This is a genomic window from Streptomyces sp. NPDC015127 (assembly GCF_043080095.1).
Lineage (GTDB): Bacteria > Actinomycetota > Actinomycetes > Streptomycetales > Streptomycetaceae > Streptomyces.
The window spans coordinates 226,318-283,988 of sequence record NZ_JBIBVE010000007.1; the positions used below are offsets into that span (position 1 = coordinate 226,318).

At 70.7% G+C, this 57,671-nt stretch carries 51 protein-coding genes (2 of these 51 only partly in view); 19 read left to right on the forward strand and 32 right to left on the reverse strand.

Annotation, left to right across the window (positions count from 1 at the left end; translation table 11 throughout):
- The 5 genes from ltnD to ACF08N_RS16180 all read right to left on the reverse strand — a co-directional run.
- A protein-coding gene (ltnD, locus tag ACF08N_RS16160; protein ID WP_392325241.1) for an L-threonate dehydrogenase crosses the window boundary here: on the reverse strand, window positions 1-765 show its 5' portion. The gene continues 153 nt to the left of window position 1, outside the view; only the first 765 of its 918 coding nucleotides appear in the window; it begins with the start codon at window positions 763-765; its stop codon lies beyond the left edge, outside the window.
- A 308-nt stretch (window positions 766-1,073) separates the two neighbouring features.
- Window positions 1,074-2,255, reverse strand: coding sequence for a NosD domain-containing protein (locus tag ACF08N_RS16165; RefSeq protein WP_392325242.1), 1,182 nt, complete (start codon window positions 2,253-2,255; stop codon window positions 1,074-1,076).
- Between the two features lie 314 nt (window positions 2,256-2,569).
- Window positions 2,570-3,457 (reverse strand): carbohydrate ABC transporter permease, encoded by an 888-nt coding sequence (locus ACF08N_RS16170; protein WP_392325243.1) that lies wholly within the window; start codon window positions 3,455-3,457, stop codon window positions 2,570-2,572.
- Window positions 3,454-4,326, reverse strand: a complete 873-nt coding sequence (locus ACF08N_RS16175) for a carbohydrate ABC transporter permease (RefSeq protein ID WP_392325244.1) — start codon at window positions 4,324-4,326, stop codon at window positions 3,454-3,456. Before ACF08N_RS16175 ends, ACF08N_RS16170 begins: the two co-directional genes overlap by 4 nt.
- 78 nt (window positions 4,327-4,404) lie before the next feature.
- Window positions 4,405-5,733 carry an ABC transporter substrate-binding protein gene (locus ACF08N_RS16180; protein WP_392325245.1) on the reverse strand — a complete coding sequence of 443 codons (1,329 nt, stop codon included), beginning with the start codon at window positions 5,731-5,733 and terminating at the stop codon, window positions 4,405-4,407.
- 362 nt (window positions 5,734-6,095) lie between these two features.
- Here ACF08N_RS16180 and ACF08N_RS16185 point away from each other — a divergent pair, with 362 nt between their 5' ends.
- The 4 genes from ACF08N_RS16185 (at window position 6,096) to ACF08N_RS16200 (ending at window position 11,394) form a co-directional block, all read left to right on the forward strand.
- Window positions 6,096-7,118, forward strand: coding sequence for a LacI family DNA-binding transcriptional regulator (locus ACF08N_RS16185; RefSeq protein ID WP_392325246.1), 1,023 nt, complete (start codon window positions 6,096-6,098; stop codon window positions 7,116-7,118).
- A gap of 320 nt (window positions 7,119-7,438) precedes the next feature.
- The gene (locus ACF08N_RS16190) at window positions 7,439-8,512 is read left to right on the forward strand and encodes a LacI family DNA-binding transcriptional regulator (RefSeq protein WP_392325247.1); all 1,074 of its coding nucleotides are present in this window, start codon (window positions 7,439-7,441) and stop codon (window positions 8,510-8,512) included.
- A 13-nt stretch (window positions 8,513-8,525) separates the two neighbouring features.
- The gene (locus ACF08N_RS16195; protein ID WP_392325248.1) at window positions 8,526-9,902 is read left to right on the forward strand and encodes a glycoside hydrolase family 172 protein; all 1,377 of its coding nucleotides are present in this window, start codon (window positions 8,526-8,528) and stop codon (window positions 9,900-9,902) included.
- Complete coding sequence (locus ACF08N_RS16200; RefSeq protein WP_392325249.1) at window positions 9,895-11,394, forward strand: glycoside hydrolase family 32 protein; 1,500 nt, start codon at window positions 9,895-9,897, stop codon at window positions 11,392-11,394. The genes ACF08N_RS16195 and ACF08N_RS16200 overlap by 8 nt, the downstream gene beginning before the upstream one ends.
- A 148-nt stretch (window positions 11,395-11,542) precedes the next feature.
- Here the strand turns inward: ACF08N_RS16200 and ACF08N_RS16205 are convergent, their stop codons facing one another.
- The 4 genes from ACF08N_RS16205 to ACF08N_RS16220 form a co-directional block, all read right to left on the reverse strand.
- On the reverse strand, window positions 11,543-11,896 hold the full coding sequence (locus ACF08N_RS16205) for a hypothetical protein (protein ID WP_392325250.1): 354 nt from the start codon (window positions 11,894-11,896) through the stop codon (window positions 11,543-11,545).
- Between the two features lie 117 nt (window positions 11,897-12,013).
- Window positions 12,014-12,586, reverse strand: a complete 573-nt coding sequence (locus tag ACF08N_RS16210; protein WP_392325251.1) for a dienelactone hydrolase family protein — start codon at window positions 12,584-12,586, stop codon at window positions 12,014-12,016.
- 155 nt (window positions 12,587-12,741) lie between these two features.
- Entirely contained in the window at window positions 12,742-12,996 is a 255-nt protein-coding gene (locus tag ACF08N_RS16215; RefSeq protein WP_392325252.1) for a WhiB family transcriptional regulator, read from the reverse strand.
- Between the two features lie 469 nt (window positions 12,997-13,465).
- Window positions 13,466-15,097 (reverse strand): amidohydrolase, encoded by a 1,632-nt coding sequence (locus ACF08N_RS16220; protein ID WP_392325253.1) that lies wholly within the window; start codon window positions 15,095-15,097, stop codon window positions 13,466-13,468.
- Between the two features lie 353 nt (window positions 15,098-15,450).
- On the opposite strand from ACF08N_RS16220, the gene ACF08N_RS16225 reads away from it, so the two are divergent.
- Window positions 15,451-18,825: a pyruvate carboxylase gene (locus ACF08N_RS16225; RefSeq protein WP_392325391.1), complete on the forward strand. Its 3,375-nt coding sequence runs from the start codon at window positions 15,451-15,453 to the stop codon at window positions 18,823-18,825.
- A 140-nt stretch (window positions 18,826-18,965) separates the two neighbouring features.
- Window positions 18,966-20,042, forward strand: a complete 1,077-nt coding sequence (locus ACF08N_RS16230) for a hypothetical protein (protein ID WP_392325254.1) — start codon at window positions 18,966-18,968, stop codon at window positions 20,040-20,042.
- 37 nt (window positions 20,043-20,079) lie between these two features.
- Here the strand turns inward: ACF08N_RS16230 and ACF08N_RS16235 are convergent, their stop codons facing one another.
- Window positions 20,080-20,706: a CAP domain-containing protein gene (locus ACF08N_RS16235; protein ID WP_392325255.1), complete on the reverse strand. Its 627-nt coding sequence runs from the start codon at window positions 20,704-20,706 to the stop codon at window positions 20,080-20,082.
- 268 nt (window positions 20,707-20,974) lie between these two features.
- On the opposite strand from ACF08N_RS16235, the gene ACF08N_RS16240 reads away from it, so the two are divergent.
- Window positions 20,975-21,169 (forward strand): hypothetical protein, encoded by a 195-nt coding sequence (locus tag ACF08N_RS16240; protein WP_392325256.1) that lies wholly within the window; start codon window positions 20,975-20,977, stop codon window positions 21,167-21,169.
- A 73-nt stretch (window positions 21,170-21,242) separates the two neighbouring features.
- On the opposite strand, the gene ACF08N_RS16245 is transcribed toward ACF08N_RS16240, so the two are convergent.
- The 3 genes from ACF08N_RS16245 to ACF08N_RS16255 all read right to left on the reverse strand — a co-directional run bounded on the left by ACF08N_RS16245 (window position 21,243) and on the right by ACF08N_RS16255 (window position 24,115).
- Window positions 21,243-22,001 carry an ABC transporter permease gene (locus ACF08N_RS16245; protein ID WP_392325257.1) on the reverse strand — a complete coding sequence of 253 codons (759 nt, stop codon included), beginning with the start codon at window positions 21,999-22,001 and terminating at the stop codon, window positions 21,243-21,245.
- Window positions 22,002-22,018: 17 nt separating this feature from the next.
- Window positions 22,019-22,870, reverse strand: a complete 852-nt coding sequence (locus tag ACF08N_RS16250; RefSeq protein WP_392325258.1) for an ABC transporter ATP-binding protein — start codon at window positions 22,868-22,870, stop codon at window positions 22,019-22,021.
- Between the two features lie 183 nt (window positions 22,871-23,053).
- On the reverse strand, window positions 23,054-24,115 hold the full coding sequence (locus ACF08N_RS16255) for a polyprenyl synthetase family protein (protein ID WP_392325259.1): 1,062 nt from the start codon (window positions 24,113-24,115) through the stop codon (window positions 23,054-23,056).
- 344 nt (window positions 24,116-24,459) lie between these two features.
- Between ACF08N_RS16255 and ACF08N_RS16260 the strand changes: the two genes are divergently transcribed.
- Window positions 24,460-24,729, forward strand: a complete 270-nt coding sequence (locus tag ACF08N_RS16260; protein ID WP_392325260.1) for a hypothetical protein — start codon at window positions 24,460-24,462, stop codon at window positions 24,727-24,729.
- A 58-nt stretch (window positions 24,730-24,787) separates the two neighbouring features.
- On the opposite strand, the gene ACF08N_RS16265 is transcribed toward ACF08N_RS16260, so the two are convergent.
- On the reverse strand, window positions 24,788-25,117 hold the full coding sequence (locus ACF08N_RS16265) for a DUF427 domain-containing protein (RefSeq protein WP_392325261.1): 330 nt from the start codon (window positions 25,115-25,117) through the stop codon (window positions 24,788-24,790).
- 306 nt (window positions 25,118-25,423) lie between these two features.
- Between ACF08N_RS16265 and ACF08N_RS16270 the strand changes: the two genes are divergently transcribed.
- The 3 genes from ACF08N_RS16270 to ACF08N_RS16280 all read left to right on the forward strand — a co-directional run bounded on the left by ACF08N_RS16270 (window position 25,424) and on the right by ACF08N_RS16280 (window position 29,071).
- Window positions 25,424-26,569 carry an amidinotransferase gene (locus ACF08N_RS16270; protein WP_392325262.1) on the forward strand — a complete coding sequence of 382 codons (1,146 nt, stop codon included), beginning with the start codon at window positions 25,424-25,426 and terminating at the stop codon, window positions 26,567-26,569.
- 637 nt (window positions 26,570-27,206) lie between these two features.
- Window positions 27,207-28,037, forward strand: coding sequence for a PP2C family protein-serine/threonine phosphatase (locus ACF08N_RS16275; protein WP_392325263.1), 831 nt, complete (start codon window positions 27,207-27,209; stop codon window positions 28,035-28,037).
- A gap of 53 nt (window positions 28,038-28,090) precedes the next feature.
- The gene (locus ACF08N_RS16280) at window positions 28,091-29,071 is read left to right on the forward strand and encodes an MASE1 domain-containing protein (protein WP_392325264.1); all 981 of its coding nucleotides are present in this window, start codon (window positions 28,091-28,093) and stop codon (window positions 29,069-29,071) included.
- 65 nt (window positions 29,072-29,136) lie between these two features.
- Here the strand turns inward: ACF08N_RS16280 and ACF08N_RS16285 are convergent, their stop codons facing one another.
- Both ACF08N_RS16285 and ACF08N_RS16290 read right to left on the reverse strand, forming a co-directional pair.
- On the reverse strand, window positions 29,137-30,261 hold the full coding sequence (locus tag ACF08N_RS16285) for a hypothetical protein (protein WP_392325265.1): 1,125 nt from the start codon (window positions 30,259-30,261) through the stop codon (window positions 29,137-29,139).
- On the reverse strand, window positions 30,258-30,854 hold the full coding sequence (locus tag ACF08N_RS16290; protein ID WP_392325266.1) for an ankyrin repeat domain-containing protein: 597 nt from the start codon (window positions 30,852-30,854) through the stop codon (window positions 30,258-30,260). The genes ACF08N_RS16285 and ACF08N_RS16290 overlap by 4 nt, the downstream gene beginning before the upstream one ends.
- Before the next feature lie 487 nt (window positions 30,855-31,341).
- Here ACF08N_RS16290 and ACF08N_RS16295 point away from each other — a divergent pair, with 487 nt between their 5' ends.
- Entirely contained in the window at window positions 31,342-33,420 is a 2,079-nt protein-coding gene (locus ACF08N_RS16295; protein ID WP_392325267.1) for a SpoIIE family protein phosphatase, read from the forward strand.
- A 43-nt stretch (window positions 33,421-33,463) separates the two neighbouring features.
- On the opposite strand, the gene ACF08N_RS16300 is transcribed toward ACF08N_RS16295, so the two are convergent.
- The gene (locus tag ACF08N_RS16300; protein ID WP_392325268.1) at window positions 33,464-35,134 is read right to left on the reverse strand and encodes an IclR family transcriptional regulator C-terminal domain-containing protein; all 1,671 of its coding nucleotides are present in this window, start codon (window positions 35,132-35,134) and stop codon (window positions 33,464-33,466) included.
- A gap of 225 nt (window positions 35,135-35,359) precedes the next feature.
- On the opposite strand from ACF08N_RS16300, the gene ACF08N_RS16305 reads away from it, so the two are divergent.
- Window positions 35,360-36,550, forward strand: a complete 1,191-nt coding sequence (locus ACF08N_RS16305; protein WP_392325269.1) for a 4-hydroxybenzoate 3-monooxygenase — start codon at window positions 35,360-35,362, stop codon at window positions 36,548-36,550.
- Window positions 36,551-36,656: 106 nt separating this feature from the next.
- On the opposite strand, the gene ACF08N_RS16310 is transcribed toward ACF08N_RS16305, so the two are convergent.
- Both ACF08N_RS16310 and ACF08N_RS16315 read right to left on the reverse strand, forming a co-directional pair.
- A complete protein-coding gene (locus ACF08N_RS16310) occupies window positions 36,657-38,030 on the reverse strand; it encodes an MFS transporter (RefSeq protein WP_392325270.1) in 1,374 nt (457 codons plus the stop codon).
- Between the two features lie 321 nt (window positions 38,031-38,351).
- Window positions 38,352-38,585: a hypothetical protein gene (locus ACF08N_RS16315; protein ID WP_392325271.1), complete on the reverse strand. Its 234-nt coding sequence runs from the start codon at window positions 38,583-38,585 to the stop codon at window positions 38,352-38,354.
- Between the two features lie 404 nt (window positions 38,586-38,989).
- Here ACF08N_RS16315 and ACF08N_RS16320 point away from each other — a divergent pair, with 404 nt between their 5' ends.
- Window positions 38,990-42,211 carry a glycoside hydrolase N-terminal domain-containing protein gene (locus ACF08N_RS16320; RefSeq protein ID WP_392325272.1) on the forward strand — a complete coding sequence of 1,074 codons (3,222 nt, stop codon included), beginning with the start codon at window positions 38,990-38,992 and terminating at the stop codon, window positions 42,209-42,211.
- Window positions 42,212-42,804: 593 nt separating this feature from the next.
- Here the strand turns inward: ACF08N_RS16320 and ACF08N_RS16325 are convergent.
- The 5 genes from ACF08N_RS16325 to ACF08N_RS16345 all read right to left on the reverse strand — a co-directional run bounded on the left by ACF08N_RS16325 (window position 42,805) and on the right by ACF08N_RS16345 (window position 46,081).
- Window positions 42,805-43,023 (reverse strand): hypothetical protein, encoded by a 219-nt coding sequence (locus ACF08N_RS16325; RefSeq protein WP_392325273.1) that lies wholly within the window; start codon window positions 43,021-43,023, stop codon window positions 42,805-42,807.
- A gap of 50 nt (window positions 43,024-43,073) precedes the next feature.
- Complete coding sequence (locus tag ACF08N_RS16330; protein ID WP_392325274.1) at window positions 43,074-43,781, reverse strand: hypothetical protein; 708 nt, start codon at window positions 43,779-43,781, stop codon at window positions 43,074-43,076.
- Window positions 43,782-43,809: 28 nt separating this feature from the next.
- Window positions 43,810-44,601 carry an SDR family NAD(P)-dependent oxidoreductase gene (locus ACF08N_RS16335; protein ID WP_392325275.1) on the reverse strand — a complete coding sequence of 264 codons (792 nt, stop codon included), beginning with the start codon at window positions 44,599-44,601 and terminating at the stop codon, window positions 43,810-43,812.
- A gap of 395 nt (window positions 44,602-44,996) precedes the next feature.
- A complete protein-coding gene (locus ACF08N_RS16340; RefSeq protein ID WP_392325276.1) occupies window positions 44,997-45,527 on the reverse strand; it encodes a GNAT family N-acetyltransferase in 531 nt (176 codons plus the stop codon).
- Window positions 45,528-45,625: 98 nt separating this feature from the next.
- Window positions 45,626-46,081 carry a nuclear transport factor 2 family protein gene (locus ACF08N_RS16345; RefSeq protein ID WP_392325277.1) on the reverse strand — a complete coding sequence of 152 codons (456 nt, stop codon included), beginning with the start codon at window positions 46,079-46,081 and terminating at the stop codon, window positions 45,626-45,628.
- A 93-nt stretch (window positions 46,082-46,174) separates the two neighbouring features.
- On the opposite strand from ACF08N_RS16345, the gene ACF08N_RS16350 reads away from it, so the two are divergent.
- Window positions 46,175-46,744, forward strand: a complete 570-nt coding sequence (locus ACF08N_RS16350) for a PadR family transcriptional regulator (RefSeq protein WP_392325278.1) — start codon at window positions 46,175-46,177, stop codon at window positions 46,742-46,744.
- Window positions 46,731-47,549, forward strand: coding sequence for an SGNH/GDSL hydrolase family protein (locus ACF08N_RS16355; protein ID WP_392325279.1), 819 nt, complete (start codon window positions 46,731-46,733; stop codon window positions 47,547-47,549). Before ACF08N_RS16350 ends, ACF08N_RS16355 begins: the two co-directional genes overlap by 14 nt.
- A gap of 291 nt (window positions 47,550-47,840) precedes the next feature.
- On the opposite strand, the gene ACF08N_RS16360 is transcribed toward ACF08N_RS16355, so the two are convergent.
- On the reverse strand, window positions 47,841-48,254 hold the full coding sequence (locus ACF08N_RS16360) for a hypothetical protein (RefSeq protein ID WP_392325280.1): 414 nt from the start codon (window positions 48,252-48,254) through the stop codon (window positions 47,841-47,843).
- 91 nt (window positions 48,255-48,345) lie between these two features.
- Between ACF08N_RS16360 and ACF08N_RS16365 the strand changes: the two genes are divergently transcribed.
- Together ACF08N_RS16365 and ACF08N_RS16370 are read left to right on the forward strand one after the other, a co-directional pair.
- Window positions 48,346-48,615, forward strand: coding sequence for a hypothetical protein (locus tag ACF08N_RS16365; RefSeq protein WP_392325281.1), 270 nt, complete (start codon window positions 48,346-48,348; stop codon window positions 48,613-48,615).
- A gap of 154 nt (window positions 48,616-48,769) precedes the next feature.
- Entirely contained in the window at window positions 48,770-49,714 is a 945-nt protein-coding gene (locus tag ACF08N_RS16370) for a hypothetical protein (RefSeq protein WP_392325282.1), read from the forward strand.
- Between the two features lie 24 nt (window positions 49,715-49,738).
- Here the strand turns inward: ACF08N_RS16370 and ACF08N_RS16375 are convergent, their stop codons facing one another.
- The 6 genes from ACF08N_RS16375 to ACF08N_RS16400 form a co-directional block, all read right to left on the reverse strand.
- A complete protein-coding gene (locus ACF08N_RS16375; RefSeq protein ID WP_392325283.1) occupies window positions 49,739-50,305 on the reverse strand; it encodes a hypothetical protein in 567 nt (188 codons plus the stop codon).
- Window positions 50,306-50,492: 187 nt separating this feature from the next.
- Window positions 50,493-50,915 (reverse strand): acyl-CoA thioesterase, encoded by a 423-nt coding sequence (locus ACF08N_RS16380; protein WP_392325284.1) that lies wholly within the window; start codon window positions 50,913-50,915, stop codon window positions 50,493-50,495.
- A 190-nt stretch (window positions 50,916-51,105) separates the two neighbouring features.
- Window positions 51,106-51,825 carry a potassium channel family protein gene (locus ACF08N_RS16385; RefSeq protein ID WP_392325285.1) on the reverse strand — a complete coding sequence of 240 codons (720 nt, stop codon included), beginning with the start codon at window positions 51,823-51,825 and terminating at the stop codon, window positions 51,106-51,108.
- A complete protein-coding gene (locus ACF08N_RS16390) occupies window positions 51,818-53,149 on the reverse strand; it encodes a TrkH family potassium uptake protein (RefSeq protein ID WP_392325286.1) in 1,332 nt (443 codons plus the stop codon). The genes ACF08N_RS16385 and ACF08N_RS16390 overlap by 8 nt, the downstream gene beginning before the upstream one ends.
- 305 nt (window positions 53,150-53,454) lie before the next feature.
- Complete coding sequence (locus ACF08N_RS16395) at window positions 53,455-54,021, reverse strand: hypothetical protein (protein WP_392325287.1); 567 nt, start codon at window positions 54,019-54,021, stop codon at window positions 53,455-53,457.
- Between the two features lie 135 nt (window positions 54,022-54,156).
- Entirely contained in the window at window positions 54,157-54,567 is a 411-nt protein-coding gene (locus ACF08N_RS16400; RefSeq protein ID WP_392325288.1) for a Fur family transcriptional regulator, read from the reverse strand.
- A 646-nt stretch (window positions 54,568-55,213) separates the two neighbouring features.
- Here ACF08N_RS16400 and katG point away from each other — a divergent pair.
- Window positions 55,214-57,445, forward strand: coding sequence for a catalase/peroxidase HPI (katG, locus tag ACF08N_RS16405; protein WP_392325289.1), 2,232 nt, complete (start codon window positions 55,214-55,216; stop codon window positions 57,443-57,445).
- Between the two features lie 58 nt (window positions 57,446-57,503).
- Here katG and ACF08N_RS16410 read toward each other — a convergent pair whose 3' ends face one another.
- Window positions 57,504-57,671: the final stretch of a membrane-associated oxidoreductase gene (locus tag ACF08N_RS16410; RefSeq protein ID WP_392325290.1), read on the reverse strand. The gene runs 1,299 nt beyond the window's last position; the window shows 168 of its 1,467 coding nt (coding positions 1,300-1,467); the start codon falls outside the window, past its right edge — the gene reads right to left on this strand; it ends in the stop codon at window positions 57,504-57,506.

Below are 57,671 nucleotides of genomic sequence, written 5' to 3' on the forward strand. Positions count from 1 at the left end.
GTCGAGCACGAGCCCGAGGTCCTTGACGAAGATGTCGACCGCGGAGAGGGGCGTGTAGTCACCGGCGAGCACGTGCGCCATGCGGTTCTCGAACATCCACGAGTTGCCGGCGCTGTGCGTGATCACCTCGTAGAGCGCCTCGGCGGGGACGCCGGCCCTGATGCCCAGGGCCATCGCCTCGGCTGCCGCGGCGATGTGCACGCCCGCGAGCAGCTGGTTCACGATCTTGACCTTCGAGCCGAGTCCGGCGCTCTCGCCCAGGCGGTAGACGGTGCTGCTCATGGCGTCGAGCACCGGGTCCGCGACCGCGTACGCCGCGGCGGAGCCCGACGTCATCATGGTGAGCTCGCCGGCCGCCGCACGAGCGGCGCCCCCGGAGATGGGAGCGTCCAGGTAGAGCACCCCCCGCTCGGCGAGACGGCTCTCGATCTCGGCGGACCATCCCGGGTCGACCGTGGAGCACATGACGAACACGGCGCCCGGGCGGAGCCGTTCGGCCGCGCCGCCGGTGCCGAACAGCACCGACTCGACCTGTGCGGCGTTGACCACCACGCCGACCAGGACGTCCACGGCGGCCGCCAGGTCGCCGGGGGAGGCGTACGCCGACCCGCCGTCGCGGGCGAAGTCCGCGGCCACCTCCGGTCGCAGGTCGTGGACTCCCACGTCGTAGCCCGCCTTCCGCAGGCTGCGGGCCATGCCGAGACCCATGGCTCCGAGTCCCACCACGCCCACGCGCAGTTGTGTCGGCCTGTCCTGGTCGTTCATGCCTCAATCCTCGTTTCGACGCCTGGTCCCGGGGCGCGGTCCGGCTCGTGATCCGTTCAGCGATCAGGTCATATGATGACCTGAGGACACCGGGATCGCCTACTGTGACGTCCGTCACATCGAGGTGGTGGGCGTCAGTCCGCGGCGTCCGGTGCGCGAAAGGCGACGCGGTACGCCGGCACCGCGCGCGAGCCGCACGGTGACATCCGCGGAACGCCCCACTGCCCGGCCTTCCCATGTCTCGGGAGGGCCGGGCAGCGGCGACGGGGGCGGATCCCAAGGGCGGGCCCCGGGGGGCGGACCTCCTCTTACGGGGTGGCCACCATGGAGTGGTTGGTCGTGTAGGGCTCGAGCTGTGCGTTGGTGGCGCTGTAGAGCACCTTGGTGGCCGTGGTGGCGGCGTCGAGGACGACCTTGGCCGGCAGGTTGCTGGTGATGTGGTTCGACGACAGGTAGTTGTTGTCGCCGCTCTTGACCAGCACGATCGTCGGGTCGGCGCCCGCCGGCGTGATGCTCTGCGCCGGTACGGAGAACGAGAACTGATTGGACGTCAGGGTGTTCTTGCTCCCCGCTATGTGCACGAGGCCGAACTTGTCGTCGAAGCGCGTGCTCGTGCCGTCACCGTGGACGCGCCGGAAGTGGTTGGCGGCGATCAGGTTCTCCGAGCTGCCGTTCAGCAGGGCGATCATGCTGGGGAAGTTGCTGAGCAGCTTGTTCGCGGTGACGGAGGCGCGGTTCACGTTGTCGAACGTGATGTTGCAGGCCCACAGGATCGTGTTGCCGGAGATCTGCGGTCCCTCCGCGTTCTCGGCGAAGATCGAGTAGCCGCCCCAGGCGCTGATCAGGAAGTTGTTGGTGATCTTGGCGACCTGTGAGGCGCCGGTCAGTTCGATGCAGGACCCGCACTCCGCAATGAAGTTGTTGGTGATGTTGGGTGCGTCCGCGCCCCGGACGATGATCGCGTGCTCGAGGTAGACGAAGCCCATGCCCTCGATCCGGATCGCGTCGTTGTCCGACTGGAACGAGATCCCGATCTTGGAATTCCCCGGCGTGTAGGGCTTGGCCGAGGAGACCCCGTCGAGGCAGAAGTCCTGGAAGACGACGCTGTTCAGCCGGCCCACCGTGCCGGGAGCGCCGGACCGGCTGACCAGGAACGCCTCCCGGTGGCCGTCGTTGTTCCTGACCCGGATGTGACTGGCGCCGGGCAGTGTCTCGACCCAGGACCCGGTCGGCGACTCGTCGCGGATGGCCTCGGACAGGAACCCGTGGCCGGAGCCCTTGATCTGAAGGAAGCTCACATCGATGACGACCCGCGTCAGGAGGTCGTAGTGACCGGGCGGGATGTAGATGACGGCGCCGGGCCTGGTCGTCTGGGTCGACTGCTTCGCCTTGATGTCGGCGATGATCTGGTTGATGACCGCGCCGATGTCCACGTAGGGGGAGACCGTCGCCCCGCCCCACGTCGTGACGTCGTAGACAGTGTCTGCCATGACTTTCCTTCCTGAACGGTCAGGTGGGAGTTCCTCGGAGAGTCCGCCGAGTCAGAGAACGCCGACGATGGAGTGGTAGGGCGGGTGCGGGAGAGGCGGTGTGGCGGGCGCGCCCGTGGCGGCCTGTGCCGGGCTCTGCCGTGCGGTGTTCACGAACACCGCCGAGGCCACTGCCGCGGTGAGTCCTGTCAGAACGCTGCGGCGTGAGACGGGTTGTTTCCCTCGGTTCATTGCGGCTCCTGGACGAAGGGATTCAGTGATCCGTGCGCCCCGGATGGGGCGCACGACGGTGCGGAGCGGCTCCGCTCACCGGCTCAGCGGATCGCCCCGGCGGTCATGCCGGAGATGACCTGACGCTGGAAGACCGCGTAGATGACCAGCTGGGGGAGGAGCACGAGGGTGGCGGACGCCATCATGGCGCCGTAGTTGACGCTGTAGACGCCCTGGAACTGGGAGATGCCCAGCGAGATCGTCGTCAGCTCCGGATTGTTGATCAATGTCACGGCGAAGGGGAACTCGTTCCAGACGTAGATGACGTTGAGGATCGCGAGCGTGGCGACCACCGGGCGCATGAGCGGGAACACGACGCGCCATGCCATCGACCACAGCCCCACCCCGTCGATGACCGCCGCCTGTTCGATCTCCTCGGGGAACTCGCGGAGGAATCCCGTCAGGAGAAGGATGTTGAAGGGGATCGAGACGGCGATGTAGGGCAGGATCAGCGCCGCATGCGTGCCGAACAGGCCCAGCGCGATGTCCAGCCGGTAGACCGGGAAGAGAAGGATGTACACCGGTACGGCGAGGCCGGCGAGGAGGTAGTACCTCATCGTGTTCTGGACGCCGCGCTTTCCGCTGCGGAACACCATCCGGGTCAGTGCGAAGGCGGCCATGTAGGACACCGCCAGTCCGATGGTCACGGAGAAGACCGCCAGGATCAGCGTGTTCTTGTACATGACCATCAGGTCGAGCGTTTCCAGCGCCTGCCGGTAGTTGGCCAGGCTGAGATCCGACAGCGAGAACGGGTGCGCCAGGATGTTCTCGTTCGTCTGGAACGACAGCAGCATGATCCACAGAAGCGGGAGCAGGATCACGAAGGTGATGAGGTACGCGATGGACGAGGCGATGATGCGCCCCCGGCGCGGACGCCGCGACGGCCGGACCTCGGCGTGTGCCCGGGCGTACCGGTTGCTCTTCGTCTTCACGCCGCAGCCCTCCTCTTGACGCCGAACAGGGTGACGACCGCGGCGGCGGCGCCGATGAGGAAGACCACGACAGCCAGCGCCATCCCGTAGCTGTACTGCAGCGTGGTGAAGGTGACGTGGTACATGTAACTCACCATCACTTCGGACAGATGCACCGGACCGCCTCCGGTCAGCGCATAGACCAGCTCGAAGATCTTGAAGACGCCGGTCACGACCAGGGCCGTACAGATACCGAACGACTCCCGCAGCATCGGTACGGTGATGTACCGCAGCTGCTGGAAGCGCGACGCCCCGTCGAGGGTGCTCGCCTCCATCACATCGCGCGGCAGCATGCGGATGGCGGCGTACAGGATGGTGACGACGAAGCCGATCTGCTGCCACAGGTAGACGAACGCGATCGCGTAGGGGCTCAGGGTGGTCCCGCCGATCCACTGCGGCTGGACGGCGATTCCGATCGCCTGCAGCGCCGCGTTCAGCAGGCCGATCTCGGGATCGAGGATGAATATCCAGATCAGACCGACGAGAATCGGTGCCACGATCGCGGGCGCGAAGACGAGCGGTCGCAGGATCGCGCTGCCCTTGACGTTTCCGCTGAGCAGGACCGCCAGCAGGAAGGCCAGAGGGACCAGGAGGGTCACGGCGACCCCGAGGATGATGCCGGTGTTCTGGACCGAGGTCCTGAACACCGTGTCGTGTGCCATCTCGCGGTAGTTGTCGAGCCCGGTGAACCGGGCCGGCGAGACGCCGTCGTAGCTGGTGAAGCTGTAAGAGACCGAGTACAGGATCGGATAGACCATGTATACGGTGTAGAGAAGCAGGGCCGGCGCGATCATCAGGGTGAAAGTCCGGCGTGTGGTGAGCCAGTTCATGCTGTCCTTGCCATTCGGGCCAGGCCGGCCCCGGTCGTCACCGGACGGCGTTCGCCGTCGGCTGCCTTGTGCCGTCGGCTACTTGAGCGTCCGCTGAACGAGCCGCACGGCCTCCTTGGGGCTCATCGCGCCCGACATGACCCCGTAGATGCTGTCGTACATGGCGTTCGCGGTCTCCGCCGGGACGACGAGGTCGGGCTGCGCCTTGGGGCTCGTCCATTCCGGCTTGGCGGCTTCCTCCAGGACGGCCCAGAAGACGGAGGACTTGGCCTTGTCCACGGCCGGCACGTAGGTGGTGACGGGCGGCTGGGCGTTCTCGACGAGGATCTGCTGGCCTTCGTCGCTGTAGTAGAACTGGAGGAACTTCTTGACGGCCTCGTACTTCTTCGGATCGTCCTTGACCGCGGCACTGGCGACGAGCGGCGCGGAGGGCGCGTTCATCACCAGGTTCTGGTTGCCGACGCCGTCGGAGAAGGTGGGGCCGGCCCAGAATCCGACGTGCTTGCCGATCGGGCTCTCCTGGATCTTCGCGGCGTCCCACACTCCGGAGTCGAGGAAGGCGGTCTGCCCGGCGGTGAAGGAGGCGACGGCCTGTGTGTAGGTCTGTGTCGTCATGTTGGGCGGGAAGGCGCCGGCCTCGGCGAGCTCCTCGATGTGCTGGTAGAGGCGCAGGAATTCGGGGTTGTCGTAACTCTGCTTCTTGTCCAGGATCGCCTGGTACTTCTCCTCGTACCCGAAGCGGTCGAGCATCGTGAGGAAGGCCCACACGCTGAACGAGGAGTTGTTCGCGCCCTGCGCGATCGGCACGACTCCCGCGGCCTTCAGTTTCTTCACCGCGGCGAGCAGGTCGTCGTAGGTCCGGGGGACGGGGATGCCGTGCTTGTCCAGGACGGACTTGTTGTAGTAGAAGCCGGTGACAAGCGCCTGGTAGGGGACTCCGTACTGGACATCGCCCTGCCGGAAGCCGGAGAGCATGTGGGGCGCGAACTTGGCGTCGAGATTCTTCTCGGCGAGCACCGGCTTCAGGTCGAGCAGGTCGCCGTTCTTCGCCATGGTCTGCGCGAGTGCGTTGTAGATCCAGAAGACCTCGGGCAGGGTGTCGCTCTGCGCCGCGATCGTCATCTGCTGCTGGTGCTGTTCCATCGGCCGTCCGACGATCTTGATCTTCATCGTCGGGTTCTTCGCGTTGAACGCCTGGACGAGCTCGTACGTCGCGGGGTCCTGCTGCTGGACGTTGGGGTTGTGCATCGCGAGGGTGATCAGCCCATCGGCGGCGGATCCTTGGGAGGGATCCGTTCCGCAGGCCGTCACCATGGCGGCGGCAAGGGCTGTGGCCGTGGCCGTGCTCGCCAGACGGCGGGTCCGCGGGAAGCAGAATCTGCCCGCCGCTTGTGTCATCGTTGACATGCTGCACCTTTCGCCGGCATCTTCCGATGCGCGTCTTGTGGTTTCACCGCGATGAGCTGCCCGGATCGGCTGCGGAAAGGGCCCGTCGGCGGCCGCGGGGAGGCTCATGGCGCCGGGTCGGACCGCATGGGGCAAACGTTTCGATGAAAGATACTCGGGCCGTTTCCCGTGTCAAGGTTGTGTGCCGACGAGATTTCCCCCTTGATGAGCGCATCGCCTCTACCGTTACCCGTCCTGTCGCTCGACAAGGTTCCGGTCGCCCGGTGAACAACGGCCTGCGCGGGGCCGACCGGCCGTTGACGGTGTTGCTCGCGACGTGCCATCGTTGCGTAAACGTTTCGATTACGTGCGGAGAACCCAGAGTGGCAACGATCGTCGATGTCGCGGCACTGGCGGGAGTTTCCACGTCCACCGTGTCGCATGTCCTCAACGGGACCCGTCCGGTCCGGGAGGACACGCGGGAGCGTGTGGAGGAGGCGATTCGTGCAACGGGGTACCGGCGGGACAGCGTGGCCCGCGCCATGCGCCGGTCACGGACCGACTCGATCGGCCTCGTCGTATCGGACGTCACCCAGCCCGCGTTCGCCGAGATGGTCCGGGGCGTCGAGCGCGAGGCGGCCGCCGCCGGCCACACACTGCTGCTCGCCAATTCGGGCGAGGATCCCGCGCGGGAGCTGCGGGCACTGCACGCGCTGACCGAGCGGAGAGTGGACGGGCTGATCATCGCCCCGGTCGGCCGGTCCCACAGCAAGGAGATGGCGGACATCCAGCAGCGGGGAACCCCCGTCGTCCTGATGGACCGCCTGGGCGGAATCCGCGCCGACCAGGTCGGGGTGGAGAACGCGGCGCCCATGCGCGAGGTCGTGCTCCACCTCGTCGAGCACGGGCACCGGCGCATCGCGCTGGCGGGCGGTGATGCCACCGTGTCGACCGTCGCCGAGCGGCGCCGGGGATATCTGGAGGCGCTGACCGAGGCCGGCATCGAGGCCGACGACTCGCTCGTCCTCATGGGCAGCGGTCTCGCGGCCGACGTGCGCCGGCAGGTGACGGGCATCCTCGGGATGGCGGACCGGCCCACCGCGGTGGTCGCGGTGAGCACCGAAGCGGCCATAGGGGTGCTGGAGGCGGCCGGCGCCCTGGAGTTGCGGACACCGCGTGACATCGCCTTCGCCACGTTCGACGGGTTCCCGAACGCCGACCTCTTCCGTCCCCGGCTGACCACCGTCACGCAGCCCGCGTACGAGATCGGCAGTACCGCCATGCAGCTCCTGCTGAGCCGCCTGGAGGACGACACGAAGACCAGCTACCGCTCGGTCCGGCTGGCGCCGGAGATCACCTACCGGGAGTCGTGCGGCTGCCCGGGCCGGGGCGGCGCGGTCTCCTGACCGCCGGCCACCGAGCGGGGACGCCCGTCCGTATGCCGGTGGTCCCTCGTACGTTCCTGCCGGCGGGTCTTGAGGCCGTGGCGTGCGCACCCGGCGCGGCGGGAGGCCAGTTCCCGCCGCCTGCTCGCGGCGGCTGACGTCGTTGAACGGCAGGGCAGTTGCTGCCTTCCGCCCGCGACCGCACCCACCTGCACACGGCCTGCATCACGCGGCGTCGAGCACGGAGGAATCCGTGCCTCCGACCCTTGACAGCCGTCGAGCCCGCGACCAACAATCTGCGCAAACGTTTCGCGCAAACGTTTCGATCGAAAGAGGTAGACGTGGCGACCATCGTCGATGTGGCGGAACACGCCGGAGTGTCCATCTCGACGGTCTCCCATGTCGTGAACGGCACCCGGCCGGTGGCGGAGAAGACCCGCGAGCGGGTGCTGAAGGCCATCGAGCGGACCGGCTACCGCCAGGACACACTCGCCCGGTCGCTCCGCCGCTCGCGCACCGACTCCGTCGGGCTGGTCGTCTCCGACGCCGGTCAGCCCACGTTCGCCGAGATGGTCCGGGGCGTGGAGCACGAGGCGGCCCGGGCCGGTTACACCTTGCTGCTCGCGCACTCGGGCGAGGACCCGGCTCAGGAGACGCGAGCGGTGCAGGCGCTCGCCGCTCGTCGTGTGGACGGCCTCATCGTGGCCCCGGCCGCAGGGTCGACGGGCACGGAGACCGAGGCGGTACGGCGCAGCGGGACGCCCGTGGTGATCCTCGACCGGCTCGGCGGCTCCTGGTCCGGCGACCAGGTCGGGGTGGACAACACGACCCCGATGCGCGAACTCGTGGAGCACCTGCTCGGGCACGGGTACCGCAGCATCGCCCTGGCCGCCGGAGACCTCGCGGTCTCCACCGTGGCCGAGCGCTACCGGGGCTACGCACAGGCCCTTCGCACAGCGGGCATCGAACCGGATCCCGAACTGGTCCTCACAGGCTCCGGACTGGCCGCGGAGACCCGGGTCCTGGCCCTGCGCCTGTTCGGCGGCGAGCGGAGACCGGAAGCGGTTGCCTGCGCCGGCACGGAGACAGCGGTGGGCGTCATGAGCGCCGCCGCGGAGATCGGCCTGCACATCCCGCGGGACCTCAAGCTCGCGGTCTTCGACGGCTTCCCGCAGGCCGGCCTCTTCGAGCCCCGCATCACCACCGTCGTCCAGCCGGCCTTCGACGTGGGCGCCACCGCCATGGCTCTGCTGCTGCGGCGGGTGAACGGCGAAAGCCGCGCAGAGGGCGAGGTCATCCGTCTCGATCCTCGCGTCGTCTACCGCACATCGTGCGGCTGCGGCGCCGCACAGCCTCTTGACCGACGGCGGGAAAGGCCAATGCCCTCCGCCCGGCACCAGCGACCGACATCATGAAAGGCAGTGACCCATGCTTTCTCCTCTCGGAGACCTCACCCGCCGCAAGGCGGCGCGCAGCGCTCGCACGTCGAGCTGGGACCAGCGCGGCCGCAACCAGGACTACTGGACCACCCCGGCGCACTCCAGCCGGGTCCTCGCCGACCTGGAGGGGCCGGGGCAGATCACGCACATCTGGATGACGCAGTTCTGCCGCAGGACACTCGGTCCCGGCCTCATCGACCCGCTGGAGGCGGACACCGTCGCGCCGGTCATGGAGATCCACAACGCGCTCGGCGTCAACTGGGAGGAGCCCGACCCCGACTACTACCGCAAGGTCCTGATTCGCATCACCTGGGACGACGAGGAGGAGCCGGCCGTCCTCGTGCCGCTCGGCGACTTCTTCGGCGTGGGCCACTGCATGCCCAACAGCTACCAGTCCGCGCTCTTCACCGTCTCCGCGAAGCCGGAGGAGTCACTGATCTTCGGTGGCAGCGCGGCGCTGAACTGCTGGGCGCCGATGCCGTTCAACCGGCGTGCCCGCATCGAGCTGGTCAACGAGAACGACCTGCCGATCCAGCAGTACTTCTACGTCGACTACGAGCTGTTCCCCGAGCCGCTGCCCGAGGACACCCTCTACTTCCATGCCCGTTGGAACCGCAGCAACCCGTGCAACGGCTGGGCCCCGGACATCCAGACCAACAGCCCCGAAGTGAACATCGTCGATGTGACGGGCGAGGACAACTACGTCATCCTCGACACCGAGGGCGCCGGCCACTACGTCGGCTGCAACCTCTCCGTCCACCACCGGCAGGGCAGCTGGTGGGGGGAGGGCAACGACATGATCTGGATCGACGACGACTTCCTGCCCGACGGCACCACGGTCTGGCCCCCCTCGCTGCACGGCACCGGCACCGAGGACTACTTCAACCACGCATGGGGCATGCAGAAGAACGCCTACCTCTACCACGGCGCAATCCTCCACGAGGCCGACGTCCCGGGCTACTCCGTCAACTACCGCTTCCACGTGACCGATCCGGTCCGCTTCGAGGAGCGCATCAAGGTCACCGTCGAGCACGGCCACGGCAACCACCTGAGCGACGACTGGGCCTCGACCGCGTACTGGTACCAGACCCTGCCTTCGCCGAAGGCATCGATACTCCCGCTCGAACAGCGCCTGCCCGTACGGCCCGCCGGCCTGCCCATGCCCGCCCCGGCGCCCCGCAGCGGTCCCGTCGCCGAAGAGATCGCCCAGATGCGCGAGCGGTACCGGGCCCGTTTCGAACGGCACATGGAGCACCTCGCCGAACGCACCCGTCAGCGCGGTGAGCGGTCGCTGCAGGAGTCGGAAGCCAACACCAAGCAGGCCGCGGACGTGCGGCACCGCTACAACGAGCGCGCCCGTGGCTGACTCCGTGCACACCACAGACGGCGACCGGGCCGTGCCCGCCCCCGCCCGGGACCCGCACTTTCCCGCACTCCACCTGCGGCCGCCCCGCAACTGGCTGAACGACCCCAACGGGCTGGTCCACCACGACGGTCACTACCACGTCTTCTTCCAGTACAACCCGGGAAGCGCCCGCCACGCCGACATGCATTGGGGTCACTTCCGCAGTCGCGACCTCCTCGACTGGGAACTCCTGCCCATCGCCCTGGCCCCCACTCCCGGCGGAGACGACGCGGGAGGAGTGTGGTCGGGCAACGCCGTGGAAGCCGACGGCGCACTCATCGCCTTCTACTCGGCCAGACACCCCGACCGCTGGGACCAGCCGGTCACCTGGGCCGTGTCCCGCGACGGCGGCCTGACCTTCACCAAACACAACCAGTTGCTGGTCCCCGAACCGCCCGCGGGCACCACCATGTTCCGTGACCCGTACGTGTGGCGCGACGGCGACCGCTGGCGCATGCTCGTCGGCGCCGCCCTGGCGGACGGCCGGGGAGCGGCCGTGCAGTACTCCTCCACCGACCTGACCGGTTGGACCTACCAGGGCGTCTTCCTGGCCGGCGCCCCCGAGCCGCTGCCCGGCGAAGGCACGACCGGGACTGGCTGGGAGTGCGCCCAGTACGCACACTTCGGCGACGGCCGCGGCGTGGTGCTCGTAAGCGCCTGGGACGCCGACGAGGGCGCCCTGTGCACGGTCGCCTGGCCGGGCCACGAGGACGGCGGGGCGTTCGTCGCCGATTCCCCCCAACGGCTCGACCACGGACCGGACTTCTACGCGCCGGCACTGCTGCCCGCCCCCGACGGCCGGTGGCTGATGTGGGCGTGGATCTGGGAGGCGCGCGACGAGGAACGCGTCGGTGCGCCCAGCGAGTGGACCGACGAGGTGGGATGGGCCGGGATGCTGTCCCTGCCGCGTGAGGTGACCCTCGGCCCGGGCGGGCTACTCCTGCAGCGGCCTGCCCGGGAGATCGAGCGCCTGCGCCGGGACCGCCGGGTCGGCGCCCAGGGCAAGGTCCGTGCGGAACAGCCCGTCGATCTGGGCGAGATCGGCCCCGCCTGCGACATCACCGCTCGTCTCGACGCCGGGGGAGGGCTGCGGCTGGTCACCGATACGGCAGGCGGCGAGTACCTGGACATCGGCCGCGATCCGGCGACGGGAGAGGTGGTCGTCGACCGGTCCCACGCCTCGCTGGACCCCCGGGCCAAAGGCGGCTGCTGGCGGCTGCCCGCCGAGCCGGGGCCGGTGGACCTCCGCGTCGTACTCGACCACTCGGCCGCCGAGGTGTTCACGGCCGCGGGACGGGCACTCACTGTGCGGCTCTACCCGGTCGGCGGCGTGCCCTGGCGCCTCCAGGCCACGGCGGCCGACACCGCGCCGGTTCCTTACGCGGTCGAGGCGTGGGATCTCGCCGGCCTGCGGATCCACGACAAGAGGCCGGCATCGGAGCGCGCGTCATGACCGCGTCCGTCCCTCGCCTGCGGGGCCCACCGCTTCGCGGGGAGGAGGTGTGTGACGACGCAGGAGCGGCCCCGACCGTACTGACGTATCGGCGGTGGGTGTTCGCGGCCCGGAGCGGGGTCCGGGCCGCGAACGTTCGGTGCGTGTCTCAGCGGAACTCGTGGACCAGCTGGATCTCACCGACGATGTGGGCGTTGAACTCGTCGAGCTCTTCGGCGGGAACCCACAGTTCGAGGATCGTCCGCCCGCCTGCCTGCTGGACGGGGTACCTGCGCAGGAATTCCGTGTCGACCTCGAAGCGGGTGACGAAGCCGGCTCCGCTGTGCTTCACGTTCCAGTCCCTCGCGATCCGGATCGCGTAGTCCTCGTTCAGCACCGGATAGAAGATCGGCTGCTCGGGCAGACGCGGCGGCCACGCACGCCAGTTCAGCTCCCGGACCAGGTCCAGCTCCGTGGGGCCGGTCGGGCGCCACAGGGTCGTCGTCGCTTGCGGGGTGGTCATGGGAATCGCTCTCTGGACGTCGGAGACCGCCGGAACGGGCTGGTCGGGGCACCGGACGATACCGGCGCCCACCACCCGACCGCCACGGCGTTTCCGCACCTCGGCGGCGGCCACAGCTCACCGCTCCTGGAGGAACTCCAACGTGCGCTCGAGGAGCAGCGCCGCGGCTTCGGCGTCGTAGGACGGCAACGAGCTGTCGGCGAAGTTGTGTCCGCCGCCCGGGTAGAGGTACAGCTCGGCGTCGGGGGCCTCGTCGACGAGTGCGCGGGCTGCCTCGGCATCGCCCTCGGTACGGAACACGGGGTCGGCGTCCATGGCGTGGATCCGTGCCGGGACCCCGGTGGGCCACGGCCCGAAGAAGGAGGTGGGAACGCACGCGGAGACGAATACGGCACCGCGGGCTCCGGGCCGTGTCTGGGCCAGTTTCTGTGCGCTCAGCACGCCGAGCGAGAACCCGACGAAGACGACGTCCGCCGGCAGATCCGCGACGGCCCGTGTGCCGCGCTCGAGGATCTCCTCGGTACCGATGCGCGCCACGTGCCCCATGCCGGCGTCCAGCGTGTCGAACGTCAGGCCGTCGTAGAGATCCGGGGTGTGCACGGTGTGGCCCGCACCGCGGAGTTCCTCGGCGAAGCCGACGACCCCCGGGGTCAGTCCCTGGGCGTGGTGAAAGACAACCACATCCGTCACGTCGATCGACCTCCATGACTCCGCTGCAGGAAATGATCGACGAGCTTAGATCCCCGATCTCCTGGAGCGTGCGGAAATGGCCAGCGAACTCACCGAGCCGTTCGACCGAGTGCAACCGACCACGTCGGCCCGCGCGGAGGACGGGACACCGCCGACTATGCCGCGTGCCGGTCGCGGCGGCGGGAGCGGCGCGTGAGGGAGCGGCGCTCGTCCTCGCTCAGCCCGCCCCAGACACCAGTGGCCTGGCCGTTCTCCAGGGCCCATGCGAGGCACTGCTCCCGGACCGGACACCGTGCGCAGACCTGCTTGGCGGCTTCGGCCTGTACGAGGGCCGGTCCGCCGGTGCCGACGGGGAAGAACAGGTCGGGATCCTCGTTCCTGCACTCCGCGTACTCACGCCAGTTCAGCACGTGTGTCTCCTCTCCGACTTCCGGGTCCGGGTGGCACGGCGCTCCTCCCCGCGCCTCCTGGTGCGGGTGACCGGTCGGTCGATCCGTGAAACACACGGGTGCTCCGCGGGCCCGAAGTGTGGATGCCGTTGACCGTTCGGATGCGTGTGCGTCGGCCGCGAGGGGGGTAGGTCTCAGCCCAGGGCCCCGCCGCGTTCCCCCGTCGCGGCGGGGCCGCCGCGCGTCCCCCCGAACACCTTCCCGGTGACCGGCTCTTGGCGCCGATGTGCCGCGGGACGCGCTCGACAGCGTGCCGACCCGTGCCGCCAAGGCATCTGATCATGCGCCGAGCGCCGGCACGTCGACGGCGACCCCGCGGCGGTGGTCTTCGAGGACGAGGCGCCCTGCGCCGTCATGGTCATGGACCTGATGCAGAACGGTGGACCAGGTCTGCGACGTCTACCTCGTCACCGACCCGCAGAAGCTCCGCTCAGTCGCCGAAGACGCGTCGTCCCGCGACGTAGGTGGCCTCGACGCGGAGTGAGGCGAGCTCGGGGGCCGGTGTGGTGCGGGGATCGCGGTCGACGACGACCAGGTCCGCGAGGTGGCCCGGGCGGAGGGTGCCGGTGTCGTCGAGGTGGTTGGCGTGTGCGGAGCCCGACGTGTAGGCGGCGAGGGCGGTGGCCACGTCGAGGCGCTGACGGGGGAGGAAGGGCGGCCGGTCGGCGCCGGGGAGGATCCGGTTGACGGCCACGTGGATGCCTTCCAGGGGGTTCGCGGAGCTGACGGGCCAGTCGCTGCCGGCCGCGAGCGGCGCGCGGGCGTGGTGGAGGTCGGCGAACGGGTACTGCCGTGCGGCGAGGCCGTCGCCGAGAAAGGGGATGGTGAGTTCGTCCATCTGCGGTTCGTGGGCGGCCCACAGGGGCTGGATGGTGGCGATCGCGCCGAGCTCCCCGAAGCGCGGCACGTCGGTGGGGTGGACGACTTGGAGATGGGCGAGGTGGTGGCGGTTGCGGCGCGGCCCGTTGGCCGTGCGGGCGGCCGCGACGGCGTCGAGTGCCTCGCGGACCGCGCGGTCGCCCAGCGCGTGGAAGTGGACCTGGAAGTCGAGGGCGTCGAGTTCGGTGACGTAGCCGGCGAGCTTGTCGGGATCGACGAAGCTCAGGCCGGTGTCGGCGGTGGCGCAGCCGCAGGCCTCCTTGTACGGGGCCGTCATGGCGGCGGTGCGGTTCTCGGCGATGCCGTCCTGCATGATCTTGACCGTGTCGGCGCGGAACGTGCCCGCGCGCAGGGTCCTGCGGCGTTCCACGAGGTGGGGGAGCTGGTCGGCGCCGGCGTCCCGGTCCCACCACAGGGCGCCGCTCACCCGGGCGGTCAGCAGGCCGCGTTGTGCCGCGGTGCGGTAGGTGCCGGAGACGTCGGGGTGCCCGCTGTACTCGCCGAGCAGGGCGTCCTGCCAGGCCGTGATGCCGAAGGAGTGCAGCAGCTGCTGGGCGCGCAGCAGGCCGGCCAGCAGATCGTCGTCGGTGGGGGCGGGGACGGCCCGGCCGACGAGGGCGACCGCGCCTTCCTGCAGCATGCCGGACGGGGTGCCGTCGGCCTCGCGTTCGATGCGCCCGTCGGCCGGATCGGGGGTGGTGGCGTTCACGCCGGCCCGTTCCAGGGCACGGGTGTTGACCCAGGCGCCGTGGTGGTCCCGGTTGACCAGCAGGGCGGGCCGGTCGGGCACCATCTCGTCGAGCAGCTGCCGGGTGGGCAGGCCGCCGGGGAAACTCTCCATCGACCAGCCGCCGCCGGTGATCCATCCCCGCTCGGGACGGGCCGCCGCGTACGCCGTGATCCGCCTGCGGTACTCGGCCACGTCGGTCGTACCCGTCAGATCGCAGGCGCCCAGCTCCAGGCCGCCGAACACAGCATGGACATGGGCGTCCTGGAAACCCGGCAGTAGCGCCCGACCCGCCAGGTCGACCACCTCGGTGCCCGGCCCGATCAGCGCACGCACTTCCGCACCGCCGACCGCGGCGATCCGCCCCCCGGCCACCGCCAGCGCCGTCGCGCCGCTGCGGGACGGGTCCATGGTGATGACAGGGCCCGAGAGGAAGACGAGGTCTGCACGGCTCATCAGAGCTGCTCCTTGACAGGGGGCGCGGCGCGGTACGTCACGGGCCGGGAACGGTTCGGCACGGCCCCGTCACGGCAGCGTGGCATCCGTGCCCAGTCGAGTCAACGGCGTTGACAACATTGTTGACTTCCCCGCCGGACACCGGTCGTCCGGGCGTGAGCGCCTACCTGTCGGGTCCGTCCGCCGGGGATACTGCGTACAGGGGCCCGTCGCCTCCCCAACGGGACGACGTCGTGCCCGCAGCCGTCGGTCCGTCCGAGCGACTCGGCCCCGTGTGACAAGACCCACGCTGGCGCGACAGAGGCGTCGCCGACACCATGGGGACCCTCACCGGCAGGCTGAAGGGATCGGGAATGTTCCGCAAGGTGCTGGTCGCCAACCGTGGGGAGATCGCGATTCGCGCGTTCCGCGCGGGTTACGAACTGGGCGCGCGCACGGTCGCCGTCTTTCCCCACGAGGACCGCAACTCGCTGCACCGGCTCAAGGCCGACGAGGCCTATGAGATCGGCGAGCCGGGGCACCCGGTGCGGGCCTACCTCTCCGTGCAGGAGATCGTCCGGGCCGCGCGCCTGGCCGGTGCGGACGCGGTCTACCCGGGGTACGGCTTCCTGTCGGAGAACCCCGAACTGGCTCGCGCGTGCGAGGAGGCGGGCATCACGTTCGTGGGCCCGGGCAGGGAGATCCTGGAGCTGACCGGGAACAAGGCGCGTGCCGTGGCCGCCGCCCGCGAGGCCGGTGTGCCGGTGCTCGGCTCCTCCGCGCCCTCCACCGACGTGGACGAACTGGTCGCCGCAGCCGAGGACATCGGCTTCCCGGTGTTCGTCAAGGCGGTCGCCGGAGGCGGCGGGCGCGGCATGCGACGCGTCGAGGACCCCGCGATGCTGCGGGAGTCCGTCGAGGCGGCGGCCCGCGAGGCCGAGTCCGCGTTCGGTGACCCCACCGTCTTCCTGGAGAAGGCCGTCGTCGACCCCCGGCACATCGAGGTGCAGATCCTCGCCGACGGGCAGGGCAATGTCATCCATCTGTTCGAGCGCGACTGTTCGGTGCAGCGCCGCCACCAGAAGGTGATCGAACTCGCACCCGCCCCGAACCTCGACCCGCAGCTGCGCGACCGGATCTGCGGCGACGCCGTGAGGTTCGCCCGCCACATCGGCTACCGCAACGCGGGCACCGTGGAGTTCCTGCTCGACCGCGACGGCAATCACGTCTTCATCGAGATGAACCCGCGCATCCAGGTGGAGCACACCGTGACCGAGGAGGTCACCGACGTCGACCTGGTGCAGGCCCAGCTGCGCATCGCCGCCGGCGAGACACTGGCCGACCTCGGCCTGGCGCAGGACACCGTCGTCCTGCACGGCGCCGCGCTGCAGTGCCGGATCACCACCGAGGACCCGGCCAACGGCTTCCGCCCGGACACCGGCATGATCAGCGCCTACCGTTCGCCGGGCGGCTCGGGCATCCGGCTCGACGGTGGTACCACGCACGCCGGTACGGAGGTCAGCGCGCACTTCGACTCGATGCTGGTCAAACTGACCTGTCGGGGAAGGGACTTCACGACGGCGGTCAGCCGTGCGCGGCGCGCCGTGGCGGAGTTCCGCATCAGGGGCGTGTCCACGAACATCCCGTTCCTGCAGGCCGTCCTCGACGACCCGGATTTCCGGGCCGGGCACGTCACGACCTCGTTCATCGAGCAACGGCCCCACCTGCTCACCGCGCGCCACTCCGCCGACCGCGGCACGAAGCTGCTCACCTATCTCGCCGACGTCACGGTGAACAAGCCCCACGGCAGCCGGCCCGAACTGACCGCCCCCGCCACCAAGCTGCCACCGCTGCCCGCCATCGAGCCGCCGGCCGGCTCCCGGCAGCAGCTCACCGCGCTCGGCCCGGAAGGCTTCGCACGCCGGCTGCGCGAGTCGCCCACCATCGGCGTCACCGACACCACCTTCCGCGACGCCCACCAGTCGCTGCTCGCCACCCGCGTCCGCACCAAGGATCTGCTGGCCGTCGCCCCGGTGGTGGCGCGCACCCTGCCGCAGCTGCTGTCCCTGGAGTGCTGGGGCGGCGCCACGTACGACGTCGCACTGCGCTTCCTCGCGGAAGACCCCTGGGAGCGCCTGGCCGCGCTGCGCGAAGCCGTGCCGAACATCTGCCTCCAGATGCTGCTGCGCGGCCGCAACACCGTGGGCTACACCCCGTACCCGACCGAGGTGACGGACGCCTTCGTGCAGGAGGCCGCGGCCACCGGCATCGACATCTTCCGCATCTTCGACGCGCTCAACGACGTCGGGCAGATGCGGCCCGCCATCGACGCCGTACGGGAGACCGGGTCGGCGGTCGCCGAGGTCGCGCTGTGCTACACCGCCGACCTGTCCGATCCGTCGGAGCGGTTGTACACCCTCGACTACTACCTCCGGCTCGCCGAGCAGATCGTGGCCGCGGGCGCACACGTCCTGGCCGTCAAGGACATGGCGGGCCTGCTCCGCGCCCCGGCCGCCGCGAAGCTCGTCTCGGCGTTGCGCAGGGAGTTCGACCTCCCCGTCCACATCCACACCCATGACACCGCGGGCGGCCAGCTCGCCACCTACCTCGCCGCCGTCCAGGCCGGTGCGGACGCCGTGGACGGGGCGGTGGCCTCCATGGCGGGGACCACCTCGCAGCCGTCGCTGTCGGCGATCGTGGCCGCGACCGACCACTCCGAGCGGCCCACCGGACTGGACCTCCAGGCCGTCGGCGACCTGGAGCCGTACTGGGAGAGCGTCCGCAGGATCTACGCACCCTTCGAGGCGGGCCTCGCCTCGCCCACCGGGCGCGTTTACCACCACGAGATCCCCGGCGGACAGCTCTCCAACCTCCGCACCCAGGCGATCGCACTCGGACTCGGCGACCGCTTCGAGGAGATCGAGGCGATGTACGCAGCCGCCGACACGATGCTCGGCCGGCTGGTGAAGGTCACCCCGTCGTCGAAGGTGGTCGGCGACCTCGCGCTGCACCTGGTGGGCGCCGGGGTGTCCCCGGAGGAGTTCGAGGCGGAGCCGGCCCGGTTCGACATCCCGGACTCGGTGATCGGCTTCCTGCGCGGCGAACTGGGCAACCCGCCCGGCGGCTGGCCGGAGCCGTTCCGCAGCAAGGCGCTGGAGGGCCGCGCCGCTCCCCGGCCGGTGCCGGAGCTGACCGCTGAAGACCGCATCGGCCTGGAGAAGGACCCGCGGGCGACGCTGAACCGGCTGCTGTTCCCCGGACCGGCGAAGGAGTTCGAGACTCGCCGCCAGACCTACGGCGACACCAGCGTGCTCGACAGCAAGGACTTCTTCTACGGACTGCGCCCCGGCAAGGAGTACACCGTCGACCTCGGGCCGGGCGTACGGCTGCTCATCGCGCTGGAGGCCGTCGGCGAGGCCGACGAACGGGGCATGCGCACCGTGATGGCCACCCTGAACGGCCAACTGCGGCCGATCCAGGTACGCGACACCGCGGCGGCCGCCGACGTACCGGCGACGGAGAAGGCCGACAGGACCAACCCCGGTCATGTCGCCGCGCCGTTCGCCGGCGTGGTCACCCTCGCGGTCGCCGAGGGCGACGAGGTCGAGGCCGGCGCCACGGTGGCCACGATCGAGGCGATGAAGATGGAAGCCGCGATCACCGCGCCGAAGAGCGGCAGGGTGGCACGGCTGGCCATCACCCGGATCCAGCAGGTCGAGGGCGGTGACCTTCTCGTCGAGATCGCGTGAGCCGTCCACCAGTGTCAATCACCGGTAGACGATTACCTTTTCGGGGGGGTTCACCCGGGAAACGCCTCGATGTCTCCTCGTGCACACGGCGCAGACCAGAGCATGTGTAGCTCACACCTTTCGAGACGAAGGAGCTGCTCATGGGAGCCGCCGTGGCCGAAGCCGACCTGCCCGCGCTCTATTGTCCCCTGGAATCCGCGGTCCACCGTCATGTGCGGCAGGTGGATGCGCGGGCCGTGCAGTGGATCCGGGAGAGCGGCATGTGTGCCTCCGAGCACGAGGAGGCATGGGTGGTCGCCACGCACAGCACCGACTTCTATGCCCGCTTCGCACCGGTGGCCGACGACGACCGTCTGCTCGCGACCTCGCTCTGGGTCTACTGGGGCTTCGCCTTCGACGACGCCCGGTGCGACAACGGCCCGTTGAGCAGCCGGCCCGCCCAGTTCAACGCGCTCGCCGGACTCGTCCAGCGGGCCGCCGAGTCGCCGTCGGCCGTTGACGGCGGCGAACGGTTCATCCGGCCGCTTCAGGACATCGTCGGCCGGTTCCGGTCGTTCGGTACGCCCGCACAGGTCCGCCGCTTCACCGATGCGCACCGTGCGTGGCTCTCGGGCGTCTGCTGGCAGATCGGCAACCAGGCCGCGGACCGTATGCCGGACCTCGACGAGTACCTGGCCATGAGACTGCTCGCGTCCGGCGGCGAGCCGACCTTCGCGATGCTGGAGCTGGCCACCGGACTGGAGGTACCGGACGCGGAGCTGCGCCGGCCCGTCGTCCGGGCCCTGACGGAGATGGCCATCATGGTGGCCGCGCTCGACAACGACCGGCACTCGTTGCGCAAGGAGATGTCACGCGGCCATGCCGACCAGAACATCTACAGCGTGCTCATGCGCCACCAGCAGCTCTCCCTGCCGGAGGCGGTGGAAGCGGCGACCTGCGTACGGGACCGGATCATGACGCGGTTCCTTCAGGTGCACGACCGGGTCGGGCCGCGCGCCGGCACCGAGTTGCGCAGCTACCTCCAGGGGCTGTGCCACGGGATCAGGGGCAACGCCGAGTGGGGTCTTCGGGTGCCGCGTTACCTGAGCCTGGGACACGTTCCGGACGCCATGGACGAAGCCCCGCTGGACTGGGCCGACGCCCCCGCCGACAGCAGGTGCGCGCCGCTTCCCACCGCGCCCACGCTCGCCTGGTGGTGGGACGACGACGTGTTGTGACGGTGCGTCGCCCCACCCGGTGGCCGCCGCGCCGGTCTCAGCGGGGCGCGGCCAGCAGCAGCGTCCACCACGGCCCGTTCCTGCCCGCGCCGCGGCCGACCCCGGCGTGGCGGAACTGGCATGTGAGGATCGAGCTGCGGTGCTTGGAACTGTTCATCCACGCCCGCACGGCGCCCGCCGGGTCCTCCGGTCCGGCGACGATGTTCTCGCCCGCCCGGCTGAAGTCGTAGCCCGCCGCGGTCAGTCGGCTGCCAGGGGCCGAGCCGCCCTCCCCGGTGTGGGACAGGCGCTGGGCACGCGCCATGTAGGTGCTGTGTGCCTGGGCGGTCCTGTTCAGTGCCGGATGCGTGCTCACCCGCGGACAACCCGCTGCGGCCCGTTCCTCGTTCACCAGCCGGACGAGGAAGGACCGGTAACCGTCCTGCGTGCCGGGGTTGTTGCCGGAACCGGCGGAAGTGCTCCCGTGTGGCTGCCCGTTCTGCCGGGCGGGTGGCGACACCGGCCGGTGGGACGGCGGCCGCCAGGACGGCACCGGCGAGGGTTCCCAGGCAGGGGGCCGACCGGGCTCGTGGACCCAGGGCGGCGGTGGAGTGAGAGCGGCGGTCGCGGTGGCGGTCAGTGTGAGGAGGGCGGCCACGGCGGAGACCAGAACTGAATTGTTCACCGGGGCACCGTACAAAGAGCGGGAGGCGAAGTGCCATCCGGCGTGAAAGACGGAAAAGTCGATACCCCTATCGATGGGGTCGGTGGGCCGATTCCTCTGCCTCCTTAGGGGGAATCGGCCCGCATGTGTCGAACTGCCGCATCGCCGCGCGGATATGGTGGCGAATGCATCATTCCTTTCCCATTCCTTGGAGTAAGTAATGTCATTCTTGCGTCGTGCTGCGATCGTCACCTTTGCTGCGGCCGCGTTGGTCACGGGAACCGGTTCCGTGGCGTCCGCCGCGCCGGCGGCACCGTCCGCGGTGAGCTTCGACGGCCCCGACGGACACGGCGACGGAAACGGCGGCGGTCACGGGCGCGGTGGACGGCCGATCCGGTTCGGCCCGTTCGAGTTCCCGGCCAATGGCAACATCAGCGGAGGCTTCGCCTGGGACACGTCCAACGGAGGCGGCATCGGGTTCTGAGCCCTGTAGCCGGGCGCACGGCAGGCACGACGGGTGGGGTACGGCTCCGGAGCCGTACCCCACCCGTCTGCCGTCAGCGCTTGAGCGTGGCGGCACTGGCGAACAGGACGCCGACGACGCACAGCAGGATCAGCGCGGCGTCACGGACGAACACGCCGGTGACGCCCTCGTGCGTGGCGGCTTCGGTGGCCGCCTGGACCGCGTACGTCATCGGCATGACCTGCGCCAGAGCGTCGAGGGACCCGTGCATCTCGTCCCTCGGGACGAAGAGCCCGCACACGAGGAACTGCGGCAGGACCCCGGCGGGCAGGAACTGCACCGCCTGGAACTCGTTGCGTGCGAAGGCGCTGACGAGAAGGCCCAGCGCAAGTCCCAGCAGGGCACCGAGCATGGCGATGACCATGAGGAGATACGCGGGCCCCTTGATGTCCAACCCCAGCGGGCCGACCGACAGCAGCGTCGACAGCACCGCCTGGAGCAGCGCGAGGAACGCGAACGCCATGCTGTACCCGAGGACGATGTCGAGCCGCTGCACCGGCAGGGTGAGCAGCCGCTCGGCGGTGCCGGAGGTCCGCTCGCGCAGCGTCGACACCGAGGCCACCAGGTACATCACGATGACGGGGAAGATGCCGAAGACCTGGGGCCCGACCCGCTCGAAGGATTCCTCGGCGCCGCTGAACATCAGCTTGAGCAGCACCATGAGCATGCAGGGGATGGCGAGCATCAGCGCGGTGCTGCCGCGGTCACGGGAGATCTGCTGGAGCACGCGCCGGGCCGTCGCCACGGTGATGCCCGGCGAGAACGGCAGCGGGCGACCCCGCAGTTGCGGCACGGGTGAACGGTCCGTGCTCATCGGCGGGCGTCCGATACGAAGTACGGCCTGTCGGGATCGGGCAGGACGTCGGTGATCAGCGGGGCGGGGATATGGTCCACGGCCGGGCGGGGGCCGGCTTCCGCCCTCGCCGCCGAGGTCACGAGGTGCATGAAGGCTCCCTCCACACTGTTGCAGCCGGTGTGCATCAGCAGGTCCTCGCGTCCCGCCGAGGCGATCAGCCGGCCGCCGCGCATCAGCAGCAGCCGGTCGCAGCGGTCCGCCTCGTCCATGACGTGGCTGGAGACGAGCAGGGTCGTGCCCGTTTCGGCGAGACGCCTGAAGACCTCCCACAGCTCACGGCGTACCAACGGGTCGAGCCCGACGGTCGGTTCGTCCATGACCAGCAGGTCGGGCGTGCCGAGCAGGGCCACGGCCAGCGACACGCGGGAGTACTGGCCGCCGGAGAGGCGGGCCACCGGCTTGTCGGCGTACTCGGCGAGGTCGACTTCCTTCACCACACGGACCACGGCGTTCTCCCGCTGCCACCCCCGCATACCGAGGGCGGCAGAGAAGTACCTGAGGTTCTCCAGAACGGTCAGGTCCGGGTACACCGACGGTGCCTGGGTGACGTATCCGACCCGGCAGCTGAGGGCCGGCGACCCGGCGGGAAACCCCAGGACCTGCACATGTCCGCCCGAACTCGCCTGAATGCCGACCACCGATCTCAGCAGTGTGGTCTTTCCGCAGCCGCTGGGACCGAGCAGACCCACGATGGCACCCCGCGGCACCGTGAACGAAATGTCGTGCAGCAGGCTGTGCTTCCCTCGCGTGACATGCAGGCCGTACACACTGACAGCCGGGGGCCCGGACACATGCCGCCCTCTCATGTGAGTGTCGTCTTCGAGATCCGTACGCTTCGCCGATGGCGATCACGCCGGACGGCGGACCGGTATGTGGCCACCTGTAACTGAACGTACCGTCAACGCCCTTGGTAACGAAAATCCCGTTACGCCCGCAGGTGTCCCGTGAGTCCGTTACGGCGCCGCTCGTTCCGGTGGCCGGCGGACGGATCAGCTGTCACGGCGGGTGAGCAGCAGGGCGAGTTCCTGCATCTGCCGGTACACGTCCGCTGTCGGTTCCGCTCGCGACAGGGCCCGCATGGCCGCCGTGGTCTGCCGGACCACCTCGCGTTCGGTCGCCTCCCGGCCGCCGGCTTGTTCGACGAGCTCGGCGGCCAGCGCGATCTCCGCCTCGTCCAGGGGCTCCGGCCGCGCGTACAGGGCAGCCAGGCGTCTGCCTGCCGCACCGTCGTCGGACAGCGCAGCGACCACGGGCAGAGACTTCTTGCGGGCCACCAGGTCCGCTCCGACCGGTTTGCCGCTCCGCGCGCTCTCGCCCCAGATGCCCAGCAAGTCGTCCACGCACTGGAAGGCCACACCGAGGCAGCGGCCGAAGTCGCGCAGGCCGGCGACCCGTTCCGGCCCCGCGCCGGCCAGTACGCCTCCCAGGGCGCAGGCGCACCCCATCAAGGCGCCTGTCTTGCCCTCCGCCATGGCGAGGTACTGCTCGACCCGCACCCGGCTCGCCTTCTCGAAGGAGACGTCCCGGCTCTGACCGACCATCAGCTCGCCCAGCATCGTCAGGGCCTCGCGCACCGCAGCGTCCGCGACCGGTGCGGGCGCCGCCACCAGCGTGCGCAACGCGCTCACCAGCAGCGCGTCCCCCGCCAGTACCGCCCCGGGTGTCCCGTACACGGTCCAGGCGGCCGGACGGTGGCGGCGCAGGGGATCACCGTCGATCACATCGTCGTGCAGGAGCGAGAAGTCGTGGATCAGTTCCACCGCCACCGCTCCCGGAACGGCGGAATCGGGCGACCCCCCGACCGCGCGGGCCGCCAGGAACACCAGGGCGGGGCGTACCGCCTTGCCGCCTCGTTCGCCGCCCGCCGACGACGGCAGACGGCTGCCGTCCGCCGCGTACCACCCCCGGTGGTATCCGGCGATGCGCCCCTCCGGGTCCGGCAAGTCGCCGATGGCGTCTCGCAGAGCCGGAGCCACCAGCGCACGGGCCCACTGCAGAAGCGAATCGACAGAAGCGGGCGTTGCCGCCTCGACAGCCGTCAGCCCCGCCATGTCAGGCCCCTGGTACTCGATCCAGCGGTGCGCACGGAGAATTTCCGAGCCGGGCCGCCCGGATATGCAATGTCGTATCCCATGCCCCATACCTAAACGAGACAGTGCTTTGCGTGTCATGCCCGACGACGGGAATCAGCGAAAATCACCTTCATGATCGACTTAAGCTGATCTACCGCTTATCCCTGCTTGCTGGAAATCAGCCGGACCGGATCCGGCCCGGTCGGCGGGAGTGTCGCAGCCGGGGCGCGGACAGCACACAAGGGAAGAGCGACCGCCTCCGCCTCCGCCTCCGTCGCCGAGCGGCCCGTCTCTCTGTCAGTGGCGGCTGCGATGCTTCCCGTATGGACGAGCAGATCATGCGGGGGCGGGTGTACGGGGCCGACCACGACGATCCCGAGGCAGGCCGGCGGCACGGGCGCGCCTACGTCGACCTGGTCGGCGGTCCGCTGGACGGCCTGTTCCTGGACGTCACCGGCTGGACGGCGGAACAGCTCCGGGACGGCGTGGCTCTGGCCACCGAACTCGCCCGCCACGGGCCCGGCGGGCGCGCCCTGTACCGGCCGCGGACCGGTGACCCTCGGCGGTTCGACTGGGAAGGCGACAGTCCGTGACCGGCGGTGTACCACCGCACGGCATCCCGGCCGTCCGGCCGGGACACCGAGCCGCATGTCAGTCGGTCACGACCTCGGTGTCGTAGAAGCAGAAGTGCCCCTTGATCGCCGCCGCATCGGGAATGGGGTCGAGGTAGGCCCAGACGAGGTCGTCCGCCCCCGGCCGGGACCAGTAGGAGGCGTCTCCCTTGAAGGGGCAGTGGGTGCGCGAGTCCGACGGCGTCAGCAGTTCGGTGCGTACGTCGTCGGGCGGCAGGTAGTAGCGCACGGGCAGGCCCGTCTCGCGCAGGAGCAGCGGGCGGCGGCTCTCGGCCAGGACCGTGCCGCCGTGCACCACGCGGACGTGTTGTGTTCCCTGCTCGATGGTGATGCGATGACCCCGCGACATGTGGTCTCCTCCGGCTGGTCGCACCCGAACTGCGGTGGCATGGACGGTCGTCGACTCCAACCCCGTTGCGGCCGCGCCTGTTCCCGGCAGGGGCGGAATTGCGGCGCCGAACCGCCGGATCCAGCCTGAACAGGTGAGGGTCATGTCTGTCGCGACGCGTGCCGCTTTGTGTCCATGGCCCGGCGGGCCTCTGATGAGAGGGCCTTCACCCGTATGGCCCGCCGGGGCACGCCGTTCGGGTGGGCCGGTGATCCGATGGGTCCGTAAAATCGACCCTCGACCCCGTCTCCAGGAGGTGGCGCCGGCATGACGCATACAGAGCCGCGAACAGGTCGGGCGCCGTCAGCCATCACTGCCGACGCCGAGCGAACCCTTGCTTCCCCGGTCAATTCGCACAACGAGTGGGACCCGCTGGAAGAGGTCGTCGTCGGGCGTCTCGACGGTGCCACGATCCCCTCCGATCATCCGGTCGTGGCCTGCAACATCCCACCCTGGGCGGCGCGTTTGCAGGGGCTGGCCGCCGGCCTCAGGTATCCGCGCATGCTGATCGAGCAGGCACAGGAGGAGCTCGACGAGTTCGTCAGTCTGCTGCGGTCCCTCGGCATCACGGTCCGGCGCCCGGACGCGGTCGACCACCGCAAGCTCTTTCGCACCCCCGACTGGTCGTCGCGCGGTTTCTGCAATACCTGCCCCCGCGACAGCATGATCGTGATCGGGGACGAGATCATCGAGACCCCCATGGCGTGGCCCTGCCGGTATTTCGAGACCCACTCCTATCGCGCACTCCTCAAGGACTACTTCCGGCGCGGCGCGCGCTGGACCGCGGCACCCAAACCGCAGCTGACCGACGAACTGTTCGAAGCGGATTACCGCCCTCCCGCGCCGGACGAGCCCATGCGCTACATCACCACCGAGTTCGAGCCGGTATTCGACGCAGCGGACTTCGTCCGCGCCGGACGCGATCTGTTCGTCACACGGAGCAACGTCACCAACCGCATGGGCATCGAGTGGCTGCGCCGCCATCTGGGCCCCGGCTACCGCATCCACGAGATCGAGAGCCGCTGCCGCACACCGATGCACATCGACACGACATTCGTCCCGCTCGCGCCCGGCAAGGTCCTGGTCAATCCCGAGCACATCGACGTCGACCGCCTGCCCAGTGTTCTCAGCTCGTGGGACGTCCTGGTCGCCCCGGAGCCCGACCCGATCGACGAGCGCCTGCTCAAGATCACCTCGATGTGCGGCAAGTGGCTCAGCATGAACGTCCTCGTGCTCGACGACCGACGAGTGATCGCGGAGCGGCACCACACCGGCATGCTGCGGGCGCTCGAGTCATGGGGGTTCGAGCCCATCCCGTGCGACCTGCTGCACTACGCCCCCTTCGGCGGCTCCTTCCACTGCGCAACACTCGACATCCGGCGTCGCGGCACCCTCGAGACGCATTGCCCTTGATCACCCGTGCACCGGGTATGAGGGGAGCCCGGTGCCTCGCGCCGGCGAGCGGAGCCAGACGCCTCCCATCCCTGGCCAATCCGATGCCTGCCGCCCCTGCCGCCCCTGCCGGCTCGGTCGGCCAGGGCGCCGATCCCGAACTCTTCGTGACGGCACTGGCCTGGAGGTCCCGCCCACGGGCGGCGAGGTATGCGTCGTGTCCGCGGCCATCCCCGCCCGTCGTCGTCGGCCCGGACGGTGCCAGGCGGCCGGCCACCACGCCCGCGCTGCCGCTGGGCCTGGGCACGTGGCGCCGGGCGGCGCGGCGATGCCGGCAGCGCATCCGCTGCGCCCGGGGGAGGTGGTCGTGGCCCGCGCCGACGGGATCGGTGAAGCGCGGGATCCCGCCGGGGAGTTCCACCCGGTGCTCGAAAGGCTCGCGGTCCGACACCGTGCACCCGCCGCACGACTGCGACGACGACCGGGCCGTTCTCGCGGTCACACCCAGCGGGAGTGGCCCGGCCGGTCCCCAGCGGAGCCCGTGGCGGCGCGGCACGAACCGTTGCCTCGCCAGCGAGGGCCGTGAGACACCTGTGGAGGGGCGCGCCGGTGAGGGCTAGGGTGACCTCAGAAGGCCTGCGGGAAGCCCGGAGCCGTGATGCACCGACATCGTTCCGACCCGCCCGACAGCGCTCAGCAACTCCTGATCACTCTCGGGCAGCTCATCGATCAGGCCCAGGAGCGGATCACGTTCCAAAGGGCCCGGGTCGAGCTGGCCATGGCCCTGCAGCGCCACATGCTCCCGCCAGGACTGCCGGAACTGCCGGGATTGCGCCTGGCAGCCCGGTACACGCCGTCACGGGACGGCCTGGACGTGGGCGGCGACTGGTACGACGCCTTCGCGATGAGCGACGGGTCGCTGGGGTTCGCGATCGGTGATGTGCAGGGGCACGACGTGGAGGCCATCGCCTTCATGGGACAGGTCCGCACCAGCCTGCGCGCCATTGCCGAGGCGACGAGCGACACGCGCGAGGTGCTGAGCCGCGCCAACGATGTGCTCGTCTCGATGGGGTGCGGCCTGTTCGCGACGTGCTGCTTCCTGCGTTTCGACCCGGTCAGCCGTGACCTGACGGTGTCCCGGGCCGGCCACGTCCCGATGGTCTGGGCCACGGCAGGGGGCGACTCGGGCATCACGCTCGACCGCGGCGGGCCCCCGCTCGGCATCGTGGCGGGCGAGCGCTATCCCGTCACCCGGCGGCGCCTGACGGAGGCAGGGGTCCTCGTGCTGCTCACCGACGGAGTCGTGGAAGGTCCGCACTACCCGATGGAGGCCGGTCTGGCCGAGGTGGCCAAGCTCGTACGCGCGGGGTTCGACGCCGACCCCGACGTGCTGGCCTCGGCCGTCGTCAAGGTGGCCGATCTGACCGGGCACCGCGACGACGCCGCCGTTCTCGTCGTCCGCTACGACGGACCCCAGGGGCTCGTCTGAACCCGTGCACCGTCCCGGTCGCCGCGTATCCGTCCCGAGCGCAGACTGCTGTCGTGCGCAGTTCAGAGATCGGTCGCTACGGATCTGCCGTTCTGCGCGTCCTCGTCGTTGCCGCCCTCTACTACGGGGCCGCCCGCCTCGGGCTTCTTCAGCAGCTGGTGCGCGACCAGGTCACCCCTCTGTGGCCGCCGACCGGCCTCGCGCTGGCCTCGCTGCTCGTCCTGGGGCTTCGTGTCTGGCCGGGCATCGCGCTCGGCGCGTTCCTGGCGAATGTGACCCTCGGCCCGTCCGTTGCCGCGGTACTGGTGATCGTCGCGGGCAACACCCTGGCACCGGTCTGCGCCTGCCTGATGCTGCGCAGGGCCGGCTTCCGTGCCGAATTGGACCGCCTGCGGGATGTACTGGCCCTGGTCTTCCTCGGCGCACTCGCCGGAATGCTGATCAGTTCGACGATCGGCAGCGGCGTGCTGGTCGCCTCCGGGGCGTTGGAGCCGAGCGACTTCTGGCCGACCTGGTCGGTGTGGTGGACCGGTGACGCGATGGGGATCCTGGTCGTCGCGCCGTTTCTCCTCGCACTGCGCAGGGCCCGGTGGCCGGCGGGGGCAGGGGTCCGCCGCTGGGCCGAGGCCGTGGCGCTGGGGGTCGGGACGGTCGCCGCCGCCGGTCTGGCGACGCGTACGTCCCAGACGAGCCTGCTCTTCCTCGTCCACCCGTTCCTGATCTGGGCTGCTTTCCGTTTCCAGCTGGCCGGCGCCGCGCCGTGCGCGCTGGTGGTGTCCACGCTGGCGATCCTGGCCGCGGCCGCCGAAAGCGGCCCGTTCGCCGGTCAAGATCTCTTCTCCAGCATGGTCACGCTCCAGGCGTTCAATGGCACGACGGCACTCACGGCACTGCTGCTCGCCGCCGTCATCACCGAACGCAACACGACCCATGCAGAACTCAGACAGGTCTGTGCGCGGTTCGCGGTGATGGTGGCCCAGATGGAGCCGCGACCGCGGTCGTACGACCTCCCGCCGCGGAAACCGCCGCCCTGACCCGAGGAACGGTCCAGGGCCGCGGCCTGCCGAGGACAGTGCCGCAGGAGTCCCCACACGTGTGGTCAGAGGACGGCGATGCCCAGGGGGCGTTCGCCCGCCGGCACGCGTCGCGTGTCACCGGAGTCCAGGTCCACGACCGTGATGCCGTTCCAGTAACCGTCGCGGGTGAAACCACCCGTGACGTACGCGGTGCGGCCGTCGCGGGAGACGGCGACGGCCTCGTGGGGCCCGTCCAGCGGGACGACCCGCTCCCGGCCGTCCGGGGCGCGCACGGTGAGCGACGGGGCCTCGTCGCGCGACGGGTCGATCGGACCCGTGCCCACCACGAGCAGCGTGCCGTCGGCGGTGGTCGCCGCGCCGTGCTGGTGCGTGTTCGCGGTCATGCGCTCGATGTGAGACCTGCCGGTCCGCGGGTCGAGTACGACCAGCCGCTCGCCCTCGAACGGCAGCAGCAGCCGTCCGTCCGAGGGCCGGACCGCGGCGTAGTGCGGCTTGAGCCAGGACCCCAGACCGCCTTCGGTGCCATAGGGCGCGACCTCGATGCGCCGGGTGCCCAGGCCGTCGGTCTCCACCACGGTGACGTCGAAGGAGTCGTGGTCCGTCGCGTACACCTCGCGGCCGTCGCGCGAGACGTCCACGTCGAACGGGCGGCGGCCCACGCCGACGACGCCCGTGATCTGGAGGCTGCGGGTGTCGACGACTTCGACGGTGCCGTCGCCGCCGGGCCGGTTGACGCCGACGTACACGTGGCGGCCGTCGGGAGCGAGGGCGATCCCCATGCCGCCGCCGCGGTACTCGCCGTACGCGGGCTCCCCGATGCCGTCGGTCTCGTACGGGATGCGGGCGATCCGCGTCCGCTTGCCGGTGTCCACGACGGCAACGCCCTCGGCCGTGGCGACCCAGGCCCGTCCGTCGTCGCCGACGACGAGCCCGTAGGGGGCGGTGCCCACCTCGACCGTGTCGAACGCCCCCTCGTCCGGGTCGACGAACGTGACGGTGTCGGCGCCGGAGTCGGCGAGGACGAGAGTCCCGGACGGGGTGCGTCCCGACGGCGCGGGGGCCGGCGCGGCGGCCGCCTCGGGGGCAGCCGAACGTGTCCGGGCCGGGGAGGCCTCGTCCTCTCCCGTGACCGAGCATCCGGCGACGAGGACGGCGACCGCGGCTGCGGCCGATGCGGCCCGCCTCACCGTACGGCCCTCAGCAGGCCGGCGATCTCGGTGAAGCCACGGCGCTCCGCGTGCCGCAGGGCGGCGACGCCGTCCCGGTCGGGCAGCCCCGGGTCGGCTCCCGCCGTGATCAGCAGCTCGACGACCTCCTGGTGCGCGCGATCGCCGTCGCCGAGGATCACCGCCTCGAGCAAGGCGGTCCAGCCGAGCTGGTTCACGTGGTCGACGTCGGTGTCGGTCTCGCGGAGCACAGCCCGCACGTAGTCGACGTGACCGCGCTCGGCGGCCGGGATGAGGGACGTGCCGCCGAAGCGGTTGGTGATCTTCAGGTCGGGTCCGGCGGGCAGCAGGGTCCGCATCATGGCGACGCTGCCGGTGACGCCGGTGACCAGCCACGGGCTGTCGAGCCGGTCGTCCTGGGCGTCCGGATCGGCGCCTGCGGCAACGAGCACCCGCGCGGCGGCCGTGTGGTCGCCGAGCGCGGCACGCAGCAGCGGGGTGCGGCGGTGCTCGTCGCGGGCGTCGACCGCGGCGCCGCCGTCCAGAGCGGCGCGCACGGCGTCCGCGTCACCGCGTGCGGCGGCCTCCAGAAGGGCGCGATCGAGAGCGTGCATGGCGGTGCTCCTTGTGTTGCGTACGGTGCCTGAACCTCCTGCGGTCCGGGCCGGGCGGGGCGTGTACCGGCGAAGCGGCGGCCGTCGCCCTCGTACGCGCCGCCGGTACGGGACCCGACCACGACCGGCGGCGCACGCACGGGGCCCCGTGGTCACGCGAGGACGGGAGAGGGGGAACCACGGGATTGCGGGGAATCCGGTGCCGCTCCGCGTTCCATCCTCGGTCCGCTTCCCCCGGCCCTTCGTCGTGGGACCGGCTGGACACGGTGCGCGCAACGGTGGACACCGGGGTCATCCGATCGGTTGATCCCAGGACCGCCGGAAGCCTGGACGGCGCCCCGCGGCCCGATCGGCCGCACCGCCACCGACCGGGGCCGGGCGCTCCGCATGCCGCGGCTCCTCGGTGTCACGACAATGGACGACAGGGGCGTGGCGTGCCGTCGGTGGTCGCTGCCGCGGTCCCCCGGAACGGTGGAAGGGGCATCCGGTGCCAGCAGATCAGCCGGGCAGCGAGGAGGCCTCCCGTACGCTCCGGTCCGAACACGGGACGCTGCTGGAGCAGGTCGCGGTGGCCGTCTTCGGTCTCGACGAGGAGCACCGGATCCGCCTCTGGGGGCCCGGCGCGCAGGCCCTGTTCGGATACGACACCGCCTCCGCGCTGTCCCGGCCCGGCGCGGCCCTGTTCCCCGCAGCGGCCGAGGGCCGGCCCGACCCGGCCGCGCTGCTGGTCGAACAGAGCAGGGCCCGCGGATACTGGCGCGTCCGCCTGCCGGCCCGGCATCGCGACGGCACCGTCTTCGACTGCGGCTTCCGCGTCTTCCCCCTCACCGGGCCCGGCGACAGCGTGACCATGGCGCTGTCGAGCCGCGGCGACGAGCTCGACCGCGTGAAGACGAACCTCGCCTTCCTCGACGCGCTCTTCGAGACCTGCCCCATCGGCCTGGTCATGCTCGATCAGGACCTGCGCTTCCTGCACCTCAACCAGGCGCTCGCCGACATGGACGGGCTCACCATCGAGGAACACCTCGGGCGCCGCGTGGACGACGTCGTGACCACATCGGACGGCGGCGCATTCCTGCGCCTGCTCCACCAGGTGGCCGAGCAGGGCAGGCCGGTGGTGGGCGCGCTGGTCGGCATGCGCAGCGCCGGTCACCCGGACCGGGACCAGGTGCGCTCGGTCAGCTTCTTCCCGCTCAGCGGTGCCGTCGGCAGCCGGCCCGGAATCGGCGGGCTGCTGCTGGACATGACCGACCGGGAGCAGGCCGTCGTCGAGGCCACCGCGGCCCGTCAGCGCCTGGACCTGCTGGACCGGGCCAGCAGATCCATCGGCAACACCCTCGATGTCATGGTCACCGCCCAGGAACTGGTCGATGCCGCCGTCCCGGCCTTCTCCGACGCCTCGGTCGTCGAACTCGTGGAGTGGCGCGACGAGCACGAGATGTTCGACCCGTCCCTCCCGCTCGCCACCCGCCGCATCGCGTCGGGCACGACGCTCCCGCCGCCGGCACCGGAGCTGGTCGGCGGGCTGGAGCACGTCTCCTACCCGCCGGGCTCGACCGTTCATCAGATGGTGAGCACGGGCCGGCCGGTCTGCGTGCCCGTCGACGACGACTTCGTGACCCGGACCGTCGCGTACCCGAGCCGTGCCCGGCTGCTCGTCGACAGCGGACTGAGCCGCATCCTGATGGCCCCGCTCATCGCGCGCGGCACGGTCCAGGGCATCGCCATGTTCGGCCGCTCCGCGGAACGGCCCGCCTTCACCGAGGCGGACACCGCCCTCGCCGGTGAACTCGCCTCACGCGCCGCGCTCTGCCTCGACAACGCACGCCTCTACAGCCGGGTCCAGGACATCGCGCTCACCCTCCAGCGCGCACTGCTGCCCGCCGCCCCGGGCGCGAGCCCGTACGTGGACGTCGCCCACCGGTACGTGCCCGGCAGCCGGGCGACCGAAGTGGGCGGCGACTGGTACGACGTGATCAACCAGCCCGGCAACCGGGTCGCCCTGGTCGTCGGCGACGTGATGGGGCACGGAGTATCGGCGGCCGCGGCCATGGGGCGGCTGCGCATCACCGCCAAGGCGATCGCCCGGCACGTCCGGGAGCCCGCCGTACTGCTCGCCGAACTCGACGCCTGCGCCCAGGAGGCGGGCATCGAGCTGGCGACGTGCCTCTACCTCGTGTACGACGCCGACACCGGGCACGCACGCATCGCCAGCGCCGGTCATCCGCCGCCGATGGTGGCCCGCCCGGACGGGAGGGTCGACATCATCGACGACGTGCTGGGCGTACCACTGGGGGTCGGCGGCCACACCTTCGGCACCACGGACATCGACGTTCCCGACGGCGCCGTCCTCGCCCTCTACACCGACGGGCTCGTCGAGGCGCGCGGGCAGGACCTCGACGAGGGGCTGGCCGCCCTGAGGACCGAACTGAGCCGGGCGCCCATGCCGTTGGAGGCCATGGCGGACCATGTCATCGACGACCTGCTGCCCGACCCGCTGTCCGACGACACGGTGCTCGTACTCGCCCGGGTGCGCCGCAGCCCGCGCCCCTCGGGCCAGCAGTAGCGCCGGGGCGGGCAGCGGCGCGACCCGTCGGGGCGGGGCCGGATCAGAGCAGCGGGATCCGGGCGAAGCGGCCGGCGATGTGCAGGTCCTCCTCGACGCGGGCGGCCGTGGCCCGCAGCTCGGGAAGGACCTCCGCGAGACACTCCTCGGTGCTTCGACGACTGCTGTGCATGCCGACGTTCACCGCCGCGACCACCGTCCCCGTCCGGTCGCGGACCGGTACGGCCAGCGAGCGCAGGCCCTCCTCCAGTTCCTCGTCGACGAGGGCGTACCCCTGCCGGGCCACGCGCTCCAAAACGGCGGCCAGTTCCTCGCGTCCGGTGACCGTGTGCGGAGTCAGCCGCTGTGGACGGGCCCGCTCCAGCCGGGCAAGACGCTCCTCGGCGGGAAGCGCGGCGAGCATCGCACGGCCCAGAGAGGTCGCGTACGCGGGGAAGCGGGTCCCCACACTGATGTTGACGCTCATGATGCGGCTGGTGGCGACGCGCGCCGTGTACTGGATGTCGTCGCCGGCGAGGACGGCGAGCGACGCCGAGTCGTGCACACGTCGCGTCAGCGCCGCCAGATGCGGTGCGGCGATGCCGGGCAGTGTGGTCCGGGACAGCGAGGGGAAGCCCAGGCCCAGCACACGGGGGGTGAGGCGGAACGTCCGGCGGTCTCCCGTGACGTAGCCGAGGTGCTCAAGGGTGATCAGGGCGCGCCGGGCGGTGGCGCGGGCCAGCCCGGTGGTCTCGGCGACGGCCGTCAGTGTCAGTTCGGACCGGCCTTCGCCGAAGGCGGTGAGCACGGTCAGCCCGCGCGCCAGCGACTCGACGAATTCACGGCCCAGCTCCTGCTTGGAGGCGTGGGTCCAGGAGGCCAGCGGTGCGTCCGGCGCGGGCCCGCCGACGGGCGGCCTGGCTCGGCGAAGTGCCTCCTCCCACTCCTGTACGGCCCCGCGCAGGCGGGGCAGCACCGCCTCGGCCAGGGACGCGGCACTGTGCCGGCTGGTGTGGCTGACCACGCTCGCCGCGCAGGCCACGGCCGCGTCGGGGCCTCGTACGGGCACGGCCAGAGCGACGAGCCCGTCTTCGATCAGCTGGTCGTCCAGCGCCCACCCCTGCGTCCGCGCCCGGGCCACCCGGTCCTCGAAGTGTGACTCGGCGCCGCGGGTGGCGGGGGGAACGGCGGGGAAGCCGGCATCCTCGGGGTCGGCGGCCTTGCGCGCGCGCCACGCCTGCCACTCCTTCGCCGTCCAGTGGGCAGCGAACAGCGGTCCCGGCGCGGTCCGTTCCGCGGGGAGCAGGTCCCCGATCCGGAAGCTCAGCGACATCGCGCGACGCCGGGTCGCCTGGTGAAGGAAACGCACACCGCTGCCGTCGGCGACCGCGAGGGACACCGACTCGTCGAGTTCGTCGGCGAGTTCGTCGGCGCGGGTGCCCAGCAGCGCGGGGATCCCCAGGCCCGCGAGATAGGCGTTGCCGAGTTCCATCAGGCGGGGTGCCAGGACGACGTCGCGGCCGTCCAGGCGGACGTATCCCATGCGGGCGAGCGTCGCCGTGACCCGGTCGACGGTCGAGCGCGCCAGACCGGTGGCGAGTTCCAGGTCCCTGAGACTCATCGTTCCGTCGGCGTCGGTGAGCCTGCGCAGCACGGCGATGCCACGCATCAGCGGCGCGACCGCCTCGGGCGGCGCGGCGGCTTCGGACGCCGTTTCGGTCGGGGTCGGTGACATGGAGACTCCCTGGTGGATCTTGGGGACCACGGTAATGAATGACCCGCCCGAAAACCCAGGCCGGCGGCCTGGCGGGTGCCGGTACGAGGCGTTGACAGCGGAACCCGCGCGGCGCACACTCTGGGCACATCATAGTGAATATTTTTTCACTATGCGAACAAGGGCTTGCGGAGGTGCATTACGGCGCCGGGATCGCGGGCCCTTCCTCCGTGGGAAGGAGACCCCATGCACACCACCGTCGGGATCATCGGTGGCGGCCCTTCCGGGCTGCTGCTCGCCCGCCTGCTGCACAACGCCGGCATCGACAGTGTGGTCCTGGAGCGCCGCGACCGGGCCTATGTGGAACAGCGCCAGCGCGCGGGCATCCTCGAACAGGCCACCGTCGACGTACTCCGCGCCGCCGGGGCCGGGGCCCGTCTGGCCGCCGAGGGGCTGATCCACGACGGCATCGAACTGCGCCACGACGGCCGATCCCACCGGGTGGACTTTCCCGCGCTCACCGGCGGGCGCCGGGTGACCGTCTACGCCCAGACCGAGGTGGTCAAGGATCTCATCGCCCTCCAACTGGCCGACGGCGGCCCGCTGTTGTTCGAGGCCGACGTCCGCGCGGTGGCGGGCGCCGACACGGACCGTCCCTCGATCCACTACAGCCATGACGGCCGCGACCAGACGCTGACCTGTGACTACGTCATCGGCTGCGACGGCTACCACGGGATCACCCGCGCCGCCGTGCCGGAGAGCAGCCGCACGACCTACGAGCGGACGTACCCGTACTCGTGGCTCGGCATCCTCGCCGACGCCCCGCCCGTCTACGACGAGCTGATCTACGCCCACTCGGCACAGGGCTTCGCGCTGGCCAGCATGCGCTCGCCGTACGTGAGCCGCCTCTATCTCCAGGTCCCCAACGCCACCGACCCCGCCGACTGGCCGGACGAGCGCGTCTGGGACGAGCTCGATGCCCGGCTCGCCCTCGCGGCGGAGCCCGGCTGGCGGCTGAAGCGCGGGCCCGTCACCCAGAAGTCGGTGCTGCCGATGCGCAGTTCGGTCACCGAGCCGATGCGTTACGGCAGGCTCTTCCTCGCGGGCGACGCGGCGCACATCGTTCCGCCCACCGGGGCGAAGGGGCTGAACCTCGCGGCGGCCGACGTGGTCGTACTGGCCCGCGCGCTGGAGCACCAGCGCCGCACCGGGTCGGCGGACCTGCTCGACGCCTACTCCGACACCTGCCTGCGCCGGGTGTGGCGGGCCGAGCACTTCTCGTACTCCATGACGACCATGCTGCACGCGGACCCGGCCCAGTCCGCCTTCGACACCAAACTGCAGCTGTCGCAGCTCGCCAGGATCGAGGCGTCCGCGCACGCCGCCGCCGAACTGGCCGAGAATTACGTCGGACTGCCGCTGACTCAGGAGAGCTGAGCGGCGACATGTGGTCCGGCCATCCTCGGGGCCGGCCGGCCTCGCGTCACAGCGGCGGCGTGCTCCCCGCCAGGGGGCACGCCGCCGCTGTGACGCACGGGTGGTCTCAGTCGGCCGCGTTCGCCGTGCGTGCACCGGCCGCGGCCGGGACACCGGTGGCAACCGAAGCCCGGGTTCCGCGTCCCGCCCGCGCGGCGAGCGGAACCAGCGCGACGGCGACGGCGCCCACGAGTCCCGCCAGCGCGAACGCGGTGAAGCCCCAGCCCTGGTTGCCGCTCGCGGCCAGCGTTCCCACGAGCCACGGACCGACCACCGCCCCTGTGCGGCCGACTCCGGTGACCATCCCCAGCCCGGCGGCCCGCTCGCTGTCGCGGTAGACCGTGCTGGTGGCCGCGTAGACCATCACCTGGGCGCTGAACAGCCAGACTCCGGTGACTGCGACGACGACATAGGTGACCCCCAGCGGCAGATGCGACTTGAGCAGCAGCGCGCCGGCCGCCGTCAGGACGAACCAGACCGCGGACACCCGTACGGCACCGAAGCGGTCGGCGGTACGGCCCGCGATCAGCATGCCGACGATGCCACCCGCGTTGATGACGAGCAGGAAGCTGACGGAGGAACCGAGACCGTAACCGGAGGACCGCATCATCTGCGGCAGCCAGGTGCTGACGCCGTACACGAGCAGCAGACCGCAGAAGGAGGCCAGCCACAGCAGCGGAGTCGCCCACCGCGACTCGGGAGCGAACAGGGCCCGCACCGCGTCCAGCCGCCCCTTCGCACCGGCCGCCGGCGCCTCCACGGGAGTGGGCCGGGCGAGCCCGTAGCGGTCGGCCACCGCGTCGGCGCGTTCGCGCTCTCCGCGGGCGAGCAGCACCCCGGGGGACTCGGGCAGCAGCTTCAGCAGCAACGGGACCGCGACGACGGCGGGCAGGACCCCGGCCCAGAACACCCAGCGCCAGCCGGCGGACGGAGCGAGCGTCAGCCCGAGTCCCGTGGCCGCCATTCCGCCCACGTGGTACGAGGTCATCAGCAGCCCGGTGGTGAGCGCGGCCCGCCGGGGCGGCGCGAACTCGAGCACCATCGCCAGGCACAGCGGCATCAGACCGCCCAGTCCGAGGCCCGCGACGAACCGGCCCGCCCCGAAGGCGACGGCGTCCCCGGCGAGGGCGCAGACGGCGGAGCCGGCGGAGAAGAGGGTCACGCTGCCGACCAGCATCGGCCGGCGGCCGAGCCAGTCGGTGATGTTCCCGGCGGTCAGCGCGCCGATGAGCATGCCGAAGGTGGTCCAGCTGCCGATGGTGCCGGCGGCGGCCTGGGTGAGCCCGAGGCCCTTGTCGTCGAGCATGTGCGGCATGACGGCGCCGTAGATGTTCACGTCCATGCCGTCGAAGAACACAGCGAGCCAGCACAGTGCCAGGACGGGGAAGACCGTTCGGAACGTGTGCCGGGGGGTGGCGGGCTCGGTGGAAGCAGAAGTCATGTCAGTCCCTGAGGGGCGAGCGGCTCGTTCGCATAGTGAAAAATCGTTCACCAGTGGCTCACGAGTGTCGGCTCCCCGTATGGGCGTGTCAATGCCTTGGCCGACCCGAGCTCTGACATCCCTTCAAGGCCCGCAGGTGTCAGGGGTTCACCGACGGGCGCACCGTCGGTTTGGCGCTACGCGCCCGGGCCACCGCCGCGGCGAGGACGCGGACCCGCCCCGCCTCGCCGCGCGGTGCCGCGACGCATGGCCTCGGAGCCGCCGTCTCGTGCGGCGCGCGGCAGCAAGGCCGCGGGTGGCTCCAGGGTTCAGGGCGGGCTCTCAGCCGCCCATACGGGTGCGCAGCAGCTGCTTGCCCAGCTCGGCCCCCTTGCGGCTGTCGGCCTGGGCCTTGCGGAACAGCTCCGCGACCTCGGCGTCGCTGTCCCGCTCCGCGTCCTGGATGTAGGTCTCCAGCCGCAGGGCGTTGCTCAGGCAGCTCTCGATGTACCAGATCAGGTTGTAGTCCTTGTCCTTGGTGCCGGTGATCCCGCCGGTTTCGGTGTTGCTGGCCACGGTGGACCCGCCCTTCGGTTGCGTGGGGATGGACGAGGCTCACGTCCGGCCGGTGCCTCACCTCGGCGGACGCGCTCCCACGGCCTGGGCGTTCGCTTGGGGCAGGCCACCGACCGACCGGATCCGTGAGCCAACGAGGAACAACCAGACCGTAACGGCACAGATGAACGGGGCCGGGGCGGCGCCACCTTGAGCAGACGGGCCGTTCACACCAACGGCTGTGTCGCCGAGGGCGCCGTCCGGCTCCGTCGTCGCGTACGCGGGGCAGGGCGATCCGTCAGTACTGCACACACCTAGACATCGGATCTCTTCTGTCGAGATGATGGCGTCGACCCTCAGCAGGCACGGTTACTGTGGTTCGTTCAGCGAAAAGAACCGATCAATAGGGCTGTAGGAGGCTCGCCTTGACCAGCGCACACGAACCACAGCGACGGAGCGTCCTCAGGCTCGGCGGTGCCCTCGCGCTCACACCTCTCGTCGGTCAGGCGATGGGCGGCACACCCGCGGCGCACGCCGCGCCCGCCTCCGCCACGTCGCCGAGCGGCCCCGCTGCGAACGCCCTCCCGTGGCCGACCCTGTCGCGCAAAGCTCTTCGCTATCGCCTCCCCGCCGCCGACTGGCAATCAGGGGCCCTGCCCATCGGCAACGGCCGACTGGGCGCGATGCTGTTCGCCGACCCCGACGAAGAACGCATCCAGTTCAACGAGCAGAGCCTGTGGGGCGGCCTCAACGACTACGACAACGCCCTCGCGGGCAAGCCGGACAGCGCCTTCGACACGAGCATGACCGGCTTCGGCTCGTACCGGAACTTCGGCGACCTCGTGGTCTCCTTCGCGCCGCGCCCGAAGGTGACGGCACCGGGCGGACCGTATCGGACCTCGCCGGCGGAGGGCGTCGGCATGTCGCACGACGGTGACCCGCGGACCAAGTGGTGCATCGAGGCACCCGGCTCCCTCGTGCAGTGGCAGGTCGAACTCCCCGACCCCGCCGTCGTCCCGTCCTACCGCCTGACGAGCGCCAACGATGTGCCCCGGCGCGACCCGCAGGAGTGGACCTTCGCCGGGTCCCACGACGGCAGCACGTGGGTGACGCTGGACAGAAGAACCCTGACGGCGCCCTTCGAGAACCGGTTCCAGACCAAGGAATTCACCTGCGCCGACACCGCGGCCTACCGCTTCTACCGGTTCGCGTTCGTTCCCAGGGCGGGAGAGAGCCACTTCCAGGTCGCCGAGATCGCCCTCACCGGCGTCGACCTCGGCGGGCTCGGCGCGATGTACCTGTCCTCACCCAGCGAGCACTCGGCCGGCTCGGCCGGGGGAGCACCCGACCCCCGCTCCTACGACATCGCGAGGTCGGTCGACGGAGACCCGGCCACCGCATGGCGCGTCGACGCACCGGACACGACAGTCGTGTGGCAGGCCCACCTGCCCCACAGGACCGCCCTCACCTCCTACGCGCTGACGGCGGCCGCCGACCGGCCGCAGGACGACCCCAGGCGCTGGACACTCGAGGCATCGCAGGACGGGCGTACGTGGGTGACCCTCGACACGCAGAACCCGGGGGCACCCTTCGCGGCCCGCGGCGAGACCCGGACCTTTCCCCTCGGCACCACCTCGGCCTACGCCATCTACCGGCTCACCTTCACCGCGAGCGCATCCCCGGCCGGCTTCCAGATCGCGGAAATCGCCCTCACCGGCGCCCGGTTCGACTCGCGCACGCGGCGCACGGTCGTCGACTACGAGCGCGCCCTCGACCTGATCCCCGGCGTCCATGTCACACGCTTCGGCGTCCTCGGACACCGCGTTCTGCGCGAGGCGTTCGCGAGCCGGTCCGCGGACGTCATGGTCTTCCGCTACGCCACGGACAGCGCCCAAGGGCTCTCCGGAACGATCTCGCTGACGTCCGCACAGGACGGAGCCCCCACGTCCGCCGACGCCGCCAACCGCCGGATCGGCTTCCGCGGCACCATGGGCAACGGCCTCCGACACACCTGCACCGTCGAGATCATGGAGAGCGACGGCGACGTCACCACCGACGGATCGGTGCTCCGATTCGACGGCTGCAGCACACTGACCCTCCTTCTCGACGCCCGCACCGACTACAAGCTCGACGCAGCCGCCCACTGGCGCGGACCCGACCCCTCACAGGCCGTCACCAGGACGATCGCCGCCGCGGCCGACCGGACCTACGAGGACCTGCGCGCCGAGCACACCACCGAGATGCGCGCCCTCATGTCACGCGTGTCCGTCGACTGGGGCCGCACCGACGACGCCGTCGTCGCCCTGCCCACCGACGCGAGACTGACGCGCTACGCGGCGGGCGAGGAGGACCCGGCACTCGAGCAGACGATGTTCGACTTCGGCCGTTACCTGCTGATCAGCTCCTCACGGGCCGACGGCCTGCCCGCCAACCTCCAGGGGCTGTGGAACGACAGCAACCAGCCCGCGTGGGCCTCGGACTACCACACCAACATCAACGTGCAGATGAACTACTGGGCCGCCGAGACCACCAGCCTGCCGGAGTGCCACAAGGCACTCGTCGCCTTCGTCGAGCAGGTGGCGGTACCCAGCCGCAGAGCGACGCGCAACGCCTTCGGCCAGGACACACGGGGCTGGACCGCCCGCACCAGCCAGAGCATCTTCGGCGGCAACGCATGGGAGTGGAACACCGTCGCGAGCGCCTGGTACGCCCAACACCTCTACGAACACTGGGCCTTCACCCAGGACATGGTCCATCTCCGTACCGTCGCCTACCCGATGATCAAGGAGATCTGCGAGTTCTGGGAGGACCAGCTCACGGAGCGCGAGGACGGCCTCCTCGTCGCGCCGAACGGCTGGTCGCCGGAGCACGGTCCTCGCGAGGACGGCGTCATGTACGACCAGCAGATCATCTGGGACCTCTTCCAGAACTACCTGGACTGTGCGGCGGCGCTCGACACCGACGCCGGCTACCGGGACAAGGTCGCCGGCATGCAGGCCCGCCTCGCACCCAACAAGATCGGTCGGTGGGGCCAACTCCAGGAGTGGCAGGAGGACATCGACAGCCCCGACGACATCCACCGCCACACCTCGCATCTCTTCGCGGTCTACCCGGGGCGGCAGATCACGCCCCGCACACCCGCATTCGCCGCCGCCGCGCTCGTCTCGCTCAAGGCGCGGTGCAGCGAGAAGGAGGGCGTCCCCTTCACCGCAGGAACGGTGTCCGGCGACAGTCGCCGCTCGTGGACATGGCCCTGGCGGGCCGCCCTGTTCGCCCGGCTCGGCGACGGGCACCGCGCCCGCATCATGCTGCGCGGACTGCTGTCCTACAACACGCTGCCCAATCTCTTCTGCAACCACCCGCCCTTCCAGATGGACGGCAACTTCGGCATCTCGGGCGCGGTGGCGGAGATGCTCCTTCAGAGCCACGACGGCGTCGTCCACCTGCTGCCCGCATGCCCGGACGACTGGAAGGCGCAGGGCTCGTTCACCGGGCTGCGGGCCCGGGGCGGCTACGAGGTCAGCTGCCAATGGAAGGACGGGAAGGTGACGTCCTACCGGATCGTGGCGGACCGCGCCCGCAACCGGGGGCACGTCACGGTCCGGGTGAACGGCACCGACATCAAGGTGAAGCCGCTGCGGCCGTGACGGTGCATCCCCTTGCTCGGTCATCCACCGACGGCACCGCGGGCCTCGTCGATCAGAGCACGGGTCAGCTCCATGAGGCGCCGGCGCGCGGCCGCGCGTCGCGCCGTCGCCGCGGCTGGGTCGGCAAGGAACGGTGTTCCCTGTGCCGCCCCACGGCACCGGCCTCTTGATCGCATGCGCTTCGACCGTTCCGCCGAGCGCCGCGGCGAGCGAGGCGGGAGCCTGTGGACGCGCTCAGTAGCGGTGCCACTCCATGGTGTTCTCCGGTCCGCGGGGCGGGCTCGGAAGGTGACCCCGTACAGGAAATGGGGTAGAAAATCATGGTTTGACAGTTTTTGCGTCGCGCCCTGCGGGGTATTCTGCTAGTAGGCCCACGGGGCGAGCGAGGGAGTTCGACCGGAGTAGCCGACTTTGGCGGAAAGATGTCCGCCGGGGCCGACGTCGACGGTCGGGCTGAGAGGTCCGAAGGTCGGGGAGACCGGAGGACGACCCCCACTACCTGATCCGGACAATGCCGGCGCAGGGAGCCCGTTCCGTGGGTCGTTTTGCTGCGCTGATGCGCCCCGGTCCACGAAGTGATCGGTGATCAGAGGTCACGCGGTCCAGTGGTACTTACTGCCGCCGATCCATCTCACGACGGCCGGATCGTCGAGATCCACGGGCTTGAGCCCTGCCGCGTGCGCCAGCCGGATCACGTCCAGCATGTCGTGGGCGATGCCCACCGGCTCCCCGTAGAGCTGGACGACGCGGAACGGCGGGTCGCCGGGGATGACGCCGGTGACGACGATCGGGGTGCCCTCGTGATTGCTCACCCTCTCAGCCTGCGCCGTCACCCGGACTGACGCACGGGGAGCGCGAGCCGTCAGTTCCGTTCGCTTCCCGGTCCGAGCGCGTACAGCAGCTGCTGGGTCTCGGCAATGAGGCCGCCCAGAGAGGTCGCCGTCTCGCGGTTGTGCGTCAGCACCAGGGACTTCAGGCGGTTGTGGGCCTCCCAGGCGCCGGTCGGAGGGGCCGCGTGCTCGGCCGTGCCGTCGGCGTCCGCCTCGGGCAGACAGAGATCGGCCGCACCGTGCAGAACGTCGCTCAGCGGCTCCAGTGCGAAACCCGGCAGCGGGCGCAGGGACGGCTGTCCGCCCGTCGCCGCGACGAGCAGCCGCGTCAGAACGATCAGATGGTGCACGATCCGCCCCCAGGCCACGTCCAGGTCCTCCGACGGCAGGGCCGGCCCGGCCCGGCGGAGCCGGTGGCCCGGGTTGAGGCGGTAGCTCTCCCGTGTCCAGGCTCGCGCGTGGCGCAGGTCGGTCAGGGTGTCCGCGAGCTCCCGCGCTCCGTCGTGCCAGCCCTCCGCGTCGGACCGGTCGTAGCCGCTCTCTGCGCGGCCGACCGACGCCGCCCCCCCGTCAGGCGGCGCCGCCAGAGCACGAGCGTCCTCACGCCGCCCGGCCCGCCGGTCGCATGCGGCTTTCCGCGGCGTCCGGCCGCCTGGTTCCGGGAGTGCACACCACGCGGCGGGTGCCCGCGGGCGCAGGCGGGAAAACGACGTGATCTGCGCGACGGCGGCGCGACGCACTGCCGGGCGTCCCACCCGGGCCGGGCGGTCAGCGGCCGCGACGGGGCTCCGCCATGTGCCGATGGGCGGCCGCCTTCAGCCGGTCGGAGAGGACGCGGCCGGCGACGCCCTGGGCCTTGGTCTTCAGGGAGCCCGCGACGAGCTTGGGCCTGCCGGCCATGAGCGCCTCGTATCCCTGCTCGGCGACCTGGGCGGCGTCGTCCTTCTTCGCGCGGCCCACCCTGGTGTCCAGCATCTCGGCGCGCCTGAAGAAGTTCGTCTCCGTGGCGCCCGGCATCAGGGAGGTCACCGTCACGGCGCTGTCCTTGAGCTCGTTCTGCAGGGCCTGCGCGAAGGACTGCAGGAAGGACTTGGACGCGTTGTAGACCGACTGGAACGAGCCCGGCGTCGTCGAGGCGATGGACGAGCTGATGAGCACCCGTCCCCGGTTGCGGGCGACCATGCCGGGCAGGACGCGTTTGGCGAGGTGCACCGTCGAGGTGATGTTGAGGTCGATGACGCGGGCCTCGTCGGCGAGGTCGGTCTCCAGGAACGCTCCGCCCTGTCCCACGCCCGCGTTCAGGACCAGAGCGTCCACGGGCCGCCCGGCGGCGGAGAGCTCGCCCCACAGGGTCTCCACCCCGTCGTACGTGGCGAGGTCCACCCGCACCTCCCGTACATCGGTCCCGTGCTCCCGCAGGGCAGCGGCGGCGGACGTGAGACCGGGGTCCTCGGCGGCGATCACCAGATCGTGACCGTGCTGTGCGAATTGCCTGGCCAGCTCGAAACCGATGCCGCTGGACGCACCGGTGACGACTGCCAGGGGGTTGGTTGCGTTCATACGTCCCGGCTACCCGGATCTCCGGACGGTACCGGCACCGAGGGCCGGTCACGGGCGCGGTTTCGGCTGGGGAGCCAGGGGCACGCGGGGTGTGTACACCGGTCTTCCCGTGAGGAGCTCGTGAAGGAGCGGACATGCCCGAGCAGCAGCCCGAGCACCCCTGAACACTCCGGCCGGCGAGCGCACCAGGCTGTGGCCGCGCAGGCCGTGGGGCTGCGGGAGGTGACGGGGATTTCCCCGTCGGAGCCGCTCCCGCAGCTCCTCGATGTCGGTCAGGAACCACGTCCGCCGGCCGCGGTTGCCTCCACGGACGACATCGCGCAGCACGGAACCGGCCGCCGTGTGAGCGGGGAGTTGTCACCGTACGAGCCTGTCGCGGGTGCCGCCCGCGCCGTCTAGCCGACCCGCCGGGCCAGCACCTGTCCCGGCCAGGAGCCGGACAGGAAACGGTCGGTGGGGGTGAAACCGTTGCGCTCGTAGAACGAGACCAGCTCGCCCCCGCCGCCCGCCCAGCAGTCGACCCGCAACAGCTCCACGCCGGCCCGCCGGGTCTCCTCGGCGGCGTGGGCCAGCAGCGCCGCCCCGATGCCCCGACCGGCGTACTGCCGGTCGGAGACCAGCAGCCGGACGTACCGCTCGGGTTCCTCGGCCGGCGCGATCGGCATCTGCGGGCTGGGGCCGGAGTCCAGCACCAGGGCTCCGACCGGTGTTCCGTCCGACTCCGCGATGTACGGTGCGTTCTCGGTCATGTACCGCTCGACCCGCGCCACCCCGCCGGGCTTCTGCGAATACGGTGTCGTGCCCCACTGCTCGGTGTTGCCGCGATCGTTCATCCAGACCACTGCGGCGTCGAGCATGTCCAGAATGGCCGGTGCGTCGGCGAGGCCGCCTGGCCTGATCCGTATGCCATGTGTGGTGTCGTTCACGGCGGAAGCTTATGCACCGCCGGGCGGACTGTGGGATCACCTCGATCGCAGCGGTCGTGAGGACGCTCGGTGCCGGTCCCGGGCCCGTAGCCCGCCCGTCATGACGCCGACTGCCGCCCCGCGGGGGCGGCCGGTGCCGGGACCAGGCCGTCAATGATCAGCCCCGCCAGGACCGCCTCGCCCAGGGCGTGGACGGCGGACTGCGGGCGGACCATGACCGTGAACTCCTTGATCCGGCCGTCGTCGTCGAAGTGCAGCAGGTCGATGCCGTGGATCTGCTTGCCGTTGACGGTGGCCCGGAACAGGAGCACCTCCGAGGGGGAGTCGCTGCCGTCCGCGCTCGTCTCGGCCGTGCCGGCGAAGCGGCCGACGTAGCGGAAGTCCTCGAAGGTGCGCAGCAGGACCCCGAAGAGGCCCAGCACCATGGGCTTGCCCTCGAACGGAGTGAACTTCACGGGGCTGTAGAGGCGGATGTCGTCGGTGAACAGATCGTCCAGGGCCTCGAGTTCCCGGTGCTCGACGGCGGTGCGGAAGCGCTCTGCTGCTGTGGTCATGACGTACGCTCCATACTCATGAATGTGACTAGTCAGATTCATGAGTATCATGAGGGTCTTCGTGGACACGCGCAAGGAGGAGGCAGGGATCCGATGGCGCTGCGGCACGCCGTTCTGGCAGCACTGCTCGACGAGGAACTGAGCGGATATCAGTTGGTCAAGGCGTTCGACCTCGGGGTGGCCAACTTCTGGCACGCCCAGCCGCAGCAGGTGTACGCCGAGCTGACCCGGCTGGAGAAGGACGGGCTCATCGCGGGACGCGAAGTCGTCCAGGACACCCGGCCCAACAAACGTCTGTTCAAGGTCACCGACGCGGGCCTGGCCGAGCTGGACGACTTCACCGGCACCGCCGCCAAGCCCTCGTTCCTGCGCGACGACCTCGTCGTCAAGGTGCAAGCCGCCGACCACGTCGACACCCGGACACTCATCGCCCGACTCACCGAACGCGCCGCCATGGCACAGGCCAAGGTCGAGCTGTTCACCAAGCTGCTGCACACCATGCGGGCAGGGCGCACCGAAGAGGACTTCCTGCGTCATGGCGAACGCATCGGCCCCTACCTGACCTGCCTGCGCGGCCTCGCCTTCGAGCAGGGCAACCACGACTGGTGCGAACGCGCGATCACCGTCCTGCGGGAGAGAGAAGACACCCGTGCCGGGCAGTGAGCCGCGCGTCCTGCGCTACGTGGCCCTGGGCGACAGCCAGACCGAGGGCCTCGGCGACAGCGACGACACCGGCGGCCTTCGCGGCTGGGCCGACCGCCTCGCCGAACACCTCGCACAGCACAACCCGGCGCTCACGTACGCGAATCTGGCCGTACGAGGACGTCTGGCCCGCCAGGTGCGCGCCGAGCAGCTCGCTCCGGCACTGGCCCTGCGTGCCGACCTGGCCACGGTCGTCGCCGGGGTCAACGACCTGCTGCGGCCGCGGTTCGACGCCGACGAGGTCGCCGGCCACCTCGAGTCGATGTTCGCCGCGCTCACCGCGCAGGGAGCGCGCGTCGCCACGTTCACCTTCCCCGACGTCGCGCGCATCACCCCGCTCGCCCGGCCGCTGAGCTCCCGCGTCACGGCCCTCAACGACCGCATCCGCCACGCCGCCCGGCGCCACGGCGTCACCGTCGCCGAGACCGGCCACCACCCCGTGGTCACCGACCCCCGCCTGTGGAGCCCGGACCGGCTCCACGCAAGCCCGCTCGGCCATGAGCGGATCGCCGCCGCCATGGCCCACGCGCTGGTCCTGCCCGGCAGCGACGGCACCTGGACACACCCACTGCCCCCTCCCGAAACCCCCTGGCCCACCGGATGGAACGCCACCACGGCCGAACTGCGCTGGGCAGCCGTCTTCCTCGGCCCCTGGCTGACCAGACGCCTGCGCGGCCGCTCATCGGGCGACGCCCGCTCGGCCAAACGCCCACACCTGCTGCCCGTGCCCACTCGCGCACGTGGCGGCAGTGACACACGCAGGTGAGCCGCCGGGCGTGCGCCCGCCGCCGCGGCCCTTGCGCCTGCGGCCGGCGATCCGGTCGGCGGGCTGCGACGACGCGGCGTCCTTGTCGCCGGCATCACGCAGGGGACCTGGTTCTGGGTCTGCCGACTCGACGCGGGATCCGGATGGCCGCCATAACGTGATCGAACGCCGGCGCGTCTCCGGGCCGGCCGGGTGTGAGCACAAAGCGCAACGGGCGGCAGCGGCTGTCAGCGGCGCAGCCTCGCGCATCCCGGCTGATCACTGCAGCGGCCCGGAGGCGGGAGTCAACACCTACGGGTCCGGGGGGCCGGCCTCCTCGGCTCGCGCGGCGGTTGCCGCCTCCAGCAGCGGCCAGCCGTCGACCTCCACCGCCCGCCGTTCCCCCGGCTGCCACCCGCGGGCCGACGCGGCGTCGAGCAGCGCCCGGACGGCGCCCGGTTCGTGCAGGTTCAGGGATTCGCCCCGGACGTACCCCACGTCCCCGGAGCCCAGGGGGGCTCCGCCCGGGACGTACCGGCCCGGGCCCTCGGCGAAGACGATGCGCAGCGGGCCGCCGGTGCCGGCCGGCTGCGGGTACAGGGTGAGGGTCTCGCGGCAGTCCGCGGACCGGCCGCTGTCCAGTACGCGGTGGCTGTGGCGGAGCGTCCACAGGTAGGCGCGCCCGTCGGCGACCAGTCGGCGGGCCTTCTTCGGATGGCGGGGCACGGAGCCGAGGCTACGCGGTCTGCTCCACGCATCCCCTATTCCCACCGCACGCCACGCACGCTCCCAGGTGACACGGGGACGGGCCGGGAGGGTGCGGCGGACCGTTGCACCGGGGAGTGGTGCCGGGCGCGAGGCGGCAGGTGCCGACCCCACCGACAAGCGGGCCCGGCTGGTGTGCGGGGCGGAGAAGGCGTCGGCGGCGAAGCGCGTCGCCGACGCGGTGGTCGCCGAGGTGGAGCAGGAGTGGGAGGCGCACATCGGCACGCGGCGCAAGGACCAGTTGCGGGAGGCCCTGACGCTGCTGCGCGACATCACGGACCCCTGGGCCCTGAGGCGCGCTCACAACACGTTCCACGCGTAGCCCCTGAGTGACGTGCCTCTCGCCCGGGAGGGGGAGTGGGATCGTTCAGGCGGCTGACGTCACAGCGGCAGGCCGATGCGATGTTCGCAGCATGACTGGCGTTACACGGACGACTAGGGCGCCCCGCATCACGGAGCAGGGGAGGCCGCAATGGGTGAGCTGGGCAACCGTGCTCTGGGCGATTGCGTACACGGGCTTCGGCCTGGCATGCGCGCTGAGCAGGACGCCACTGCTCCATCACGGCGGGCAACCGCCGGGGCTGGGCTGGGCGGTCGTGGCGGTGGGCACGCCGGCCGGGCTGGTCTGTGGGGCGGTGGCGAGGTACGGGTTGCGGCCCATCCTGCGCGCACTGCTCTGGGTGCTCTGCGGCCTCACCGCCATCGCCGCCTTCAGCCTGCTGATGGACCTGATCACCCTCATGTTCGGTCAGGGCGTGGACAGTTGGCCTTCGGCGGCAAACCATGCGATGGCGGCGGTGGGGACGCTCCTGCTCGCAGCCACTGCCCGGTCCGACCGCCGTCCGCCTGCCGCGGCCCGCGCACAGTCACCCTCCGCGGCCCCGCGGCCGGTCCAACTCGCCGCCTGCGCCGGGACGGTGGCGTTTCTGCCGTACGCGGCGATGAAGCTGCTCTGGGCGTTCGGCGGGACCTTCGCGGGGACATCGGGCGAACAGATGCTCGTGATCTCCGAGCGCAACGGCGCTTCGGGGCTCTGGCTCACCCTGGAGTCCTGGGGTCTGGACGCCACCGTGCTGCTGGCCGCGGTGGGCGTCTTTCTCCTCTGGGGCCTGGTCCGCCCGTGGGGCCAGGTCTTCCCGCGCTGGACACTGCTCCTGGCCGGTTACCGCGTCCCGCGCTGGCTTCCCCTGACCCCAGCGCTGATCGGTGCCGCAACGCTCGCACCGTACGGCATCTTCGGCGTCGGTTACACGACCCTGGCCACGTGTGGAGTGGTGACGATGCGGCGCGGCGACTTCCCCACCTCGGGTGACGCGCTTCTGGTGAGCTGGATCGGGATGGTGGCGTTCGCCGTGTACGGCGTCGCGTTGACCGTCGCAGCACACTCGTACTACCGGCGGACCCGTCCCACCTGCCGGTGAGCCACCGTCATGCGGCGAAGGGCTTCAGTCGCACGACGTGGCCGGCCGCAGCGCCACGACCTCGTCGAGGGGGACGGGCAGGTCGCGGTCGTCCACACGGATGGTGAGAAAGCCGTCGCTGCCCTCCCCGAGGGTGCCGCACACCGTTCCGGCCGCCGTGCTCACGCTCACGACGGCCGCCCCGCCCGCCTCGCCCGCGCCGGCCGCAGCGTCCTTGGCCTCGGGCCACCAGGAGACGGTCGTGGACAGGGCGAGCAAGGCCACTGCCGTGAATGTCAGCGCGATCCCCGCGCGCAGGTCGCGGCTCCCGCGACGGGGGTCAGGCGGCTGCGACGCGGTCCGCGGCCCGTACAGCGGCCACGCGGCCCGGCCGATCAGGAACGCGGACAGGCATGCGACGGCCAGCGCAGACAGCGCAAGGAACGCGGCGGCGATCTGGACACTGCGCGGCGCCTGGGCCGGGCCGTCCCGCAGGACACCGCACAGGCCGACAAAGCCGAGGACGGCCAGTTGCAAACCGTGCCACCCCTGCGCGGACGCCCGAAGATCCTTCGAGTCGGGCGGCGACACGTGTTGGCCCGCATCGGTCATGTCCGCCTCCTTTCGGCGGGCCCATGCTCCCAGCGGCCCGACGGCGGGACGACCGGCAGCGTGCGTGTCACCCCTCGGCCACCCGTTCGCCGTACGGAACGGCACGGCACGGCGCGTCGCCCGATGTGCCGCGCCCCTCCCGCCTGGCGGCTCGGTCACGCCGGGGCCGGGCTCTGCACGCACCGGATCAGAGGCCGAAGACCTCCGGGGCGTCCGCCAGTGCCCTGAAGTACTCGTGGGGGTTCGCCACGAGCCTGCGCTCCTTCAGGTCCATCAGGCCGCCGACGCCCGTCAGCTCGGCGGCCACCGTGCCGTCTGTCTTGCGGATCGTCTGCTCGATGCGGAAGGTCTTGCCCTCGCCCCACACGAAGGCGCATGTCACCTCCACCTCGTCGCCCGCCCGAAGCTCCCGCTGGTAGCGGACGGTCACTTCGAGGGCCACCGGGCCCACGCCCTTGTCCAGCAGGTCCGTCTGCCGGATGCCGGCCTTCTGCAACAGCGACCAGCGCGCGTGCTCCGCATACTGAAGGTAGACGGCCTGGTTCATGTGGCCCTGGGTGTCGGTCTCGTACCCGCGCACGACTACGGGTACCGAAAACGGCTCTGACACGGCATTCCTCTCGGGGACGGCACTCACTGAGCGGTTGCTCACCCAAGCCAACAGCCTCGGGGCACGCGGCATTCCACGGCGGGAGCGCCGATCGGCCGGGGCGTCCGTCGACGCTCCGGATCGCGGCGGACGGATCCGCGACACGAGACCGGCTGATCCACGGCCGTCACCGCACAGGTGACCTCCGGTCTCAGCTCAGCTCGGAGAACGCCTCCACGTCCTGCGTCTTCCCGGTCACGACGATGACGTCGCCCTTTTCAAGCACCGTCTCCGCGGTCGCGTACGTGAAGCCCTGCCGAGGGCGCTTGATGCCGACGACGGTCACGCCGAACCTGCTGCGCACCTGGCTCTCGCCCAGCGGCATGCCGGTGGCGACGCCTGGTACCACGGTCTTCACCAGCGCGTAGTCGTCGTCGAACTCGATGAAGTCCAGCATCCGGCCGGTCACGAGGTGCGCGACCCGCTCGCCCATCTCGTGCTCGGGCAGCACGACGTGGTGCGCGCCGAGGCGTTCGAGGATCTGGCCGTGCTGGCGGCTGACGGCCTTGGCCCAGATGTTGGGCACGCCCGCCTCCAGCAGGTTGGAGGTGACGAGCATGCTGGCCTCGATGTGGGTACCGATGGCGACGACCGCGCTGGTGAAGTCGCCCACGCCGAGTTGCCGCAGTGCCTCGGGGTCGGTGCAGTCGGCGACCGCTGAGTGGGTGAGCGCGTCGCTGTACTTCTGGACGAGCGCCGCGTCGGTGTCGATGCCCAGGACGTCCCAGCCGCGGCGCATCAGCTCGCCCGCAAGGGACATGCCGAACCGGCCGAGGCCGATCACGGCCACGCGCTGATCGGCCTGCTGGGTGTACTGGGCGGCGAGCCGCTTGCGGCGGCGCAGGCGAAGGGAGTGCAGGTAGTTACCCAATGACAGGTCGCTCCTCAGGCAGCTGGTAGCGGCGGGTCCGCTCGCGCAGCGCGAGCGCCGAGACCAGGGTGATCGGTCCGAGCCTGCCCACGAACATCAGCAGGACGAGCATCAGTTGGGCCGAGCTCGGCAGGTCCGTGGTGATGCCGGTGGACAGTCCGACGGTTGAGAAGGCGGAGACGACTTCGAACAGCACCGCGTCGAGTGCGTGCTTGCTGACGGTGAGGACGGCGAGTGTGGCGGCGACGACCATCCCGACGCTGAGCAGTGCCACGGTGAGGGCCTGGCGCAGGACGTGCGGAGCGAGTTTGCGCCCCAGGACCACCGAGGTGGGTTCGCCGCGCACCTCGGCGAGCATGGCGGCGGCCAGCACGGAGAAGGTGGTGACCTTGATGCCGCCGGCGGTGCTGGCGCTGCCTCCGCCGATGAACATGAGCACGCAGCTCATGAGCAGGGTCGAGGCGTTCATGGCGCCGATGTCGAGAGCGTTGAACCCGGCGCTCCGCGTCATCGTGGAGTACATGAAGCTGTTGAGGATCTTGTGCTCCCAGTCGAAAGGGGCAAGCGTGTTCTCGTTCGTCCACTCCAGCAAGCAGGTCACCAGCGTGCCCACGACGAGGAGTACAGCGCTGGTGATCACGGTCAGCTTGGTGTGCAGGGACCAGGTCCTCCGTCCCGTCGTCCGACGACGCCGGCGGTGACGGAGCACTTCGAGGAGCACGGGGAATCCGATGCCGCCCAGGATGACGGCGGCAGAAATGGGCAGGGTCACCCAGGGGTCCTGGGCATAGCGGACGAGGCTGTCCGCGTGCAGTCCGAACCCGGCGTTGTTGAACGCCGACACGGCGTGGAAGTAGCCCAGATAGGCCGCATCGTCGATCCCTTCGCCGTACCCGAGGCGAAAACGCAGGCCGAGGATCACGCCCACCACCAGTTCGACGGCGAGCGTCGTGCCCGCGACCCCGAGCAGCACGCGTCGTACATCGCCGATGTCGAGGCTCTTGGTCTCGGCCTGCGCCGTCAGCTGCATGCGGAGCCGCAGCCTCCCGGAGATGAGCAGCGCGAGCAGTGACGCCATGGTCATGATGCCGAAGCCGCCCACCTGGACCAGCGTCAGGATGACGCCCTCGCCGAACCCGCTCCAGTACGTGCCGGTGTCCACGACCGCGAGTCCGGTCACGCACACGGCGGAGGTGGCGGTGAACAGGGCTGTCACCGGCCCCGCCGACACGGCGTCCTCGGCCGCCAGGGGCAGCGCGAGCAGTCCGGCGCCGATGACGATCACGACGGCGAAGGCGAGCACGAGGGTACGAGCCGGGTGCACGGTCAGCAGATACCGCCGCGCCCGGGCAACCCGTCCCACTGTGTTGCGGGCTTGCTTCACCGTTCCGACCCCGCGAGCGTCGACGAACCATCAGGCCATGGGCCCGCTCACCCTAACCACACGGTCCGCGACGACCCGGCCGACGGGGCCGGGCAGATGGATGGAGCGTGCCTCGGGAGGGGGAGGGTGGCCGCAGCGGACCGGCTTGGCGTGCCTGGTGCCGCGCTACCAGTCGATCCGCCTGAGGACCCAGTCCCTGAGGGCGGTGTCGTCGGCCGGCAGTTCCTCCTCGGCCGGGCACGGGGTCAGGGCCAGCACGAAGTGGGTGAGACAGCCGTAGGGGCCGTTGTCCTGAAGGGGCTCAGGACGACGACGTGGTCGCCGGCGCGCCATATTCGGCACAGGGTGTGCGGGCCCAGGCTGAACTGGCTGTCCGTGCGCACGGTCCGCCGCGGCGGGCATCCGAGGACCTCGGAGACGGAAAGCGCCGCCTCCGCCAATACGGCCTCGCAGTCGTCGGGACCGGGGTCGGTGCGGAAACGCCAGCCAGGCGTCTCGGCCCAGGCCCGGACGTCGTCCGTCAGGCTCTGGACGTCGTCCGGCATGTCCGGCTGATAGGGATACGCCTCGCCGAAGACGAGGTTGAACCGGGCTTCCGGATCGCCAAGCGGATTGTCCACGTCGTACGAGAGAACGTGGCCGTGACGCGTGAGATCGGCGTCGCACACCAGGTCCGTGAAGCGCCAGCCCAGCACCTCCTCGCTGTGCGCGATGAAGGCGTCGTCGGGAACAGGGGGCAAGGCGGGGAGCTCCAGCAGCTCCCGCACGGCAGCGGCGGTGAGCGGGGAATGGGCCAGCGCTTTCACGGCCATGACGTCGAGTCACCCTCCGGTCCGATCCGTGCGGGCAGCAACGCCCCTTCCGTGGATACAGACCGTAAGTGCAGCCACTGACAACCGAGATCGACGAGATGGGCGCAGTCGGTCACGTCAATGCAGCCGAGTGCGTCAGGCGCAGGACGGGCACAGTCCGCGGTAGGTGACTTCGGCCTCGGACACCGTGAAACCGAACCGCTCCTCCGCCGGGAGGGCGGCGAGGGGATCACCGGTCGGGTGGACGTCGCGGATGGTCCCGCACCGGGAGCACACCAAGTGCTGGTGCGGATGGTGTGCGTTGGGGTCGTAGCGCTTGGCGCGGCCGTCGGTGGCGACCTCCACGACCTCGCCGAGCGAGACCAGCTCGCCCAGCGTGTTGTAGACGGTCGCCCGGGAGATCTCCGGCAGCCGCTGCGCCGCCCGGGCATGCACCTCGTCGGCCGTGAGATGCACATGATCACCGTCGAGGACCTCCGCAACGACACGGCGCTGGGAGGTCACCCGCCAGCCACGCCCTCGCAGTCGTTCCAGCAGGTCACTCATGTCGGTTCACCCATTCAGGCTCGGCGGGACACCCGAAGTTTACCGGGGGGTCCGGATTCTCATTGGATATGGATTCGGTGAGCTTCTTGACCTGGACTCTGTCCATCGTAGGATCGGTTCCGGCAATAGCCAAGGACGACCGCAGACTCCCGTACGTCAGGAGACACAGGCATGACGGAACCACCACCGAGGATCTGCGCGATGCCGGCCCGCGGGTGACGGCGGTCCGCGCCGCGCTGCACCGGACGGGCCGCGCTGCGCCCGCCGGTTCGGCGGCAGGGTGACCACCACGTCGCCGATGCGACCGTCTCCCGGGCGCGACCGGGCAGGCCGCCTCTTGCCCCCTGCCGTGCATGAGGCGCTCCCCACGCGCACCGCGACGGGTCCCATGCGCCGCAACGACTCCCCGCAGCACCGGCCCGGTCCGAGGTACGCGTCAGGAGCCGTCACCACGTCGCATGCCGGCCTACGGTCCCGCCACCGACGTCATCCGCACGGCCGGCCGGCCCCCTGCCCGACCGCGTCCGACGACGACCGCGGCTTGTCCCGCGACGAGACCGGCCGTCAACCGGGGCCTGTGCCCCGCACGTTCCACCGACCGCAATGTTCCTGAGCACAGTGATCCGCCTACCCCGGAAGGATTCCCATGGCCGAGAACCCCGATGCCATCGTCACGGACGCGAAGACGGAGGGCACAGGTGGCTGCCCCGTCGCGCACGGCCGTGCCCCGCACCCGACCCAGGGAGGCGGAAACCGCCAGTGGTGGCCGGAACGGCTCAACCTGAAGATCCTCGCCAAGAACCCCGCCGTGGCCAATCCCCTCGGTGAGGACTTCGACTACGCCGAGGCGTTCAAGAGCCTCGACCTCCCCGCCGTGAAGCGGGACATCGCCGAGGTGCTGACCACCTCGCAGGACTGGTGGCCCGCCGACTTCGGCCACTACGGCCCCTTCATGATCCGCATGGCGTGGCACAGCGCGGGCACCTACCGCATCAGCGACGGCCGCGGCGGTGCCGGAGCGGGCCAGCAGCGCTTCGCCCCCCTCAACAGCTGGCCGGACAACGGAAACCTCGACAAGGCCCGGCGCCTGCTGTGGCCGGTCAAGAAGAAGTACGGCCAGACCCTCTCATGGGCCGACCTCATGATCCTCGCCGGCAATGTCGCCCTGGAGTCGATGGGCTTCAAGACCTTCGGCTTCGGCGGCGGCCGCGCGGACGTCTGGGAGCCCGACGAGGACGTCTACTGGGGCCCCGAGACCACCTGGCTCGGCGACGAGCGCTACACCGGCGACCGGGAACTGGAAAACCCCCTCGGCGCCGTCCAGATGGGCCTCATCTACGTCAACCCGGAGGGCCCCAACGGCACCCCGGACCCGATCGCCGCGGCCCGCGACATCCGAGAGACGTTCCGCCGGATGGCGATGAACGACGAGGAGACCGTCGCCCTCATCGCGGGCGGCCACACCTTCGGCAAGACCCACGGCGCGGGCCCGGCCGACCACGTCGGCCCCGACCCCGAAGCCGCCACACTCGAGGAGCAGGGTCTCGGCTGGCGGAACACGTACGGCACCGGCAAGGGCGGCGACACCATCACCAGCGGCCTCGAGGGCATCTGGACGGACACCCCCACGACCTGGGACAACAGCTTCTTCGAGATCCTCTTCGGCTACGAGTGGGAGCTGTTCAAGAGCCCCGCCGGCGCCCACCAGTGGCGACCGAAGGACGGCGCGGGGGCGGGCACCGTGCCCGACGCCCACGACGCGTCGAAGAGCCACGCCCCGACGATGCTCACGACCGACCTCGCGCTCCGGATCGACCCGGCCTACGAGCAGATCTCGCGGCGCTTCCTCGAGGACCCCGACGCGTTCGCGGACGCCTTCGCCCGCGCCTGGTTCAAGCTGACCCACCGCGACATGGGCCCGGTCGTGCGCTACCTTGGCCCGGAGGTCCCGGCCGAGACGCTGCTGTGGCAGGACCCGCTCCCGCAGGTGAGCCACGAACTCGTCGACGCCGACGACATCGCCGCCCTCAAGCGCCAGGTCCTCTCCTCGGGCCTCACGGTGTCCCAGCTCGTGTCCACCGCCTGGGCGTCGGCCTCCTCCTTCCGCGGCAGCGACAAGCGCGGCGGCGCCAACGGCGCCCGCATCCGCCTCCAGCCGCAGATCGGTTGGGAGGTGAACGAGCCCGACCAGCTGGCGACGGTTCTGCGCACCCTGGAAGGCATCCAGCAGTCCTTCAACGCCGCCCAGACCGGCGGCAAGCAGGTCTCCCTCGCCGACCTCATCGTGCTCGCCGGCGCCGCCGCCGTCGAACAGGCCGCCAGGGACGCCGGCTCCGACGTCCAGGTGCCCTTCACTCCCGGCCGCGTGGACGCGTCGCAGGAGCAGACCGACGTCGAGTCCTTCGCCGCGCTGGAGCCCACCGCCGACGGCTTCCGCAACTACCTCGGCAAGGGCAACCGCCTGCCGGCCGAGTACCTGCTGCTCGACAAGGCGAACCTGCTCACCCTCAGCGCGCCCGAGCTGACCGTCCTCATCGGCGGCCTGCGCGTCCTGGGCGCGAACCACCAGCAGTCACCGCTCGGCGTCTTCACCACCGCTCCCGAGACGCTGACCAACGACTTCTTCGTCAACCTGCTCGACCTCGGCACCACGTGGAAGGCGACGTCGGAGGACCAGAACACCTTCGAGGGCCGTGACACCGCCACGGGCGAGGTCAAGTGGACCGGCACCCGTGCCGACCTCGTCTTCGGCTCGAACTCCGAGCTGCGAGCGCTCGCCGAGGTCTACGCCGGCGACGACGCGAAGGAGAAGTTCGTGCGCGACTTCATCGCGGCATGGGACAAGGTGATGAACCTCGACCGGTTCGACCTCGTCTGACCACAACGTCCAGGTCGGCCGCACCGGCCGACCTGGACACCCCCACCGTTGAAAGGGGTCATTGGCGGCTGACCGTACGGCTCACGCCCGTGACGATCGTCGTCGCCAGGATCCAGCCGGTGATGATCAGGGCGTACGACAGCCACTGGTGCCAGCCGTCAGGGGCGAACGCCGGCTCCGGGCCGAAGCTGATGATCGGCAGGAGCAGGTCGAGGGTGTAGAAGAC

What these genes read in the sequence shown, in the direction of transcription:
- ACF08N_RS16165 (WP_392325242.1), bottom strand. Translation starts at nt 2,255, where the DNA reads ATGGCAGACACTGTCTACGACGTCACGACGTGGGGCGGGGCGACGGTC.
- ACF08N_RS16175 (WP_392325244.1), bottom strand. Translation starts at nt 4,326, where the DNA reads ATGAACTGGCTCACCACACGCCGGACTTTCACCCTGATGATCGCGCCG.
- ACF08N_RS16180 (WP_392325245.1), bottom strand. Translation starts at nt 5,733, where the DNA reads ATGTCAACGATGACACAAGCGGCGGGCAGATTCTGCTTCCCGCGGACC.
- ACF08N_RS16195 (WP_392325248.1), top strand. Translation starts at nt 8,526, where the DNA reads ATGCTTTCTCCTCTCGGAGACCTCACCCGCCGCAAGGCGGCGCGCAGC.
- ACF08N_RS16205 (WP_392325250.1), bottom strand. Translation starts at nt 11,896, where the DNA reads ATGACCACCCCGCAAGCGACGACGACCCTGTGGCGCCCGACCGGCCCC.
- ACF08N_RS16220 (WP_392325253.1), bottom strand. Translation starts at nt 15,097, where the DNA reads ATGAGCCGTGCAGACCTCGTCTTCCTCTCGGGCCCTGTCATCACCATG.
- ACF08N_RS16225 (WP_392325391.1), top strand. Translation starts at nt 15,451, where the DNA reads ATGTTCCGCAAGGTGCTGGTCGCCAACCGTGGGGAGATCGCGATTCGC.
- ACF08N_RS16230 (WP_392325254.1), top strand. Translation starts at nt 18,966, where the DNA reads ATGGGAGCCGCCGTGGCCGAAGCCGACCTGCCCGCGCTCTATTGTCCC.
- ACF08N_RS16250 (WP_392325258.1), bottom strand. Translation starts at nt 22,870, where the DNA reads ATGAGAGGGCGGCATGTGTCCGGGCCCCCGGCTGTCAGTGTGTACGGC.
- ACF08N_RS16255 (WP_392325259.1), bottom strand. Translation starts at nt 24,115, where the DNA reads ATGGCGGGGCTGACGGCTGTCGAGGCGGCAACGCCCGCTTCTGTCGAT.
- ACF08N_RS16260 (WP_392325260.1), top strand. Translation starts at nt 24,460, where the DNA reads ATGGACGAGCAGATCATGCGGGGGCGGGTGTACGGGGCCGACCACGAC.
- ACF08N_RS16265 (WP_392325261.1), bottom strand. Translation starts at nt 25,117, where the DNA reads ATGTCGCGGGGTCATCGCATCACCATCGAGCAGGGAACACAACACGTC.
- ACF08N_RS16270 (WP_392325262.1), top strand. Translation starts at nt 25,424, where the DNA reads ATGACGCATACAGAGCCGCGAACAGGTCGGGCGCCGTCAGCCATCACT.
- ACF08N_RS16275 (WP_392325263.1), top strand. Translation starts at nt 27,207, where the DNA reads ATGCACCGACATCGTTCCGACCCGCCCGACAGCGCTCAGCAACTCCTG.
- ACF08N_RS16290 (WP_392325266.1), bottom strand. Translation starts at nt 30,854, where the DNA reads ATGCACGCTCTCGATCGCGCCCTTCTGGAGGCCGCCGCACGCGGTGAC.
- ACF08N_RS16300 (WP_392325268.1), bottom strand. Translation starts at nt 35,134, where the DNA reads ATGTCACCGACCCCGACCGAAACGGCGTCCGAAGCCGCCGCGCCGCCC.
- ACF08N_RS16305 (WP_392325269.1), top strand. Translation starts at nt 35,360, where the DNA reads ATGCACACCACCGTCGGGATCATCGGTGGCGGCCCTTCCGGGCTGCTG.
- ACF08N_RS16310 (WP_392325270.1), bottom strand. Translation starts at nt 38,030, where the DNA reads ATGACTTCTGCTTCCACCGAGCCCGCCACCCCCCGGCACACGTTCCGA.
- ACF08N_RS16335 (WP_392325275.1), bottom strand. Translation starts at nt 44,601, where the DNA reads ATGAACGCAACCAACCCCCTGGCAGTCGTCACCGGTGCGTCCAGCGGC.
- ACF08N_RS16345 (WP_392325277.1), bottom strand. Translation starts at nt 46,081, where the DNA reads ATGACCACAGCAGCAGAGCGCTTCCGCACCGCCGTCGAGCACCGGGAA.
- ACF08N_RS16350 (WP_392325278.1), top strand. Translation starts at nt 46,175, where the DNA reads ATGGCGCTGCGGCACGCCGTTCTGGCAGCACTGCTCGACGAGGAACTG.
- ACF08N_RS16375 (WP_392325283.1), bottom strand. Translation starts at nt 50,305, where the DNA reads ATGACCGATGCGGGCCAACACGTGTCGCCGCCCGACTCGAAGGATCTT.
- ACF08N_RS16395 (WP_392325287.1), bottom strand. Translation starts at nt 54,021, where the DNA reads ATGGCCGTGAAAGCGCTGGCCCATTCCCCGCTCACCGCCGCTGCCGTG.
- ACF08N_RS16400 (WP_392325288.1), bottom strand. Translation starts at nt 54,567, where the DNA reads ATGAGTGACCTGCTGGAACGACTGCGAGGGCGTGGCTGGCGGGTGACC.
- katG (WP_392325289.1), top strand. Translation starts at nt 55,214, where the DNA reads ATGGCCGAGAACCCCGATGCCATCGTCACGGACGCGAAGACGGAGGGC.